At 27.2% G+C, this 57,671-nt stretch carries 51 protein-coding genes and 2 tRNA genes (1 of these 53 cut by a window edge); 46 read left to right on the forward strand and 7 right to left on the reverse strand.

Annotated elements, in window-relative coordinates; genetic code table 11:
- The 5 genes from I4V51_RS00065 (at position 1) to I4V51_RS00085 (ending at position 7,005) form a co-directional block, all read left to right on the forward strand.
- Positions 1-74 (forward strand) — tRNA-Trp (locus tag I4V51_RS00065).
- A gap of 157 nt (positions 75-231) precedes the next feature.
- Complete coding sequence (gene recQ, locus I4V51_RS00070) at positions 232-2,436, forward strand: DNA helicase RecQ (RefSeq protein ID WP_195986294.1); 2,205 nt, start codon at positions 232-234, stop codon at positions 2,434-2,436.
- 200 nt (positions 2,437-2,636) lie between these two features.
- A tRNA-Trp gene (locus I4V51_RS00075) sits at positions 2,637-2,710 on the forward strand.
- 91 nt (positions 2,711-2,801) lie between these two features.
- A complete protein-coding gene (locus tag I4V51_RS00080) occupies positions 2,802-6,023 on the forward strand; it encodes a sensor histidine kinase (RefSeq protein ID WP_195986295.1) in 3,222 nt (1,073 codons plus the stop codon).
- Positions 6,024-6,156: 133 nt separating this feature from the next.
- Positions 6,157-7,005 carry a PRD domain-containing protein gene (locus I4V51_RS00085; protein ID WP_195986296.1) on the forward strand — a complete coding sequence of 283 codons (849 nt, stop codon included), beginning with the start codon at positions 6,157-6,159 and terminating at the stop codon, positions 7,003-7,005.
- Between the two features lie 47 nt (positions 7,006-7,052).
- Here I4V51_RS00085 and I4V51_RS00090 read toward each other — a convergent pair whose 3' ends face one another.
- Complete coding sequence (locus tag I4V51_RS00090; RefSeq protein ID WP_195986297.1) at positions 7,053-7,898, reverse strand: phosphatase; 846 nt, start codon at positions 7,896-7,898, stop codon at positions 7,053-7,055.
- Between the two features lie 144 nt (positions 7,899-8,042).
- Here I4V51_RS00090 and I4V51_RS00095 point away from each other — a divergent pair, with 144 nt between their 5' ends.
- The 9 genes from I4V51_RS00095 to rpsA all read left to right on the forward strand — a co-directional run bounded on the left by I4V51_RS00095 (position 8,043) and on the right by rpsA (position 18,418).
- A complete protein-coding gene (locus tag I4V51_RS00095; protein WP_195986298.1) occupies positions 8,043-8,993 on the forward strand; it encodes a PD-(D/E)XK nuclease family protein in 951 nt (316 codons plus the stop codon).
- 65 nt (positions 8,994-9,058) lie between these two features.
- The gene (locus tag I4V51_RS00100) at positions 9,059-9,313 is read left to right on the forward strand and encodes a hypothetical protein (protein WP_195986299.1); all 255 of its coding nucleotides are present in this window, start codon (positions 9,059-9,061) and stop codon (positions 9,311-9,313) included.
- A 155-nt stretch (positions 9,314-9,468) separates the two neighbouring features.
- On the forward strand, positions 9,469-9,651 hold the full coding sequence (locus I4V51_RS00105) for an alpha/beta-type small acid-soluble spore protein (RefSeq protein ID WP_195986300.1): 183 nt from the start codon (positions 9,469-9,471) through the stop codon (positions 9,649-9,651).
- Positions 9,652-9,918: 267 nt separating this feature from the next.
- Positions 9,919-11,049 (forward strand): DNA repair exonuclease, encoded by a 1,131-nt coding sequence (locus I4V51_RS00110; protein ID WP_195986301.1) that lies wholly within the window; start codon positions 9,919-9,921, stop codon positions 11,047-11,049.
- Positions 11,039-13,750: an AAA family ATPase gene (locus I4V51_RS00115; RefSeq protein ID WP_195986302.1), complete on the forward strand. Its 2,712-nt coding sequence runs from the start codon at positions 11,039-11,041 to the stop codon at positions 13,748-13,750. The genes I4V51_RS00110 and I4V51_RS00115 overlap by 11 nt, the downstream gene beginning before the upstream one ends.
- Before the next feature lie 79 nt (positions 13,751-13,829).
- On the forward strand, positions 13,830-15,626 hold the full coding sequence (locus I4V51_RS00120; protein ID WP_195986303.1) for a DNA mismatch repair protein MutS: 1,797 nt from the start codon (positions 13,830-13,832) through the stop codon (positions 15,624-15,626).
- 103 nt (positions 15,627-15,729) lie between these two features.
- Positions 15,730-16,635 (forward strand): 3'-5' exonuclease, encoded by a 906-nt coding sequence (locus tag I4V51_RS00125; RefSeq protein ID WP_195986304.1) that lies wholly within the window; start codon positions 15,730-15,732, stop codon positions 16,633-16,635.
- A gap of 106 nt (positions 16,636-16,741) precedes the next feature.
- Positions 16,742-17,161 carry a CBS domain-containing protein gene (locus I4V51_RS00130; protein WP_195467314.1) on the forward strand — a complete coding sequence of 140 codons (420 nt, stop codon included), beginning with the start codon at positions 16,742-16,744 and terminating at the stop codon, positions 17,159-17,161.
- Positions 17,162-17,275: 114 nt separating this feature from the next.
- Positions 17,276-18,418: a 30S ribosomal protein S1 gene (gene rpsA, locus I4V51_RS00135; RefSeq protein ID WP_195986305.1), complete on the forward strand. Its 1,143-nt coding sequence runs from the start codon at positions 17,276-17,278 to the stop codon at positions 18,416-18,418.
- Between the two features lie 283 nt (positions 18,419-18,701).
- Here the strand turns inward: rpsA and pyk are convergent, their stop codons facing one another.
- The gene (gene pyk, locus I4V51_RS00140; protein ID WP_195986306.1) at positions 18,702-20,120 is read right to left on the reverse strand and encodes a pyruvate kinase; all 1,419 of its coding nucleotides are present in this window, start codon (positions 20,118-20,120) and stop codon (positions 18,702-18,704) included.
- A gap of 121 nt (positions 20,121-20,241) precedes the next feature.
- On the opposite strand from pyk, the gene I4V51_RS00145 reads away from it, so the two are divergent.
- From I4V51_RS00145 to I4V51_RS00270, 26 genes are all read left to right on the forward strand, one after another.
- On the forward strand, positions 20,242-21,693 hold the full coding sequence (locus I4V51_RS00145) for an aminoacyl-histidine dipeptidase (RefSeq protein WP_195986307.1): 1,452 nt from the start codon (positions 20,242-20,244) through the stop codon (positions 21,691-21,693).
- Between the two features lie 124 nt (positions 21,694-21,817).
- A complete protein-coding gene (locus I4V51_RS00150) occupies positions 21,818-22,627 on the forward strand; it encodes an SPOR domain-containing protein (protein ID WP_195986308.1) in 810 nt (269 codons plus the stop codon).
- Positions 22,628-22,896: 269 nt separating this feature from the next.
- Positions 22,897-23,463, forward strand: a complete 567-nt coding sequence (locus I4V51_RS00155; protein WP_195986309.1) for a Maf-like protein — start codon at positions 22,897-22,899, stop codon at positions 23,461-23,463.
- Between the two features lie 37 nt (positions 23,464-23,500).
- Positions 23,501-24,190, forward strand: coding sequence for a DNA repair protein RadC (gene radC, locus I4V51_RS00160; protein WP_195986310.1), 690 nt, complete (start codon positions 23,501-23,503; stop codon positions 24,188-24,190).
- Between the two features lie 17 nt (positions 24,191-24,207).
- A complete protein-coding gene (locus tag I4V51_RS00165; RefSeq protein ID WP_133014034.1) occupies positions 24,208-25,227 on the forward strand; it encodes a rod shape-determining protein in 1,020 nt (339 codons plus the stop codon).
- Positions 25,227-26,069: a rod shape-determining protein MreC gene (mreC, locus tag I4V51_RS00170; RefSeq protein ID WP_195986311.1), complete on the forward strand. Its 843-nt coding sequence runs from the start codon at positions 25,227-25,229 to the stop codon at positions 26,067-26,069. The genes I4V51_RS00165 and mreC overlap by 1 nt, the downstream gene beginning before the upstream one ends.
- Positions 26,070-26,073: 4 nt before the next feature.
- Positions 26,074-26,565 carry a rod shape-determining protein MreD gene (gene mreD / locus I4V51_RS00175; protein WP_195986312.1) on the forward strand — a complete coding sequence of 164 codons (492 nt, stop codon included), beginning with the start codon at positions 26,074-26,076 and terminating at the stop codon, positions 26,563-26,565.
- Complete coding sequence (locus I4V51_RS00180) at positions 26,562-29,510, forward strand: penicillin-binding transpeptidase domain-containing protein (protein ID WP_195986313.1); 2,949 nt, start codon at positions 26,562-26,564, stop codon at positions 29,508-29,510. The genes mreD and I4V51_RS00180 overlap by 4 nt, the downstream gene beginning before the upstream one ends.
- A gap of 241 nt (positions 29,511-29,751) precedes the next feature.
- Positions 29,752-30,399: a septum site-determining protein MinC gene (gene minC / locus I4V51_RS00185; RefSeq protein ID WP_195986314.1), complete on the forward strand. Its 648-nt coding sequence runs from the start codon at positions 29,752-29,754 to the stop codon at positions 30,397-30,399.
- Between the two features lie 15 nt (positions 30,400-30,414).
- Positions 30,415-31,212 carry a septum site-determining protein MinD gene (minD, locus tag I4V51_RS00190; protein WP_195986315.1) on the forward strand — a complete coding sequence of 266 codons (798 nt, stop codon included), beginning with the start codon at positions 30,415-30,417 and terminating at the stop codon, positions 31,210-31,212.
- Between the two features lie 15 nt (positions 31,213-31,227).
- Positions 31,228-31,497 carry a cell division topological specificity factor MinE gene (gene minE / locus I4V51_RS00195; RefSeq protein ID WP_195986316.1) on the forward strand — a complete coding sequence of 90 codons (270 nt, stop codon included), beginning with the start codon at positions 31,228-31,230 and terminating at the stop codon, positions 31,495-31,497.
- A gap of 237 nt (positions 31,498-31,734) precedes the next feature.
- Complete coding sequence (rodA, locus tag I4V51_RS00200) at positions 31,735-32,871, forward strand: rod shape-determining protein RodA (RefSeq protein ID WP_195986317.1); 1,137 nt, start codon at positions 31,735-31,737, stop codon at positions 32,869-32,871.
- A gap of 99 nt (positions 32,872-32,970) precedes the next feature.
- Positions 32,971-33,363 (forward strand): hypothetical protein, encoded by a 393-nt coding sequence (locus I4V51_RS00205; RefSeq protein WP_195986318.1) that lies wholly within the window; start codon positions 32,971-32,973, stop codon positions 33,361-33,363.
- Positions 33,364-33,428: 65 nt separating this feature from the next.
- The gene (locus tag I4V51_RS00210) at positions 33,429-34,292 is read left to right on the forward strand and encodes a site-2 protease family protein (protein ID WP_195986319.1); all 864 of its coding nucleotides are present in this window, start codon (positions 33,429-33,431) and stop codon (positions 34,290-34,292) included.
- A 166-nt stretch (positions 34,293-34,458) separates the two neighbouring features.
- Positions 34,459-36,318, forward strand: a complete 1,860-nt coding sequence (locus I4V51_RS00215) for a TIGR03960 family B12-binding radical SAM protein (protein WP_195986320.1) — start codon at positions 34,459-34,461, stop codon at positions 36,316-36,318.
- Positions 36,302-37,003 carry a TIGR03936 family radical SAM-associated protein gene (locus I4V51_RS00220; RefSeq protein ID WP_195986321.1) on the forward strand — a complete coding sequence of 234 codons (702 nt, stop codon included), beginning with the start codon at positions 36,302-36,304 and terminating at the stop codon, positions 37,001-37,003. The genes I4V51_RS00215 and I4V51_RS00220 overlap by 17 nt, the downstream gene beginning before the upstream one ends.
- 12 nt (positions 37,004-37,015) lie before the next feature.
- Positions 37,016-38,458 (forward strand): ribonuclease E/G, encoded by a 1,443-nt coding sequence (locus I4V51_RS00225; RefSeq protein ID WP_195986322.1) that lies wholly within the window; start codon positions 37,016-37,018, stop codon positions 38,456-38,458.
- Between the two features lie 131 nt (positions 38,459-38,589).
- Complete coding sequence (gene rplU / locus I4V51_RS00230; RefSeq protein WP_133014022.1) at positions 38,590-38,901, forward strand: 50S ribosomal protein L21; 312 nt, start codon at positions 38,590-38,592, stop codon at positions 38,899-38,901.
- A 9-nt stretch (positions 38,902-38,910) separates the two neighbouring features.
- On the forward strand, positions 38,911-39,285 hold the full coding sequence (locus I4V51_RS00235) for a ribosomal-processing cysteine protease Prp (protein ID WP_195986323.1): 375 nt from the start codon (positions 38,911-38,913) through the stop codon (positions 39,283-39,285).
- A gap of 5 nt (positions 39,286-39,290) precedes the next feature.
- Positions 39,291-39,590 carry a 50S ribosomal protein L27 gene (gene rpmA, locus I4V51_RS00240; protein ID WP_195986324.1) on the forward strand — a complete coding sequence of 100 codons (300 nt, stop codon included), beginning with the start codon at positions 39,291-39,293 and terminating at the stop codon, positions 39,588-39,590.
- Positions 39,591-39,747: 157 nt separating this feature from the next.
- The gene (gene obgE, locus I4V51_RS00245) at positions 39,748-41,034 is read left to right on the forward strand and encodes a GTPase ObgE (RefSeq protein WP_195986325.1); all 1,287 of its coding nucleotides are present in this window, start codon (positions 39,748-39,750) and stop codon (positions 41,032-41,034) included.
- Positions 41,035-41,047: 13 nt separating this feature from the next.
- On the forward strand, positions 41,048-41,353 hold the full coding sequence (gene yhbY / locus I4V51_RS00250) for a ribosome assembly RNA-binding protein YhbY (RefSeq protein WP_195986326.1): 306 nt from the start codon (positions 41,048-41,050) through the stop codon (positions 41,351-41,353).
- Positions 41,354-41,355: 2 nt separating this feature from the next.
- Complete coding sequence (nadD, locus tag I4V51_RS00255) at positions 41,356-41,964, forward strand: nicotinate-nucleotide adenylyltransferase (RefSeq protein ID WP_195986327.1); 609 nt, start codon at positions 41,356-41,358, stop codon at positions 41,962-41,964.
- A gap of 1 nt (position 41,965) precedes the next feature.
- Positions 41,966-42,538, forward strand: a complete 573-nt coding sequence (gene yqeK, locus I4V51_RS00260; RefSeq protein WP_195986328.1) for a bis(5'-nucleosyl)-tetraphosphatase (symmetrical) YqeK — start codon at positions 41,966-41,968, stop codon at positions 42,536-42,538.
- A gap of 57 nt (positions 42,539-42,595) precedes the next feature.
- Entirely contained in the window at positions 42,596-43,951 is a 1,356-nt protein-coding gene (locus tag I4V51_RS00265; protein ID WP_195986329.1) for an LCP family protein, read from the forward strand.
- A 162-nt stretch (positions 43,952-44,113) separates the two neighbouring features.
- On the forward strand, positions 44,114-45,013 hold the full coding sequence (locus I4V51_RS00270) for an RluA family pseudouridine synthase (protein WP_195986330.1): 900 nt from the start codon (positions 44,114-44,116) through the stop codon (positions 45,011-45,013).
- 77 nt (positions 45,014-45,090) lie between these two features.
- Here the strand turns inward: I4V51_RS00270 and I4V51_RS00275 are convergent, their stop codons facing one another.
- Positions 45,091-46,395 carry a D-alanyl-D-alanine carboxypeptidase family protein gene (locus tag I4V51_RS00275; RefSeq protein WP_195986331.1) on the reverse strand — a complete coding sequence of 435 codons (1,305 nt, stop codon included), beginning with the start codon at positions 46,393-46,395 and terminating at the stop codon, positions 45,091-45,093.
- A 142-nt stretch (positions 46,396-46,537) separates the two neighbouring features.
- Here I4V51_RS00275 and I4V51_RS00280 point away from each other — a divergent pair, with 142 nt between their 5' ends.
- From I4V51_RS00280 to rlmD, 4 genes are all read left to right on the forward strand, one after another.
- On the forward strand, positions 46,538-47,233 hold the full coding sequence (locus I4V51_RS00280) for a helix-hairpin-helix domain-containing protein (RefSeq protein ID WP_195986332.1): 696 nt from the start codon (positions 46,538-46,540) through the stop codon (positions 47,231-47,233).
- A 124-nt stretch (positions 47,234-47,357) separates the two neighbouring features.
- Positions 47,358-48,023, forward strand: coding sequence for a hypothetical protein (locus I4V51_RS00285; protein ID WP_195986333.1), 666 nt, complete (start codon positions 47,358-47,360; stop codon positions 48,021-48,023).
- A gap of 46 nt (positions 48,024-48,069) precedes the next feature.
- Complete coding sequence (locus I4V51_RS00290) at positions 48,070-48,477, forward strand: hypothetical protein (protein ID WP_195986334.1); 408 nt, start codon at positions 48,070-48,072, stop codon at positions 48,475-48,477.
- A 137-nt stretch (positions 48,478-48,614) separates the two neighbouring features.
- Entirely contained in the window at positions 48,615-49,970 is a 1,356-nt protein-coding gene (gene rlmD, locus I4V51_RS00295) for a 23S rRNA (uracil(1939)-C(5))-methyltransferase RlmD (protein ID WP_195986335.1), read from the forward strand.
- A 37-nt stretch (positions 49,971-50,007) separates the two neighbouring features.
- Here the strand turns inward: rlmD and I4V51_RS00300 are convergent, their stop codons facing one another.
- The 3 genes from I4V51_RS00300 to I4V51_RS00310 form a co-directional block, all read right to left on the reverse strand.
- A complete protein-coding gene (locus I4V51_RS00300) occupies positions 50,008-51,501 on the reverse strand; it encodes a recombinase family protein (RefSeq protein ID WP_195986336.1) in 1,494 nt (497 codons plus the stop codon).
- Between the two features lie 150 nt (positions 51,502-51,651).
- The gene (locus I4V51_RS00305) at positions 51,652-53,124 is read right to left on the reverse strand and encodes a recombinase family protein (protein WP_195986337.1); all 1,473 of its coding nucleotides are present in this window, start codon (positions 53,122-53,124) and stop codon (positions 51,652-51,654) included.
- Positions 53,118-53,282 (reverse strand): hypothetical protein, encoded by a 165-nt coding sequence (locus I4V51_RS00310; RefSeq protein ID WP_195986338.1) that lies wholly within the window; start codon positions 53,280-53,282, stop codon positions 53,118-53,120. The genes I4V51_RS00305 and I4V51_RS00310 overlap by 7 nt, the downstream gene beginning before the upstream one ends.
- 1,037 nt (positions 53,283-54,319) lie before the next feature.
- On the opposite strand from I4V51_RS00310, the gene I4V51_RS00315 reads away from it, so the two are divergent.
- Positions 54,320-55,732 carry a replication initiation protein gene (locus tag I4V51_RS00315; RefSeq protein ID WP_195986339.1) on the forward strand — a complete coding sequence of 471 codons (1,413 nt, stop codon included), beginning with the start codon at positions 54,320-54,322 and terminating at the stop codon, positions 55,730-55,732.
- A 168-nt stretch (positions 55,733-55,900) separates the two neighbouring features.
- On the opposite strand, the gene I4V51_RS00320 is transcribed toward I4V51_RS00315, so the two are convergent.
- The gene (locus tag I4V51_RS00320) at positions 55,901-56,512 is read right to left on the reverse strand and encodes a recombinase family protein (RefSeq protein ID WP_195986340.1); all 612 of its coding nucleotides are present in this window, start codon (positions 56,510-56,512) and stop codon (positions 55,901-55,903) included.
- 793 nt (positions 56,513-57,305) lie between these two features.
- Between I4V51_RS00320 and I4V51_RS00325 the strand changes: the two genes are divergently transcribed.
- Positions 57,306-57,671, forward strand: the beginning of a protein-coding gene (locus tag I4V51_RS00325; protein ID WP_195986341.1) for a helicase-related protein. Its footprint extends 2,889 nt past the window's final position; 366 of the gene's 3,255 nt are visible here — the first part of the coding sequence; it begins with the start codon at positions 57,306-57,308; the stop codon falls past the right edge of the window.

The raw sequence follows: 57,671 nt of genomic DNA on the forward strand, positions 1-57,671 counted from the left end.
AGGGGTATCGTATATCGGTAGTACAGTAGTCTCCAAAACTATTAGGCTAGGTTCGATTCCTAGTACCCCTGCCAAAGAAACTAGTAAGATTATCTTGCTAGTTTTTTTTATATTTTTTTATAATATAAAAATTTGTGGGTTTATACAAATAGAACAAATGTTTGAATGAGTTTAATAATTGAGTTAATACTTTAAAATAATGATATATAATTGTAATGTAAAGGAGAAGTTATGGATAGGGCATTAGATATATTAAAACAATATTATGGATACAGTTCATTTAGGGATGGTCAGGAAGAAATAATAAGAGAAATATTAAATGGAAATGATGTTTTAACTATCATGCCAACGGGAGGAGGTAAATCTATTTGTTACCAAGTTCCCGCATTAATATTAGATGGAATAACACTAGTTATATCACCATTAATTTCTCTTATGAAGGACCAGGTAGATAATATAAATAACTTGGGAATTAATTCAGCTTATATTAATTCTTCATTAAGCAGTATAGAAATAAACAATATTTTAGATGCAGCTGCACGAAATGAAATTAAAATATTATATGTTGCTCCAGAAAGATTAGAATCACAAGCTTTTTTAGAGCTTATAGCTAGTATTAATATTTCAATGGTGGCTATAGATGAGGCTCATTGTGTTTCACAATGGGGACATGATTTTAGAAGCAGTTATAGAAGAATAAGTAGAGTGATATCGATTTTAAGAAATAGACCTATTGTTACAGCATTTACAGCTACAGCTACTAGTGAGGTTAGAGAAGACATAATAAAACTTCTTGAATTAAATAATCCTAGAGTATTTATATCAGGATTTGATAGAAAGAATTTGAAGATTACTATAGAAAAAGGCGTAAATAAGAAAAATTATATTTTAGATTATATAAATAATAATAAGGATGAATCAGGAATAATATATGCATCAACTAGAAAAGAAGTTGATGGCCTTTATGATTTATTAATATCAAGAGGATTACAAGTAGAAAAGTATCATGCTGGACTTAGCGATGAATATAGAAAAGAAGCTCAAGAAAGCTTTATATATGACAAATGCAATATAATAATTGCTACTAATGCTTTTGGTATGGGAATAGATAAATCTAATGTTAGGTATGTAATACATTATAATATGCCAAAGAATATTGAAGGGTATTATCAAGAGATAGGTAGAGCAGGAAGAGATGGTGAAGAAAGTGAGTGTATAATGCTATTTTCACCAGGAGATGTTCAGACTCAGAAGTATATTATTGAAACAGCAACAGAAAATAGTGTAAGAAAAGAAAACGAACTTTCTAAATTACAGACTATGATAAATTTAGTTTATACACAAGATTGCTATAGAAAATTTATACTTAATTATTTTGGAGAAGAATATGATGATAAGTGTAATAACTGTAGTAATTGTGAGGCACCAGGTGAGTTAGTAGATAAAAGTGTTGATGCTCAAAAGGTTATATCTTGTGTTTATAGAATGAATCAAAGATTTGGTATAGGAATGGTAGTAGATGTTTTAAGAGGATCAAAAAATAAAAAGGTTTATGAGCTTGGATTTGATGAATTGTCTACCTATGGAATAGTTAAAAATTACACTAAGGATACATTAACAGAATTTATAAATATGTTAATTTCACATGGGTTTTTAAATTACAAAGGTGAATATCCTGTTTTAACATTAAATCAGCTATCTATGGAAATAGTTAAAGGAGAAAGAAAAGTATTTGTTAAAGAACAAGTGGTTAAGAAGATAAAAATAGAAGAGAATGAACTATTTACTATATTAAAAGAATTAAGAATGGATATTTCTAGGGATGAAAAAATTCCGCCATATATGATATTTGGAGATGCTACATTAAAAGAGCTTAGTAATAGAATGCCAGTAACAAAAGAACAATTCTTGGATATAAGTGGAGTCGGAAATTCTAAACTTAATAAATATGGTGAAAAGTTTATGAGTAAAATAAAAAAGTATATAGAAGAAAAAAATATAGAGGTTACTTGGAATTTTAATAAGGCTAAAAATAATAACAATATATCTTTTGATGATATTTTAGATAATGAAGAAAATAAAAATAAAAAAGAGAAAAATAAAAATGGTGAAGAAAAAGTAAAATCACATTATATAACTGTAGATTATATTAGAGCTGGTAAATCTATTAGAGAAGTAGTTAAAGAAAGGGAATTAGCTTTAGTTACAGTTATGGGGCATATTCAGCAATATATTTCTGAAGGAAATAAAGTAGATTTTAAAATACCTTTTGATGAGTTTTTTAATGATGAACAAGAAAAAATAGTTTTAAAAGCTATAGATGAGGTTGGATACAATAAATTAAAGTCTATTAAGGAGGTTGTTCCACAGGAAATTAGCTATGATTCTATAAGAGCAATAGTATTAAAGAAGGTAATTAATGAGATTTACTTATAAACTTACTTATAACCTTTATATGTATTTTTAACTACAGATGAAGACCAGATGTTATTATACGTCTAGAGCATATAGTTTAGAAGTATTGACTATGTTAGCTATAAGCTAAAAATAGGTAAGGTGTATTACAATATATAGACAGTAAATAAAAGTTTTAGTTGACAATTATTATGTTAACATGATAGAATGATTACTGTTGAAGGGGTATCGTATATCGGTAGTACAGTAGTCTCCAAAACTATTAGGCTAGGTTCGATTCCTAGTACCCCTGCCAAAGACTTAGCAAGGTTTGCTAAGTCTTTTTTGTATATAAAAATTTAAAAAAAGTATGGTATAATTATGGCGAAAGTTATGGGGGAAAATGGATGATTAATAAACTTAAGAAGATTATATTTGCTATATTCATTCTATTTATAGTAAATAGAAATCTAGTGTTTGCAGATAGTAATAACGGAGGAATTAATTTCAAAAGAATTACTGTTGAAGATGGATTATCTCAAACAACAGTAGAATATATATATCAGGACTCAGATGGATATATGTGGTTTGGGACTGATAACGGTTTAAATAAATATGATGGTACCAATTTTGAAGTATATAAGTATAAAGGTAAAAATAGAAATAAGGATAGTATATCAGGAGATATTATTGTTGCTATAGAAGAAGATAGTGATGGGTACCTATGGGTTGGAACAACTACTGGATTAAATAGGCTAAATAGAAAAACCGGCGAAGTAAAAAACTATTTAGCTGATGGGAAAAATGGAAGTATATCAAATGGAAATATATGCGAAATATTTATAGATTCAAAAGAAAGAATGTGGATATCTACAGCTGATGGATTAAATTTATATGATAAAAATAGTGATACTTTTACTAGAGTTCTTTATTCTAATAGTTATAATGTTTTAACTAGTCAGTCAATATATAGTATTGTAGAAGATAGTAATAATGTATATTGGATTGCAACTGATAAAGGATTAAATAAATATAATGAGAATACTGGTGAAATAATTAAATATACAAGTACAGATGAAAAGAAATTAATAAGCAATAATTCAATATATGATTTATATATGGATAAAAATAATATATTATGGGTGTCAACAAGTGGTGGTGGATTAAATAAAGTTAATACTAAAACTGAAGAGAGTATAATTTTTAGAAATAATCCTAATGAGAAGGACTCCATTCCATCAGATTATATAAAAAGTATTATAAGAGATTCAAATGGAGATATGTGGATTTGTACAGATAATGGACTAGCTAAGCTTGATGAAAAAACAAATAAATTTACTGTTTATAATTCGAAAATTTATGATACTAGTACTCTTGTTAATGATAGGGTTATAAGTATATGTGAGTCGAAGTTAGGAACCTTATGGATAGGTACATATGATGGATTATGTTTGTTTAATCTTAATGATATTTTTACTACATATAAAAACGATCCATTTAATGATAATACATTGAAAAGTAATATGATAATGGGCATTTATAAGGATAATGATGGGTATATTTGGGTTGGAACTAATGATGAAGGAATAAACATAATAGATAAAGAAAATGATAAGGTATATAGGTTAGATAAGGATGGGGAATTAAATAGCCTATTAACATCTAAAGATATAACAGTTATAAATGGATATGGAAATAAGATATTTATAGGAACTAATAATGGTATAAATATTATTGATAAAGACAAAAAAGAAATATATAGATATTTAGAAAGTGATAGTGAATTTGACAGTGATAGGAGTAAAATAAGAGAAATATTTATTGATAATGATAACTTGGTTTGGATAGGTTCTAGGGGTGGGTTATATACTTTAAATAATGATTATGAATTGAAAAATTTAAATAATATATTTAAAGATAGTGGAATTAATGAGACTTTAGTTTCAAGTGTATATGAGGATGATGATGGTGAAATATGGATTGGAATGAGTGTTGAAGGTGGGTTATTAAGATACAATAAATTAACAGGAGAATTAATAAACTATAAAAGTAGTGATGAAAATGGAATATCACATAATTCAATAAAAGATATTAATGGTGATGGGTTTGGTAACATATGGATAGCGACTAATTATGGATTAAATAAATTTAATAAAAATGAAAATAAATTTACTCAATATACAGAGGAAGATGGACTAGCAAATAATTTTGTATATGGGATATTATTTGATGAAGAAAATAATCCATGGGTTAGTACTAATTATGGATTATCTAAATATGATGTTAATAAAGGAAAATTTATAAATTTTAGCATAAGTGATGGATTACAAGGTAACGAATTTAATGGATATTCATATTTTAAAGCTAAGGATGGAGAAATGTTCTTTGGCGGAATAAGAGGATTAAATAGTTTCTATCCAAAAGACTATAAAGAGAATATTATAAGTAATATTGTGAATATTAGTAATGTGAAAATTGATGGTGAAAGTACTAGTTTTGATGATGTAATTAAAATTAACAGAGACAACAATAGCATACAAATACAATATTTTTTACCTGATTATAGAAATACTTCTAAAATAAAATATTATTATAAGATGGAAGGTATAGACGAATCATGGATAGATGCTGAAAATAGAAATTATGTAAGTTATAATAATTTATCAGCTGGAAATTATAATTTTTTAGTTTTAGCAATGAGCTCCTCAGGAGATATTAGCAAGGTAAGAAGTATAAAAATAATTAAGGAACCACCAATATTTATGACAAAGACTGCATTTGTTATTTATATATTTATGATAGCATTTATAGTATATAGAAGATGGAATAGAGTAAATATATTAAATGGGCTTGTCGAAGAAAGAACTATAGAGTTAAACAATAAATTAATAGAAAATAGAATTCTATATGAAAAGTTAATAAGTCAAGAAAAGAGAAAAAATAATTACTTCATAAACTTATCTCATGAATTAAGAACACCATTGAATGTTATTTTATCTATAGAGCAATTAATAACAGCATTAAATAAAAAGGATGATCATATTAATAAGGAAAAATTAAATAACTATATGGATGCCTTAAGGGGAAATTCTAAGAGATTACTAAAATTAATAAATGATATTATAGATACTACTAAGATAGAAGCAGGTATGTATAGGTTAGATATAACTAATAATGATATTGTTTATTTAGTTGAAGAGTTAGCGTTATCAATGAAGGATTTTATTGAAAGTAAAGGAATTGAATTAATTATAGATCCTGAAATAGAAGAGAAAGTAATTGAGTGTGATACTGGAGAAATTGAAAAATGTATAGTTAATATATTAGGTAATGCAGCTAAGTTTACTAATAATGGGGGAAGAATAGAAATAATAATTAATGAAGAAAATGGCTTTGTTAATGTAAAAATAAGAGATAATGGAATTGGAATAGATGAAAAAGACATTGAAGCTATATTTGATAGATTTGGACAGGCATATAATAAAAAATCAGAAGAGTTTGGCGGAAGTGGAATAGGTTTAAGTCTAAGCAAACAAATAATTGAGTTACATAATGGGAAGTTGTTAGTAAAGAGTAAATTAGGAGAGGGAAGTGAATTTACCATAAGATTGCCAGAAAAACAACCATAATTTGGGATATGATAGATAATATTCATTTAATTGACAAGCAAATATTTATAATGTTAAAATTATATTATGCCTAAATTGAGAGTAATCTGAGTTTAGGCTATCTTTTTAGTACCATAAGGCAAGGAGCAAAAGTATGATAGTTGAAAAAGTTTTAAATAATAATGTAGTTGTTTCAATAGATCCTACAACCAAGAAAGAAGTAATTCTTATGGGAAGTGGTATAGCGTTTAATAAAAAGCCTGGTCAATTAATTGATGGCAAAAAAATAGAAAAAACATTTATAGTAGATGATGAGAATTTAGGAAATAAGATAAAAAAACTGATTAATCAAATTCCGGATGGAATATTTGAACTAACTGATGAAATTATAACTTATGCAATAGTTGAATTAAATGTGGAATTAGACAAACAAATTTATGTTTCATTAGCAGATCACATAGCTTTTGCTGTAAAAAGATTTAAAAATGGAATTACTATAAAGAATGAATTATTAAATGAAATAAGAAGAGTTCATCGAACAGAATTTAGAGTTTCGTTATGGGCTGTTGATTATATAAATAAAAGATTAAATATTAAGCTTCCAGAGGATGAAGCTGGATTTATAGCATTACATTTTGTAAATGCAAGTTATAAAGAAACTACAATGAAATCAGTGGAATCAACTAAAATAATAAAAGATATATTAAATATTATTAAGTATTATTTTGCTATAGAATTAGATGAAGATGATTTAAATTATGATAGATTATTAACTCATCTAAAATATTTTGCAAAAAGAATCGTTAATAACAATCAACATACTAGTACCGATTCCAATTTTGTAGAAGTTATATCAAAAACTTATCCAGAAGCGTATAGATGTGCTAAAAAGATAGGGGAATATATAGCTACACATAATGATTATGAAGTAAATGATGATGAGTTTGTATATTTAACTATGCATATACAAAGAGTTATATCTGTTGCAAGAGAAAAAAAGTGAAAGTTATAGAGTAATAGCCCTAAGCATATTAGCTTAGGGCTATTTATTTAAGCTTGTTTTATCCAGTCAGAATAAGAGGTTGTATAATTATTAGACTTATTTTCTTCAACATATCTATAAAAATCTTCTAAAAATTCAAATTGATCTTTATCATCATGAAGATTAACACCACCAACATTATACTGATAAGATATTATTTGTTCTAATGATAAGTTAGTATTATTCATTAATATTTGATACATTGACATAAATGTAGTTGTTCTGCCTTCGCCAGCATCGCAATGAAAATGAAGGTGTAAATCAGAAGGTTTTGATTTAATAAATTCTATAAATTCATCTACAATTTCAGGTGTAGGTGCTCCATTATCTTTAACTGCATATCTTTTATATTCCATTCCAGCTTTAGTAACTGCAGAAGATTCATTGCTAACGAAATCTACATTTATCTCTTTAAAAAGCATGCCTGTTTTTTTACAAATACTTAAAGGTTCATCAATTTTTATTTTAGATAAAAGATCATTTTCTGTTTTTATTGTTTGTTCTGTAGTGAATCCATTATTTAAATCCTTATTAGAATTAAAGAAACTTATAGCATAATCATTAATTAAACCATGAGATTCTTGTCTTAAATCAATAATACATATATTAGGTTTATTTATAGAATTTTTTAAATTTTCTACTTGTTCAGATGTAAATTGAGCACTACCAGAAAAATTTAAATTAGGAATATCTCTAAATCTATCAGGTAAACCAGCTTTTGAAGTACTATCTCTAATAATTAATGTTTGGTTTTTATTATTACATATAGAACTAAATGGGGAAGCTGATAGTAAATTGAAACTTAAAAATGCAAGGGAAATAAAGATAGATGATTTAAAAATAAATTGCTTCATAAATTAAAGACCTCCAACATTTTATTTGTCTTGTTAATATTTTTTGTTGTAACAAACAAATTTATTCTAAAATCTTTAATATATGATTTATACTATTATTAATATGGCAAAAATATTAATATAATAATTAACAGGAGAGATATAATGAGTGATACTTATCAAGAGAGAAAATATCCAGAAAAGTCATGGTCTATATCTAAAATGAAAACATTAGAAAATTGTGAAAGAGATTATTATTATACGTATTATGGAAGTCATAATGGGTGGATTTATACCAGTACATATGAACAGAAAATAGCATGGAGATTAAAAAAGTTAAGCAACTTATGGATGTGTTTTGGGGATGTTGTTCATAGAGAAATTAAGGGAATAATAAATATATGTAAAAAAGATAAAACAAAGTTTATGAATGCTACAAGATTTAATGAAATTACTTTAAATAAATTAAGAAATATTATACGAGAAAGTATACAGAAATATAATACTAAAGAATGGGATGAGTATCCTAAAGGAATAATGCTTCAAGAATATTATTATGGTGAAAAAATATCAAAACAAATTGGAAATGAGTTAAAGGAAAGGTTAAGTCAATGTGTAAATAATTTTTATGTGTCAAAAACCTTTGAAGAAATTTTGAATAAAGATACTGTAATAATAGAAAATGATGAAGATATATTTAGTAGTATTAATTATGAAGGGTTAAAAGTATACTCCAAAATAGATTTATTATATAAAGATTATGAGGGTTATTATGTAATTGTAGATTGGAAAACAGGAAAAATATCAAATAGTGATAAGGAACAGTTATTAGTATATGCTTGGTATGTAATGGAGCAGTATGGTGTACATTATTCTAGAATAAAAGGAAGAATAGAATATTTATTAGATGGATATGCGGAAGAAATATTATTTAAATTAGAAGATATTGAATATATAAAAAGTAAGGTTTTAAATGATTTAAAAATAATAAATTATTACCTTGATGATATAAATTTGAATAAGGCAAAGAAAAAGGAAGAATTTCAAAAGACATTTAAAACTTATAAATGTGCAAATTGTAAATTTAGAATGTTATGTGAAGATGATAGTGTTTAAAAAAATAGAAGTTGGATAGAACTTAAAAAGAGTTTAATTATTGAATTTAAGTATAGAGGTGAAGTATGAGTTTTATTCAAATTCAAGGTATGATTTTTTTTAGTATTGTTATTTGTTCTATTATTGGTGGAAAAAAGGCTTCCTTAATGGCTAGTATTGTTTGGATTATTGAAACAATACTAATTTATAAAACTAGTAAGATAAATTATTTGCAAATTATATCAGTTTCTTTATCCTTTCAAATAGGAATATTAATTGCTATTGGTAGAGACTTTATAGTGAAAAAGGTTAAGCAAACTTCTGATAAGGAAACTAATTAAAAATAAACCAAAATAATAAAACAGAGGTATTATTTACTTGTTATATAAAAACCTATACTGGTTAATATAATAGTGTAAACAGAAACAACTTAAATGTGAAACAAATATTTGAGTTGAGTTTACAAAATTACCGCTAACCAGAGGAGGAATCGATTATGTCAAAAACATTAGTTCCAGAAGCAAAACAAGGATTAAGTGCATTCAAGAACGAAGTTGCATCAGAAATGGGAGTACCATTTACAGATTACAATGGTAACTTAACATCTAGACAATGTGGTTCCGTAGGTGGTGAAATGGTTAAAAGAATGGTAGAACAATACGAAAGTGGATTAAAATAATCCACCACTAACGGCCACAATCAGACAGGTTAAAGGAAACAATACTTCGAGAGGGTGAGTACTGTTATGGGTGATACACCACCTGAAATTTAATCTATCATTCAAAAGGAAGAGAGATATATTAAAGTAGAATTCTCTACAATAATATATCTCTTTTTCTATTTGTAAATTTTAAAATAGCGTTAAATGCACATGAATATGAGATACTTTATAACTAAGGTAATTTATGTTAAAATATGAACAAAAGTTCGTATAGTAGGTGATATTATGAATAAGGTTAAAATTTTACATTGTGCAGACTTACATTTTGATACGCCATTTAAGGAGTTAAACAAAGAAACTTCTCAAGCAAGTAAAGAAGAATTATTACAAGTATTTAAAAGTATAATAGATTTAACTATAAATGAAAATGTAGAGGTATTACTTATTGCTGGTGATGTTTTTGATAATTTAACAGTGAATAAAAACACCTTATTTTTTATATCAAATCAAATAAAAAGGATAGAAAATGTTAAAGTTTTTATTTCACCTGGAAACCATGATCCATATAATGAAAAATCCTTTTATAGAATGATAAAATGGCCAGAAAATGTTCATATTTTTAATGGAAGTATGAGATTTAAAGAAGTTGAAGAATTAAATTTAATTGTATGGGGTGCAGGATTCAGAAATAATTATGAAGAGAAAACTTTATTAAGAGAAGTTAATGAAGAGAAAGATAAAATAAATATTATGTTAATTCATGGAGAGATAGTATCAGGGAATAGTAAGAATCAATATAATCCTATATATATAAATGATATATATAAATCTAATATTGATTATATTGCATTAGGGCATAGACATAAATTCTCAGGCATATTAAAAGAAGGAAGAACTAGTTATGCATATAGCGGATGTCCTCAAGGAAGAGGTTTTGATGAAGATGGGGAAAAGGGAGTTATAATTGGAGATGTATATAAAGGCGGAACTGATTTAAAGTTTATTAAAACTAGTAAAAGAGAATATGTTATAAAGGAAATTGATATAAGTAATACTAATACTTATGATGAGGTTATATTTAAAATAATAGAAGTAATAGATAGTGAAGATATTAAGAAAAACTTTTATAAAATAATATTAAAAGGACAAATAAAAGAGCACTTTACTTTAAATGAAAGTATATTAATGGAAAAATTAAAGAATAAATTTTATTATATTAAGATTGTTAATGATACTAGTATAGCTATTGATTTAGAGGAATTAAGTAGAGATTATTCTATAAAAGGAAAATTTATAGAAAGTATGTTTAATAAAATTAATAATGCAAATGATGATGAAAAAGAAATATTAGAATTAGCCTTAAAGATAGGAATTAAAGCCCTTTCAGAAGAAGAGGTGAATTTAAATGATTATTAAAAGTATAAATATTATTGCATTTGGTGGTTTAAAAGACAAAGTAATAAATTTAAATAACGGTATAAATATAATATATGGAGAAAATGAGGCTGGAAAAAGTACTATTCAAGCATTTATAAAAATTTGGTTATATGGTATGTCAAATTATAAGGGAAAAGATTATAAACAAAATGAACGACTTAAATATACGCCAATTACAGGTGAAACTATTAGTGGAGAATTATGTGTAGAATTTAGAAGGCAGGAATATATAATTAGAAGAACCTTTGGAAAAAGTAAAAAAGAAGATACTAGTTATATAATAGATGCTATTAGTGGAGAAGAGATAAATTATATTTCAAAAGAAGAACCAGGAAAATACTTTTTTAATATAAATAGAGCAACTTTTGTAAATACTTTATTTATTGGACAATTAGGAGTTGAAGTAAGAAAAGATAAGGAAGAAGAAATAATAGATAAAATATCTAACTCCATAGGAATAGAAGAAGGACAAGTATCAGCAGATGTTGCTATTTTAAAGTTAAATAAATATAAAAAGACAATTTCTAATATAAGAAAAAATGGAACTTTAGATTTGTTAAATGAAAAATATAGTAACTTACTTAGTGAAAGATATGAAGCTTATAACCTATCAAATCATAATTTAGAGAATGAGGAGTTATTAATTAATCTAAATGATGAAAAGAATAATTTAAATAATGAAATTAATAATCTAGATATTTATAAAAAGTTTCTAAAAAAAACAAAGCTAAAAAAAGAATATGAAGAAATAACAGAATATTTTAAGAAAAAACAAGAGTTAAAAAATAAGGAAGAATATATTAATAAGATATTAACTTATAATAATGAGGAAATAAATTATGGATTTATAAATGAATTAAGAGAAGAGTATGCATTGTATTTAAGTATATTAGATACAAGTGAAGAAGAAAAAGAGAAAATCAGAATAAAAAAAGAAAAAATAAGTTTATTAAAATCACCGTTAGATAAGTATGATTATGTTGAACAATTACCTAAAAATATATTAAGTATTTTAGAAAAATTAAAAATTAGAAAAGAGTTATTAAAGGAGAAGGTTGATATAAATAAATCTATAGAAAATGAAATTGAATTTCTGACTCTTAAGCAGAAAGAAGCAAAAAATATAATCGGAAATTCTTTTGTAATTAGTGAATTTAGGGAAGATATTGAAACATTATTAAATACTTATGAAGAAAAACTAAAAGAGTTAAAATGTTTGGTGGAAGATAATAGGGAAATTAAGAAGAACAATATATTTTACTTATCTTTATCAGTAATTTCTATAATGTCTATGGTACTTTCAGTTGTTTTAAAAAGTAAAGTACTAAGTATTATAACACTTACAATATTTTTTGCAGCTATGTCTATTTTATTAATCAATATTTATATTAATAAAAGTTTTAAAAATCATAATAAAAAAATTGAGGCTATAAAAAAGAATATAGGTGAAATAGAGAGTGATTTAAATTATTATTGTGAAAAATTAAAAATTGATAGTTATAAGGAATTATTTAAAAAATTAAAAGTATATGATGATTATAGAAAACTTGAAATTAAAATTAATGAAAAAATTAAAGATAAGCTCTTGCAGAAAAAATTATTAGATTTAGATAAAGCTATAAATGAATATGACAGTATAGGTAAAGAGATAAATAGGTATTTAACTATTTCAAGAATAGATAATTTAGAACAGCTTATAAAGGATGTTAATAAGTATGAAGAATCATATAAAGGATTAGATATTTTAGAGATTGAACTTAAGAATTTAAAGCTAAATTTAGAGAGAATAATAGAACAATTAGAAATTAGGGAGAAGAAGGTAAAGAGGAAGTTAAAAAGTATAGGATTTGATAATATAGATCTTTTAGAAGTTGAGGAAATCTTAGATGAGTTAGAAGAAAAACTTAAGCTTAGAGCAGAAATAAATAAAAGTTTAGCATCAGTAGAAGAGACATATTCAGTTTTGACAAAAGGAAAGAATATAGATTCAATAAAAGCAGAATTAGCAGATGTAATTAATATCAACTTTAAATACTCTTATGAAAATGAGGAAGAAATAGATTCGGTTATAAAAGAAAAGAATTTAAGATTGTTAAATGTTGAGAAGAAAATTAAAGATGTTGAGAATGAAATAAAAAATAGATTTAATGGAAAGAGAACAATACCTAGTATAGAGGAAGAAATTAAATTTGTTGAGAGCAAAATAATAGAAAATGAAAAACAGTTTGAAGCAACTAAGATTGCTTTAAATGTATTAGAAGAGTCATATCAAGAAATAAGAAAAAGTTTTGGTCCAGCACTTAATAAAAATGTAATAGATTCATTTAGTAAATTTACAGATGAAAAATATAATGAGGTTATGGTAGCTGACAATTACGAGATGAAAGTTAGAAATAAAAACAATGTTTTTCAGGCAGAAAGATTAAGTAATGGAGCAAATGATCAATTAAATTTATCTCTTAGACTAGCATTTATAGAAATGATATTTAAGAATAAAGATATATCAATATATTTAGATGATGCTTTTGTTCAATATGACGATAAAAGAATAGAAAGAACAATTAAATATTTAGTTAGTGAAAATTTTAAACAATGTATCATATTTACTTGTCAACATAGGGAAGAGAATATAATTTTAAAAAGTAATATAAAATATAGATACATTAAATTAACATTATAAAGTATAATTTTATATGGATTAAATAGGAAAAATAGTCTAAACTTAAGAGTGTAGATTTATTTAAAGAGGTAATAAGTAGATGAAAAAATCGTTAAATTATTATAAAAACAATATAAATAAAGTTAATGATAAATTAAAAAAACTGGAAAAGAAGCTTTTGGTATTTTCAAGTATACGTTTCATAGTAGTTATTGTAAGTTTTGTATCTATGTATTACTACTATAAGAAAAATAGTATTGAAGGTATTGGATTTAGTTTTATATTTGGATTAATTATATTTTTAGTAATTGCATTTTTTCATAATGAAAAAATAAATTATAAAAAAAAATTATTAACAATGTTAAAGTACTATGAAAATGGAATAAAGAGGCTAGATAGTACATGGAAGGAATTTAATGATATAGGTAAAGAATTTATAGATAGGAATCATAACTTTTCAAGTGACTTAGATATATTTGGGAAAAATTCGTTATTTCAATGGATAAATATAACTAAAACTAGTTTTGGTAGAAAAAAATTAGCAAATAAGATGATGATAAATAATTTACCTACAAGATATGAAATACAAGAAGCTCAAGAGGCTATAAGAGAATTGACTAATAAGAGGGAGTTTTGTGAAAAACTTTATTTTGAAGCCAGTATAGAGAATAAGAAAAAAGAGAATATTCAAGAACTATTAAATTGGGGTAAAAGTGAGGAAAAAAATAGCTTCACAACAAAATATATATCATATATTTTTATTTCTGTAACTGCAATAATTATATTTTTATCAATTATAGGACGTATTTCAATAACATATTTATTATTAGATTTGATGATAAATTATTTAGTTATTAAGCTGTTAACCAAGAGATTAAGTAGTGTAATAGATACATTTATAAAAAATAAGAGAGAAATAATTAAATATAGTAGCTTATTAGGATTGATACAAGATGAAAAATTTGAGTCTAAAAAATTAGTAGAATTACAAAAAGAGCTAGTAGGATCTAATATAAATTGTAAAAATGAGATGAAAAAGTTGAAAAATATAGTTAGTTGGATAGGTGATAGCACATCAAATGCTTATTATCTTATAATAAATGTATTTTTAATGAGTGATATTTTTATTCTTTACAATTTGGAGGAATGGAGAATTAAGAATGGGTATAAATTAGAAAAATGGCTTGAAATAATGGGGGAAATAGAAGCATTAGTTAGTTTATCTACTTTAGCATTTGAACATGAAGATTGGGTTTATCCTAGTATATCAGGTATAAATGAAATTGAAGCTAAAGAATTATCGCATCCATTATTAGGAGAAAGAGCTAAGTCAAATGATTTTAAGCTTAATGGTAGTGAAAAAGTAGCTTTAATTACAGGCTCTAATATGTCTGGAAAGAGTACTTTTTTAAGAACTATAGGATTTAATATGATTTTAACTTATTTAGGATTACCAACTTGTTCAAAAGGATTTAAGTGCGGAATTAGTAATATTTATACTTGTATGAGGACTCAAGATAATTTAGAAGAAAATATATCATCATTTTATGCTGAAATATTAAGGATAAAATTAGTTATAGAGGCAGCAAAATCAGGAGAAAAGGTATTTTTCTTATTAGATGAAATATTTAAGGGGACTAATTCAAATGATAGACATGATGGGGCAAGAATATTAATAGAACAGCTTGTTAAACTTCAAGGGGTTGGATTAGTTTCTACTCATGATTTAGAGCTATGTAATTTGGAGAAAGAAAAAAGTTGGTTAGTTAACTATAATTTTAGGGAATATTATAAAAATGATAAAATTAATTTTGATTATATTCTTAGAAGAGGTAAAAGTGAAACGCAAAATGCAAAACATCTTATGAAACTAGCTGGTATTGATATAGAAGATTAAGTTTTTAAAAGTATTTTTTGTGTTAAGAGTTGAAAGAAAGCTATTAAAGGTTTAAATAAATTTATAATAGCTTTCTTTCAACTAGTAAAAGGGGGGGAGAATTTTGGCTTTTATAATAATAGATTTAGAGTTTAATAATTTAAGTGGAATACATAAGTGTATTCCTAATGTATATAATGATTATCCTAATCTAAAAAAGTTAGATTTAGTAAATGAAATAATAGAAATAGGGGCAGTTAAATTAGATGCTCATATGCAACCATGTGAAGAATTAAAAGTATTTATAAAACCGTCGGTTATTCCAGTAATAAATCCTAAAATATTAGATATAACTAAAATAGATATAAAAGATTTAGAAAATGGAATTGGGTTTATAGAAGGTCTTAACAAATTGAAAAATATGGTAAAAGAAGGGGATATAATTTGTTCTTGGGCTAAGGATGATATAGCTGAAATAATAAAGAATGCTAATTATTATGGATATAATGATTTAAGTTGGATTAATAATTATTTAGACATTCAAGAATATGTTACAAAGATACTAGGGTTTAGAAAATCTTTGAGTTTAAAAAATGCACTTAAAGCATTAAAGATAAAAGTAAATGAAGATTCGTTACATGACGCTTTAAATGATTCTATATATACAGCACATGTGTTTAAAAATGTATATAATGCAAGAGCTATAAAAAGGTATATAATAGAGGATATTTATAAAATGCCAGCATTAGAAGTAAGATCTCTAGAGGGTATAGAGTTAAATTATGATAAAATAAATCAGATATGTCCTAAGTGTCAAAGAAAAATAGAGATTGCCTATCCGTTTAGTATAGTTGGATGGAGATTTATTTCCCTTGGAAAATGTACAAAGTGCAATAGTAAGATTTTAGATGAACTTATTGTTAGAAAGAGTTTATGTGGAGAGGAAATATATAAAGAAGTTGCAACTGTAATAGATGAATATGACTATTTAAGATATGAAAATAAATTAAAGCATAAGCTTTATAATTAAATAGATATTAATTAAGAAATTATTAAAATTTAAATATAATATAACAATTAAATTTTATATATGATAAAATGAAAATAAAGTATGATTTAAAGGAAAGGAAGAAGATATGAATATTGCATTTCTTTTAACTCCTAAAAATGAGGTAATTTATGAATATATAGATGCTACAATGAGACAAGTAATTGAGCGAATGGAGCATCATGGTTATACAGCAATACCACTAATAGACAAGCATGGAAGGTATGTTGGAACTTTAACAGAGGGAGATTTGTTATGGAAATTAAAGAATACTGCAAATCTTAATTTTAAAAATACTGAAAATGTTAAAGTAAGTGAAATAGCTATAAGAACTAAGCATAAAAGTGTTTCCATTAATGCTGATGTTGAAAGCATTATTAGATTAGCTACCACTCAGAATTTTGTGCCAGTAGTCGATGATGAAGGTATATTTATAGGAATAATAAAGCGTAGTGACATAATAAATTATTGTTACAATGCAATCAAAAAAAATAAAAAAATATTATAGAGAATAATTTAAGCTACTTAATTCGAAGTAGCTTTTTTTGTTTGTTTTACTTGTATAAAATTTACTGGTGCCTTAAAATTAAATATGAAATGTTTTTACAAAGGAGTGTGTATTATGTCAGTTAAAGTAAATGAAAATTCAATGGAAAATCTTTTAAAGGATTTTGATGTTAAGAAAATTAATTCAGGCGATATATTAAAGGGGCAAATAATAGATGTTAACGAAAAGGAAGTTACGGTTAACATTAACTATGCTTTTGATGGAGTAATAACAAAAGAAGAGTTAGTAGTAGGGGAGGTTTCACCATTAGAAGTAGTTAAACCTGGTGATACATTAGATGTATACGTTATTTCTCCAAATGATGGAGAAGGATATGTTCAACTTTCTAGATTAAGAGCTTTACAAATAACAGAAAAAGAAGATTTAAAAAAAGCTTTTAAAAATCAAGAAGTTATAAAGGTATTGGTAAAAGAAGAAGTTAAAGGTGGATTAGTTGCTTATTATGGTTCAATTAGAGTGTTTATTCCAGCTTCATTAGCTTCAAGAGAAAGAATAGAGTTAAGCACTTTATTAGAAAAAGAAATTGAAGTGAAGTTAACAGAACTAGATTTAAGAAACAGAAAAGTTATTGCCTCTAGAAGAATATTGGAAGAAGAGGCTTATCAAGTAAAGAAAAAAGAGCTTTGGAAAAATGTAAAGAGTGGAGAAAAAAGAGAAGGTATAGTTAAAAAAATAATTAAAGCAGGCGCTATTGTAGATATTGGAGGAATTACTGGATTAATTCATATTAACGATTTATCTTGGCAAAGAGTTAAAAGAGTTGAAGATATAGTAAATATAGGAGATAAAGTTTCTGTATTTGTAGGAGATGTAGATGCTACTAATGAAAGAGTATCTTTAATATTAAAAGATGTTGATAAGGAACCTTGGAAGGTTCATGCTGATACTATAAAAGCAGGAGATGTAGTTGAAGGAAAAGTAGTTAAATTCATGTCTTTTGGAGCATTTGTAGAATTATTCCCAGGTGTTGAAGGATTAGTTCACATAAATGAAATTACTGATGAGAATATAGCTAAACCTTCAGATGCTCTTGAAGTAGGGCAAATGGTTAAAGTTAAAGTTCTTGATGTTAACAAGGAAAATAAGAGAATATCTTTAAGTATTAAAGATGCAGTTGAAAGATCAACTGAATATATGCAATATAATGATGAAGAAGAAGGGATAACTCTTGGAGAACTTTTTAAAGGGCTTTTTTAAGTAAGGGTTAAAGAATAAAACTGCTAATTAAAGCTTAGATGCCGTGATGCCGAAAATTAATGATATAACCTACATTAAGTAATATAATTTTGCTAAGAATTTATATTATTATTTCCATAAAACCAGCTAAAGCTTCGAAGCGCCTAATGGTCGCCTCAGCTTCTTAATGCTAGTTTTATTACAGTAATAATTAAATACTAAAGCTTATTATATGATACTTTCTTCCGGTAATATCATTAAATTTTCTCTATCACTGGCTTTAAAACTTAAGTCTGCAATTAAGTTAAACTTTTTCTATCTTAAGCATATTAGTACCACCAGTATAATTAGTTGGCATACCAGCAGCTACTATAATGTCATCACCTTCTTGAGCTATATTTAAGTTTTTAACAACTGTTTTGGCTTCAGTAAGAATATCATCTGTAGTAGCAAATTGTTGACACAAAATAGGCAATACTCCAAAGTTTAAACTTAAACCTCTCATAACATCAGAGTGAGGTGTTATTGCTATTATTGGACACTTAGGTTTATACTTTGAAACAAGTTTTGCTGTTGAGCCAGAATTAGTGGCAGCAACTATTGCCTTAGCATTCAAAACATTAGATGTTCTACAAGTAGAATAGCTTATTGCTTCAGCAAAATCATACATAGCAGGTTCCTTTAATCTTTGGTTTAAATAATTATAATCTAAATGAGCTTCAGTTTCCTTTGCTATTTTAGACATAGTTCTTGCGGCTTCTATTGGGTATAGTCCACTAGCACTTTCTCCACTTAGCATAATTGCATCAGTTCCATCAAAAATAGCATTACATATATCACATGCTTCAGCTCTTGTAGGAAGTGAATTTCTTATCATTGAATCAAGCATTTGAGTTGCTGTAATAACAATTTTACCAGCTTCATTACATTTTTTTATTATATTTTTTTGGATAATAGGAACTCTTTCTATGGGAATTTCAACTCCCATATCACCTCTAGCTACCATTATACCATCAGCAACACTTAATATTGGATCAATATTGTTTACTCCCTCTTGACTTTCTATTTTAGCTATAATTTGAATATTTTTTCCGTTATTAGAATTTAATAAATCTCTTATTTCTAAAACATCTGATGCTTTTCTAACAAATGAAGCAGCAACAAAATCTACGCCCATTTTACATCCAAAAATTAAATCATCTTTATCTTTTTCTGTTACAGAAGGTAAATTAATACTAACGTTTGGAACATTTACACCTTTATGATTTTTAATAATTCCATCATTTAATACCTTACATATTATGTTTTTACCTTGAATATCAATTATTTCAAAAGATAATAATCCGTCATCAACAAGAATCGTACCACCAATATTTACATCTTTGTACAGCTCTTCGTAAGTAATAGAACAAGATTTATTATCACCTAGTATTTCCTTATCGCACACAAATGCAAAGTCTTGACCAGTCTTTAATTTTACACCATCATTAATAAAATTATGTGTTCTTATTTTAGGCCCCTTAATATCTAGCATTATTGCAGTTGGTGTGTTTAAATTAGTTCTAATTTTTTTTATTAATTCTATTTTATCTTTATGAGTTTCATGAGTTCCATGGGAAAAGTTTAGTCTAGCTACATTCATGCCTATTTTTATAAATTCAGTTAATATTTCTTCATTGTCACTTGAAGGTCCTATTGTAAAAATCATTTTAGTCTTTTGCATAAAACCACCTCACTTTAATTAAAATAAAAATTGTAGATTATAATTTGACTGTTATATAGATATGATGTACTAATTAATATATAATTATTTTAACATAATTAAACAGTAAGGAGACTTAAAAATGAAAATTTTACAAGATTTAGAACCTAAAGAAGTTTTTGAGTATTTTGAAGCAATTTCAAATATTCCAAGAGGATCAGGAAATGAAAAAGGAATAAGTGATTATTTATTAAACTTTGGTAAAGACTTAGGACTTGAATCAATTCAAGATGAGGCATTAAATGTTATTATAAAAAAGCCTGGAACAAAGGGATATGAAAATGCACCAACTGTTATTATTCAAGGACACATGGATATGGTCTGTGAAAAAAATAATGGAGTAGATCATGATTTTGAAAAAGATCCATTAAAGTTAAGAATAATAGATGATTATATATATGCAACAGATACAACGTTAGGTGCTGATAATGGTATAGCGGTTGCTTATGCTATGGCAATATTGGCATCAAAGGATATTCCACATCCACCAATAGAAGTGCTAATAACTACAGATGAAGAAACAGGAATGTCTGGAGCTATGGCTATTAATAAAGCACATATAGATGGTAAAATATTGATAAATTTAGATAATGAAGAAGAAGGATATCTTTTAGTAAGTTGTGCCGGTGGAATAAGAAGTACAGCTACTATTAATATAGAAAAGCAAGATTTAAATAATAAAAAGTTAATTAAAATAAACATATCAGGACTTAAGGGTGGTCACTCTGGTATGGATATAATTAAAGAAAGAGGAAATTCAAATAAAATCTTAGGAAGAGTGCTTAAAGGATTATCAAGAGAGGTTAAGTTCAATCTTGTTAATTTAAATGGTGGTTCTAAAAATAATGCTATTCCAAGAGAAGCTGAAGCTATAATAGCTATAGATGCTAAAAATGAAAATACAGTTATAGATATAATAAAAAATTGGAATGATATTATAGTTAATGAGTTAAGAACTCAAGATTCAGGATTAAAAATAGAAGGATTAGTAATTAATGATAATATAACTAAAGAATTTAATGATGAAAGTACTAGTAAGGTTATAGATTTATTATATTTATATCCAAATGGAATAAACTCAAGAAGTGTTGAAATAGAAGGATTAGTAGAAAGCTCAACTAATTTAGGCGTTTTAACTACTAATGAAACTACTGTTGAATTTGATTCAGCAATAAGAAGTTCTATTCCATCATTAAAGGAGGAAATAGTATTAAGAAGTAAAACTATAGTTGAACTTTTAGGTGGAAAATTTACAACTACATCAGATTACCCAGGATGGGAATATAATCCGAATTCAGAGATAAGGGAAATTTGCCAAAAGGTTCATAAAGATCTTTATGGAAGTGAAGCAAAAATAGTTGCTATTCATGCAGGGGTTGAATGTGGATTGTTTAATGAAAAGTTAGGTAATCTTGATATGATAAGCTTTGGACCAAACCTTTATGATGTGCATACACCGGATGAGCATATGAGTGTTACATCAGTAAAAAACTGTTATGAATATTTAAAAGCAATACTTAAGGAAATAAAATAGTTGAAAAAGTGAAGACAGAAATGTCTTCGCTTTTTTTTATTATTATGTATATAAATGAGTATTAATGAATATATTGTAATGTAATACGAAACATAATAAATAAAGGATTGAGGAGGATGAGAAAGTGAGGTATACAAGATATAACTACAAGAAAAAGAAAAATAATGATATCGTAAAACTTATTCTATCATTTATTGGTATGAGTGCATTTGTAATAATAGTGGGGGTACTTCTTGCCAATGTAATAATTCATTTCTTACCGATAAATAATGCCACTAATGGTGAAGCTGCTAGTAGTAATGAGCAGTCACAGAGTGATAATTCAGAAAATGTAAATGCAGAAGCAACAAATGAACAACAAGATATACAAGTAAATGCAGATGTAAGTAAAGAAGTAAATAATAATGAACAAGCTTCTGAAGTTACTCAAGGAACTATTAATACAAATTTTGTAGCTATTCAGTGTGGATATTTTGCAGAAGAAGGCAATGCAAAAGAAACATTTAATAAGATTTCTAGTGGGTATGGAGCTTTTATATATAATGATGCAGATAAGTTTAAAGTATTAGCAGGTGTTTATACAACAGAAGAAGGTCAAGCTGTTATAGATAAACTAACCGCTAGTGGAATTGAATGTGCTAAGGTTGATTTTAATCTTAATAGCAGTAATGCTGTTGAAAGCCAAATAGCAGGTATATATGATGGGTATTTAGAAATATTAGATACTGCATTTAAGGATGATGTAAAATCAGTAGATACTACAGATTTTAAGGAATGGGTGAGTAAACTAGATGATATAAAAGAAGGAGATAAATATGAAGTTTTAGCTGATGTGAAAAAACATATTAATGAGTTAGGGGCAGAAATAAAGAAGGAAAATGTAGCTAACGAAATGCAATATTTATATAAAGTTTTATTAAGCTTTAATAAATAAAAAAAATAAATGAATAAATATCAATAAATGTAAAAAAATACATTAAAAATTAAGAAAAATTTATATAATATTCTACAAAAAATTCATATAGAAAAAGAGGAAAGTGCTTGTTTGAATACCTATTAAGTGATAAACTATATTAGAAATAAAGATAGGTGACAAGTATTTACCTCTTTTTTATTGTGTTTTAAATTAAATTTTAAAGTCAAGTGTAAGACTAACGTTAAATTGGGAATAATAATTAATAAATGACTGTAGGATGTGATATTTTGAAGTTTGTATTAGCATCAGCTTCAGAACGTAGAAAAGAGTTATTATCTAGGATAATAAAGGATTTTGAAGTTAGAGTTAGTGATTTTGATGAAGAATCAGTACGTGTTAATGAGGACATAGAAAAGTATGTTAAAACATTATCAGAAGGAAAAGCTAGGTCTGTAGCATTAAATTATAGTAGGGATTCTATAATAATAGGAGCTGATACTATAGTTGTTATAGATAATAATGTTCTTGGAAAACCAAAAGATAAGAATGATGCTTTTAGAATGCTTAAGTCATTAAGTAATAATGTTCATAGAGTATATTCTGGAGTTACAGTTATTAATAATAGTACAAAAGTAATAAAAAGTGAATGTCTGTATACAGAGGTTTATTTTTCAGAGCTTTCAGATGAGGAAATATGGAAGTACATAGACACCGGAGAATGTTTAGATAAAGCAGGAGCTTATGGAATACAAGGTTTTGGTGGAGTATTTGTTAAAAGTATAAATGGATGTTACTACAATGTAGTCGGATTACCATTAAACTTACTAAACAAAATGATAAAAGAAATTTTATAAGTTGGGGGATGGATATTATTACTTAAAAGGAGTGCTTATGGCAGGAAATATAAGAGTAAGTGATATACCATTAAATGAAAGACCAGTTGAAAAATTACTTCAGTTTGGGGTAGAAAGTTTAAGTAACGAAGAACTATTAGCTATATTGTTACGAACAGGTACAAAAGGAGAAAATGTCATAGCTTTAAGTAGAAGACTGCTAATAGAGCTAGATGGCTTAGACGGACTTTTAAATGTAAGTTTTGAAGAAGCAAGTAAAATTAAGGGTATTAAGAAAGTAAAGGCTTGTCAAATAATTGCCATGATGGAGTTGTTTAATAGGTTTAAAACCTTAAAATCTCAAAAAGAGAATTTTAAAATTTCATCACCTAAAGATGTTTCAACATTATTAATTAATGAAATGAGCAATTTTAAGCAAGAAGTATTTAAATTAATACTATTAAATACTAAGAATATTATAATAGGAACTAAAGATGTATTTAAGGGAACCTTGAACTCATCTATAGTTCATCCACGAGAAGTTTTTAAAGAGGCAGTTCAAAGGGGCAGTGCAAATATAATAGTTTGTCACAACCACCCATCAGGAGACCCTAATCCAAGTAAAGAGGATATTGATATAACTCTTAGATTAAAGGAATGTGGTAATATTATGGGAATTGGATTGTTAGATCATATTATAATTGGTAATAATAAATATGTTAGTTTAAAGGAAAAAGGAATTATATAATTGAAAGGGGAATTCATATGGGATTTTTCAGTAGTAATAAAGATATGGGAATTGATTTAGGAACAGCTAACACGCTTGTTTTTGTAAAAGGTAAAGGAATAGTGTTAAGCGAACCTTCAGTTGTAGCAATAAATAGTAATACAAGAAAACCTCTAGCAGTTGGGCAAGAAGCAAAGCTTATGATAGGTAGAACACCTGGAAATATAGTAGCAATAAGACCTCTTAAAGATGGTGTTATAGCTGACTTTGATGTTGCACAAACAATGCTTAAGAAATTAATAGAAAAAGTAACAAGTAAAAGCGCATTTACTAGTCCAAGAATAATAGTATGTTACCCATCAGGAGTAACAGAAGTAGAAAGAAGAGCCATTGAAGAAGCTGCAAAGTTTGCTGGAGCAAGAGATGTTGTTTTAATGGAAGAACCTATGGCTGCAGCTATAGGGGCAGGGCTTCCAGTTGGTGAGCCTACAGGAAGTATGATTGTTGATATCGGTGGAGGAACTACTGAAGTAGCAATTATTTCTTTGGGTGGAATAGTAACTAGCAAGTCATTAAGAGTTGCTGGGGATGAGTTAGATCAAGCAATAATTGCGTATGTTAAAAAAGAGTTTAGCTTAATGATCGGAGAAAGAACAGCTGAACAAATAAAAATGGAATTAGGATCAGCATATAAAATAGATGATGAGAATGCTTCTATGGATATCAAGGGAAGAGATATGATAACAGGTCTTCCGAAGATAGTTACAATAACAGAAGATCAAATAAGAGAAGCATTAAAAGAGCCAGTATATTCAATTATAGAATCAATAAAAACTACATTAGAGAAAACTCCACCAGAATTATCAGCTGATATAATGGAAAAAGGAATAATGTTAGCTGGAGGCGGAGCTTTACTAAAAGGGCTAGATAAATTAATAAACCACGAAACAAATATGCCTGTTCATATTGCTGAGACACCATTAGATTGTGTTGTTTTAGGAGCAGGAAAAGCACTAGAAAATTTTGACGAATTAAGTAAGACTCAAAGAGGTCAATAATGAAACCTTTTAAAAATAAACTGGCAGTAACTATAGTGGTACTGTCAGTTGCCTTTTTAGGCATAATTATTTTCAGTTTAAAAAGTAATTCAAATATTATATCTAGTGGTGTAGGTAGTGTTATTAGTCCATTACAAAAGATAATTTATACTGCAAACGATAAGCTAAAGGGATCTTTTGATTTCTTTATTAATTTTTCAAAAGTAAAAAAAGAGAATGAAGAACTTGCATCTAAAAATGCAGAATTAGAAAATCAATTAATTGAATATAATAGAATGAAAGATGAAAATACAAGATTAAGAGAAATGTTTGAGTATTCTCAAGCTAATCAAAACTATAATTATTTAGGGTGTAATATAGTTGGATATAGTGGGGGAAATATTTCTAATGGTTATATAATTGATAAAGGAACCAATAGTGGAATAAAAAAAGATATGGTTGTAATAACTCCAGTAGGCTTAGTTGGAAAAGTTACTAAAGCAGAAAGTAATTATTCCATTGTTCAGACTATATTAAATGAAAATATTGCTGTGGCTTCTATGGTAGAGAGTACTAGAGAAACAACAGGAATATTACAAGGAAATACAGATAACAAAAATAAAAAGTTAACTATATTATCGAATATCCCAATAGATTCTGAGATAAAAGAGGGAGATGTAATTTTAACTTCAGGTCTTGGCGGAATGTATCCACAAGAAATTAGAATTGGGGAAGTAGCTTCAGTGGAAGTGGATAGTGTTGGAATCATGAAGAAAGCAATTGTTAAACCTTATGTAGACTTTAATAAACTTGAAGAATTATTTGTGGTAGTTCCTAAAGAAGAAATTAATATTGGGGAGTAGAAGTATGAAGAGATTATATTTGATAATTGCATTAATACTCTTATTGATTATTGATAATACTTTATTACCTTATTATTCTATATATGGAGCTTTCCCAAGTTTATTATTTACATTTGCAATGGCTTATTCAATTATTAGAGGAAAAGAAGAGGCTATTTTTATAGGAGTAGTAAGTGGATTTCTACAAGATATATTTTTCTTTTCAGGATTTGGGGTAAACTTATTTTTAAATATGCTTTTATGTCTTTTATGTGCAAAAATAGGAGAAAGTATATTTAAGGAAAATAGATTAGTTCCAGTTTTAACAGCATTGGGTATTTCGGGATTAAAGGTTTTAGGAGTAGTGATTATATTTAAGTTATTTTCACAAACAATCAACATACAGGTAGCATTAATTTCATGTGTTTTAAATAGTATTTGTATGATGATTTTTTATACGTTAATTTTAAAAATATTGGATAAATATTTAGAGAGAAATACATGGAGGTTTAAATGATAGTTAATAAACCTAAAAAAAACAAAGAGAATTCTAGATATTCTGTTTTATATATAATTATGTTTATAATTATGGGAAGTATTGTGGCTAAGTTATTATACCTTCAAGTATATAAGTATGATGATTATAAAGAGAAGGCTGATGTAAGTTCTACTAAATTTATTTCAGAAGAAGCCCCAAGGGGTAATATATATGATAGTGACGGTAACGTAATAGCAACTAATAAGCAAACTTATACTTTAACTTATATGGAAACTATAGATTCTACAAAAGAGTTTTATAAAACTATGGATAAAGTTTTTAAAATATTAGAGGATAATGGAGAAAACTTTCAAGATGATTTAGCACTTAAGGTTGATGATAATGGTAATATATATTTTGATTTCAAAACAGATAATGAATCTAATAGAAGAGCCCTTGAAATAAGATTTAAAAGAGATAGGGGATTAAATGAAGATATAGAAGAAGAGAAATTTAAAAATCAAGAAGGAGATTATACAGATGAGCAAATAAATGAAGTTAATGATGCGCTTATGGAAATAACTGCAGAAGATACTTTTTATTATCTTGTGAAAAAGTATGATTTATATAAATTGCTATTACCAGACAACTATACGACAGAGCAAGCCAATGAATTAGCAAAAAAATATAAAGATACAAATGGTAAAAAAATATTAAATGATTTATTAAAGCAGTACTCTATACAACAAATAAGACGTTATATAGTCGTAAAAGATGCCGTTAAGATGGGAAGCTTTAGTGGTTATTCAAATATAACGATAGCAAGTAATATAAATAGGGATACAGCTTTTGTTGTATATCAACAATTAAATGATTTACCAGGTATAAATGTTAGTTTAAAACCAGTAAGATATTATCCGTATGGTACATTAGCATCATCGGTTATAGGGTATGTATCATCAATAAGTAGTTCTCAACAAGAAAGCTATGAGTTAAGAGGATATGATACATCAAGTGATTTAATAGGTGTATCAGGAATAGAATCAGCATTTGAAGAGCAGTTGAAGGGAACTAAGGGAGGAACTACTGTAAAGGTAAATTCTCAAGGTAGAACCACAGAAGAGCTATTTAAGCTAGAATCTTATCCTGGTAATGATGTACATTTAACAATAGATAAAAATGTACAATATGCAGCACAGGAAGCTTTAAAGGACCAGATACTTAAACTACAATCAGAAGGTTTATCTAGTGCAACAAGAGGTGCGGTTGTTGCAATAGAGGTTAATACTGGTAGAGTCATTGCTATGGCAAGTTATCCAGATTTTGACCCTAATGATTTTGCGATTCCTAGTGAATTAAGTACCGAAAAATATAATGAGTATTTTAATCCTAATTTAGAGTCTTTTGGTATACAACACATTCAAAGTAGTGGAGCTAAAGGAACTTTAGATGATCTTTTTCCTGTAAATGAAACTACGGGAATTAGAGAAGATAGATACGATATATATCCAAGATCTATGTTTAATTATGCTACTCAAGGACTAGTAGTTCCAGGTTCAACATTTAAGCCATTAACAGCACTTGCAGGGCTAACTGATGGTGCAATAAGTGAAAATGATACGGTTAACGACGTAGGGCTTTGGAGTAGTGAATATACAGGTAAACAAGTGCTTGAAAACTTCCAAAAAATAGGACATGGAGTTACTGATGTGAGAAAAGCACTTGAGGTTTCTTCTAACTATTTCTTCTATGAAACAGCTATTAGACTATATGTTAAAAATGGTGCTAATATAGATGCACTTAATTCAATAGCTCGTTATGCATGGAAATTTGGATTAGGCGCAGAACAAGGGAAAACAGCATCTACAGGGATTCAAATATATGAAAATTTTGGGCAAACTTATAATTTTGTTTCATGGAGAAGAAGTCTTGCATCAAATGCTAAATATAGTCTAGTTCCAGCACTTGAAGAGGGTGTATATTATGGTTTTAATTTTGTACCATTTGATATTAGTGATATAAGTACTGACTCAGATGAATTAAAGCAATTAAAAACTAGCTTGAAAAATAATATTAAAGAAACATTACTTAAAGTTGGAACAGATGAACAAATCACAAGCCAAGATGAATATGCTAAAAGTATACTTGGAACTGTAAAAAAAATAATGGAGATATCTGATAAGTATAAGGAAAATGTAGCTAATTATGAAGCAAGCAAGAATACTACAGTAAACATTGATGACCAAGCACAAAAGGTATCAAATGCAATTGCTTACTTTACTGTAACAAACCAAGCTTCAGAAATAAAATCTCCAATTAATTTAGTTCAAGATGCTATAGGGCAAAGTATGAATGCATTTACACCATTACAGATGGCAAATTATGTTGCTACGTTAGCAAATGGAGGAACACGTTATAAAGTTTCTATAGTTGATAAAGTGACATCACCTTCAGGGGAAATTATACAAGAATTTAAGCCGGAAGTTATAGAAAGTAATCCTATTGATTCAAATATATTACAAATAATCAAGGAAGGCATGCTTAGAGTTAATACATCACCATCTAATGCAACTAACTATGCTTTATTTGGAAACTTTCCTATTGCGGTTGCTGGTAAGACAGGTACAGCCGACTTTGGAACTTCGGAGCAATATGAGTTCCAAGGAAGAAAAGCATACGCTAACTATGTAAGCTTTGCGCCAATGGATAACCCTCAAATAGCTATATTCTCAACTATTTATGATGGTAATAGAGGGGCTAATAGTGCTGCTGTTCATAAAGGAATATATGAGGCATTCTTTAAGGATGAATTATTAGCTATAAATCCAAATTATGCATCAACATCAGATACATTCCAAAAGTACGTTGTAGAAGCTCCTGCGAATAATAATCAAGAATCGCAAGAAAAAGAACAACAACAAGTAACACAACAGGAACAAGTTGAACAAGGTCAAGAGACACAGCAAGACCAACCTCAACAATAGCAATAAGGTGAATAAAGTATGATAAGAGAGGTGCACTTTAGTTACCTCTCTTATTTTTTTTTAAGTAAAAAATACAATATTTATGTCGTAAAAAAATAATTTGCAATTAAAAGTATATATTGGTAAAATAAGTTGTATTTTGTAGGAAAATTACAATAGTTTTAAGTATATTATGTTTTTAATTGTAGTTATATGGTATAATTAAAACTAAATTGAGTTTTTAATTGGTGGAGGATGGCCAATGAAGGATGAAAGAATACAAATAAGAGGTAACAAAGACGGTGTAAATGTTATAATAGATATGGATAAGTTTATAGGCTTTGACAATATGCTAGAAGCGCTAGTAAATAGTTTATCAAAGAATAAAGCTTTTTATAAAAATTCAATATTAAAAATAATAGCTAACCTTAAGCATATAGATGATTCTGAAATAACTAAGTTAAAAGAAGAGTTATTTCAAAAGATAAATATAAAGGATTGTATTTTTGATGATATCAATGCAATTAAAGATAGTAATTCAGCTAAAGTTTTTAATGGAATTAATGAAGGAAAAACTAAATTTATCAAAAAAACAATAAGAGGTGGACAGTCTATTGATTACCCTGGTAATATTATTATTATAGGAGATATTAATAGTGGAGCTGAAGTTTCAGCAGGTGGTAATATTATAGTTCTTGGAAGTATTAAAGGAAATGTACGAGCTGGTACTGGAGGAAATAAGAAGTCTATAATAGCAGCATTTTTTATGCAGCCTGAACTTATGCAAATTTCAGATATATTAACTGTATCACCGGATGACGGATTAAAGCCATCGTATCCAGAAGTTGCAAAAATAAAAGATGGTTATATAGTAGTAGAACCATATTTACCAAATAAATATATTTACTAAAGTGGAGGGATTTAAATGGGAGTTTCGATAGTTGTTACATCAGGCAAAGGTGGAGTTGGAAAGACTACAACGACTGCAAATTTAGGGACTGCATTAGCAGCATTAGGGAAAAACGTTGTAGTAGTTGATGGTGACACTGGATTAAGAAATCTTGATGTGTTAATGGGATTAGAAAATAGGATAGTTTATACAATAATAGATGTAATTGAAAATAGATGTAGGTTAAAGCAAGCATTAATAAAAGATAAAAGATATCCAAATCTTTGCTTATTACCAACAGCTCAAACAAAGGATAAGGATGATATAAGAGCACAGGATATGTTTGATTTAGTTAATAAGCTAAAGGAAGAATTTGATTATGTGTTAATTGATTCACCAGCAGGAATTGAACAGGGATTTGAAAATTCGGTTGTTGGAGCTGATAAGGCTATAGTAGTTGTTAATCCTGAAATTACATCAGTTAGGGATGCTGATAGGGTAATAGGAAAATTAGATGCAAAAGGTTTAGAGGATCATACTGTTATAGTTAATAGATTAAATTATGAAATGACGAAAAGAGGAGATATGCTTGACGTATCAGATATTATAGAAACTTTATCAGTTAAATTATTAGGTGTTGTTCCTGATGATAGAAGTATAACTGTTTCAACTAATAAAGGAGAACCTATAGTTTTAGATGAAAAGGCTCTTTCAGGGCAAGCGTTTAGAAATATAGCTAAAAGAATTACAGGAGAAGAAGTTCCATTATTAAAATTAGGTTCTGAATCAACAGGGTTCTTTTCAGCTATAAGAAAGATTTTTAAGAAAAACTAGGGGGTTAAGAGTGGTATGGATTTATTAAGGGTATTTTCTAACAAAACTACTCCAAAAGAAGTTGCTAAAGATAGGTTAAAGTTAATACTTATTCATGACAGAGGTGATTTAGCTCCTGAAACTTTAGACAAAATAAGAAGAGAAATACTAGAAGTCATTTCTAAGTATATAGAGATTGATGCTAATGATGTAGAGATATCATTAAATAGGAGTGATGATATAGAGGGAGAGACTTCACCAGCATTAATTGCAAATATTCCAATAAAAAATATAAGAAATAGATAATATAGAGAGACTGTTAAAAATAAAGACAGTCTCTTTTATTTTTACTAATATTAAAAATGAATATTGATATATATTATTAATATAAATATTTAGTGATAAGGATAGAAAAAAATATACAGTAGAAGATTATCAATTCTTAAGAGTTTATGAATTTTATATGTAGTAATATAATTATTTATGGAGAAAAAGAATGAAATAGGATATAATAAGTAAGTATAAATTCAAGGAGGTAAAAGTATGATACCTTTATCAAAGTTTAAAATGAATTTAAAAAGTTTAAAAAAAGTAGATAAACTAATGTTTATATCTATAGTACTGATAACTATGTTCGGTATAATTAATATATATCTAGCAAAAAAGGCAGCAACTGGAGGTATGCTATTTCCAGTAAAGCAATCGGTGTTTTTTATAGCATCAATAGTATTATTATATTTTATATTAGCGATAGATTATTCAATAATTAAGGCATTTACACCGATATTTTATTGGACATCAATTGCCTTATTGGTTTTGGTATTAATAATAGGATCAACTATTAATGGAGCTCAAGGTTGGATTAGATTAGGACCATTATCATTCCAACCAGCAGAATTGGCGAAAATTGCAACTGTTATGATGATGGGAAAAAAGCTAGAAGATATGGATGGAGAAATAAATAACTTTAAAAATTTCTTTATATTGGCTTTTTATGCAATAATACCAGCAGGACTTATAGTAATTCAGCCGGATATGGGAATGACTATGGTATTATTTTTTATGGTTTTAGGAGTATTCTTTATAGGTGGACTAGATAAAAGAATAATTATAGGTGGGTTAGGTGCTTTAATAGTAGGAATTGTGTTAGTGTGGAATTCAGGATTAATACAAGACTACCAAAAGAGAAGAATAACATCATTTAGAAATCCAGAAACTGACACTTCAGGATCAGGATATCATTTAAGACAGTCACTTATAGCTATTGGATCAGGTGGTTTTTTTGGAACTCTTAACTCCTTAGCTAATGATGGAACAAGTGGATATGCATCTCAATATGTTCCTGAAATACAAACAGATTTTATTTTTAGCCAAGTATGCCAACAATGGGGAACTTTTGGAGCAATTTGTTTATTAACTTTATATGGAATACTTATATCTAGAATGATTAATATAGCACGGACAGCAAAGGATATATTTGGAACTATGTTAGCAACAGGAATGGTCGCATACTTTTTATTTGCGATATGGCAGAATATAGGTATGACGATAGGGTTAATGCCCATTACTGGAATAACATTACCATTAGTTAGTTATGGAGGAAGCTCTCTTGCTACAACTATTATTTCTTTAGGGCTAGTTCTTAATATAGGGATGAGAAGAACTAAATTAAATTTTTAATTAAATTTTTGATATGCAATATATTGTAAATGCAATATATTGCATATTTTTTTTGTTATGAAAATATAATTAAATAAGCAATTTTTTTTAGGAGGAAAAATGGGAAATTACAATAATCAATACCAAAGATATTATCAAGAATTACAAAATAAAAATTTCGGGAAAAGTAAATCACCAGTTTATAATAGAAATACATTTGATAAAGTGTATGGAAGCACTAAAAAAAATAATTCAAGAAAAGACTTTTTTTCAAGTATGGCTAATGTATTTATTTATCAATTAGTAGTAGTTATATTTATGCTTATGGCATCTTTTTATTTAAAGTACTCTCCAAATGAACAAGAGTCTTATAAGAATGTAAAAGCTGTAATTAATGATACTAACTATAGTAAAGTTGATGAAGAAATTAAAGCATTTAATATTTCAGATATAGTAAATAAGATAACTAATTACATAAAAACAAGCTTAAATGGAGGAAAAGCTGATTTTTAAAGTAATAAAAAATCCTAGTAGAAAGGTGGTTATTAATAAAATGTGAGTCTGTAAAGGAGATGTAAATGCATAGATGGAGTAAAAGTGTTCTAGCTGAAATTATATTATTTTTTATACTTCTTAGCTTAAATGAATCAATTGTTTTAGCATTTATAAGTATATTACTTCATGAGATATCTCATATAGTTGTAGCTAAAAAAAATGGCTGTAAATTTAATAATTTTCAGATTCATATATATGGAGCAAATGCAGAGTTTATAAATATTGATGAATTGTCTAAGAAGGAAAAACTACGAATATATTTGGCTGGGCCCGGTATGAATCTGGCCATTGCATGTATATTTTTTTTTGTTGGTTTAATAATTAATAATAGTATAGTATACAAAATGATTAATATTAATTTGAGCTTATTAGTCTTTAATATTTTACCAGCATATCCTTTGGATGGTTCAAGAATATTAGAAATTATATTATCTGAAAAAATATTATATAAAAAGGTTACAGATATAATTTCTAAGATAAGCTATATAGTTGTGATAGGATTAATTGCAATTGTTTTTATTGTATTTATATATAATAAAACTTTAAATATTAGTTTAGTCATTGCGGCTATAATAATTTGTTTAATAACTAGAAGTGAAAAAAAATCAGCTATGTATATTTTAATGGGAAATATATTTATGAAGCGTAATAAGTTGTTAAGAAATGATTATATTGAAAATAAAAGTATATCAGTCTATTACAAGTTAGGTTTAGCAAACGTTATGTCGATAATAGATAAAAATAGATTTAATACTTTTTATGTATTAAATGATGATTTAAAGGTTTTATTTATTATGCATGAAGATGAACTTATAGAAGCATTAAAACTTTATGGAAATATTACTTTAGAGGAATATTTTGATAGGCGAGATGAACTAAGCAATTAGTTTACTTTTAGATGTTTATTATGCTAGAATATCATTTAGATAGTTAGGAGTTAGTAATTAGTAGTTAGTAGTTAGTAGTAGTGAAAAATTCGGCTTAAGCTGAATTTTTTTCATTAACTACTAACTTAAAACTATTAGCTACTAACTAAATTAGAGGAGGGTGCTTATGAATAAGATAACTGATGATATTTTATGTAAAGTAGAAAAGCCATCTAGATATGTTGGTGGTGAATTAAATCAAGTTATAAAAAATCCTGAAGATGTTAATATAAGATTTGCGTTTTGTTTCCCAGATGTATATGAAGTTGGGATGTCTCATTTAGGAACAAGGATTTTATATCATACTATAAATGAAAGAAAAGATACATATTGTGAAAGAGTTTTCACTCCATGGCCAGATATGGAGTCTTTAATGAGGGAAAATAATATAAAGTTATTTACTTTAGAAACTAAGACACCATTAGATGAATTTGATATGTTAGGTTTTACGCTTCAATATGAAATGAGTTATACAAATATATTAAATATGCTAGATATGTCTGGAATAACTATAAGAGCGAGTGAAAGAAAAAATGATGATCCTATAATAATGGCTGGTGGACCATGTGCATATAATCCAGAACCATTATATGATATTGTAGACTTCTTCGAAATTGGAGAAGGAGAAGAAATGATGAACGATGTTTTAGAAGTTTATGCAAGACATAAAGAAGCAGGAAACTTTAATAAACAAGATTTCTTAAGAGAAATATCAAAAATTGGTGGAATCTATGTTCCTAGCCTTTATGATGTTACATATAATGAAGATGGAACAATAAAAGAGTTTAAAGCAAAGTATGAAGATGTTCCAGCTAAGATTAAAAAGAGAATAGTTAATAATTTTGATGCAGTATCATTCCCAGAAGAGATGATAGTTCCTTATACTGATATAGTACATGATAGAGTTGTTTTAGAAACAGCTAGAGGATGCACAAATGGATGTAGATTCTGTCAAGCAGGTATGATTTATAGACCAGTTAGAGAGAAAACTACTAATACTCTATTAGAACAAGCAAGAAGAGCACTTAAAGCTACTGGATATGATGAAGTATCATTAGCTTCATTAAGTATTTGTGATTACTCTAATATTCAAAATCTAATATCTAGTTTAGTTTTAGAACATGAGGCTAAAAAGGTGGGAATAGCACTTCCATCTATAAGAGTTGATGCTTTTTCAGTAGATTTAATAAAAGAAATTCAAAAGGTTAGAAAAACAGGTTTAACTTTAGCTCCAGAAGCAGGATCTCAAAGAATGAGAGACATAATAAATAAGGGGTTAACTGAAGAAAGAATATTAGAAGCTGTAAAAAGTGCTTTTGAATCAGGTTGGAGTACTATTAAATTATACTTTATATTAGGATTACCTTATGAAACAACAGAAGATGCAGCTGGAATTGGTGAATTAGCAGAAAAAATGGCTGATGTCTATTTTGGAATTCCAAAGAATGTTAGAAGTAAGGGATTAAAGATTACAGTAAGTACATCAATATTAGTTCCAAAGCCATTCACACCATTCCAATGGGCTCCAATGGCAAGACCAGAAATAGTTGATGAAAGAATTAAAGCTGTTAGAGGTGCAATTAAATCAAGAAGTATAGTTTATAACTATCATGAGCAAGAAACTTCATTTATGGAAGCTGTATTTGCAAGAGGAGATAGAAGAACTTGTGATGTATTAATTAAGGCATTCGAAAAGGGTGCTAAATTTGATGGTTGGTCAGAATACTTTAATATGGATATATGGAAGGAATCAATGTCAGAGTGCAATTTAGATGCTGATTTCTATGTATATAGAGATAGAGAGTATGATGAAGTTCTTCCTTGGGACTTTATAGATATTGGAGTTAATAGAAAATATCTTGAAAGAGAAAATGAAAAGGCCAAAAGAGCTGAACTTACTAAGAACTGTTTAGAAGGATGTACTGGATGCGGTATAAATGTAAACTTTAAAGAAGGGAAGTGTTTCGAAGGTGCGATACGTAATTAAATTTACTAAAGGGGAAAATATCAAATTTATTGGACACTTAGATTTAATGAGAACTATTCAAAGAATAATAAAGAGATCAGGATTACCAGTTGAATATTCAAAGGGATTTAATCCTCATATGGCTTTATCAATAGCACAGCCACTTTCTGTTGGAGTTTATTCAGATGGAGAATATTTAGATTTAGTTTTAACTGAAGCTCTTGGCGTTGGAGAGGTTATAGAAAAACTAAATGAAAGTACTCCTCCTACAATTAAGTTTTTACACGCTACACCAGTTGAAATAATAGAGAATGTTAAGAGATTACCACAGGCTATGGCACTTTTAGATGGTGCTAGATATATAATTAAGATTAAGCTTACTGGTACCTCTAAAGTAGAAGAAGAAATGATGAATACTCTTAATGAATCTACATGGGAAATTGTAAAGAAAACTAAAAAAGGTGAAAAACTTACTGATATTAAGCCGCTTGTTAAAGAGTTTAAATATTGGGTAAAAGATAATGAATTAGTTTTAAATACTTTAATTGCTACTGGAAGTAGAGAAAATCTTTCTGCAGATCTTTTAGTAACATATTTAAAAGGGAAAATATCAGAAATTAATCAAGACTCTTTCGTAAATATAAAGAGAGAAGAAATGTATATATTAAAAAATAATAAGTATGTTCCTTTATATAAGGGAATTTAAGGTAGTTTTAGTATGAGAGAAATTTTCATTGAAAAAAGAGAAAATGTAACTAGAATTGCAGTAAAAGAAAATGATGAATTAATGGAGTGCCTTGTAGAAGAGGACTCCATTAATCCGCAAATTGGTGAGGTTTATAAAGGAAGAGTTAAGAATATAATTCCAGGAATTAACTCTATATTTTTAGATATAGGATTAGATAAAGAAGCCTACATGTATTATAGTGAAGAGTTAAAAAGAACAGGAATAAAAAAAGGTGAAGAGTTATTAGTAGAAGTTTTAAAGGAACCTTTAGGAAATAAGGGAGCTAAGGTTAGCAATAAGGTTACGGTTTTAGGGAAGTTTATTGTTTTAACATTAGGAGATGAGGGAATAACGCTATCTAAAAGAATTGTAGATGTAGAGCAAAGAAGAAGATTAACTACGCTTATAAGCCCAATTAGAGGGATAGGAATAGTATTTAGAACAGAAGCTGAATTTGCAACTAATGAAGAGTTAACTGAAGAGTTAAATCATCTTTTAAATAAAAAGGATGATATGGAGAGAAAACTTAAATATTCTAAGAATATAGGAAAAGTTAAATCTAATAGTTTAATTACAAGATTTTTCGAAGAGTTAGACAATAAAAAAACTAAAATTATTGTGGATAATGAAGATTTTTTAGAAATAATAAAAGAATTAATTAATAATCAAGAAAGTTTTGAATTTAAATTATATGAGGATAAAAGAACTTTATTTGATTATAAAGGCATAGAAAAAGAAATAATTAAACTAAGACATAAAAAAGTTAATATACCTTGTGGTGGATATATAGTAATAGATAAAACAGAAGCTATGTATGTTATAGACGTAAATAGTGGAAAAAATACAAAGGGTAGAGATTTTAATAAGACTATAATGCAAACTAATTTAGAAGCTGCAAAAGAAGTTGGAAGACAAATTAGATTAAGAAATTTAAGTGGAATTATAGTTGTTGATTTTATTGATATGAGAGATGAAAATCAAAAGGCACCTGTAATTAAGGCTTTAAAAAAATCATTAGAAGCGGATAAAGGAAATGTTAAAATTTTTCCTTTTACAGAACTTGATTTAATACAAATAAGCAGAAAGAGAAAAGGTAAATCTATTTATGAATATTTAGAGGAACCTTGTAGAAAGTGCAAGAGTAATGGCTTTCTTTTAAGGTTATCTTATATTGAAAATCTTATTAGAAATGAAATTATAAAATGCTCTAAAGAAAATTCTATAAATGATTTTTATGTGGAAATAGATAAAAATTATGAAGAGGATATAAAAGGCGATTTATTTAAATTTTTAAAAAATATTGACGGATTAAAGAAAGAAATTTATTTAAATTTTGTTGATGATATAGAAGGGTACAAGGTTGAACCTCTGATTTTTAGCAATCAAAAAGAAAATTACCAAAAGTACAAAATAAAAACAATTGAAAAAGTATAATAAATTTCTTTACAAAATGTATTTTTATATGATAAAATGTCATTTGTAAACCGCACATAACGGGTTTTATTAAAACAAAGTTAAATCTTTGTACCTACATTGGCGAGACCGTTTAAGAGGAGGTGTTTTTAATGTACGCAGTAGTATTAACTGGAGGAAAGCAATACAGAGTTCAAGAAGGAGACGTAATATACGTTGAAAAATTAAACGCTGAAGTTGAATCAACAGTAGAATTAACAGAGGTTTTAGCTGTTTCTAACGGAGAAACTTTAACAGTTGGTGCACCAGTAGTTGCTGGAGCTAAAGTTGTTGCTAAGGTAGCAGCTCAAGGAAAAGCTAAGAAGATTACAGTTTTCAAGTATAAGCCTAAAAAGGACTACAGAAAGAAGACTGGTCACAGACAACCTTACACTAAATTAGTAATCGAAAAAATCGAAGCTTAGTTTTAAGTTATGATTAAGATTATTATATTTAAACAAAAACATATATCTCTCGGATTTAAGATAGAAGGTCATGCTTTATCAAGAGAAGAAATTGAAAGTACTATAGGTGATGCATATGATATGATCTGTAATAGTGTTTCCGTTTTATCTCAAAGTGTTGTAATAGGCATGCAGGAGGTTTTAAAGCTTCCAATAAAGTATGAAATAAATGACGGATTTTTATCACTGAATTTAAAAAATCTTAAAGATGAGGAGATTGATAGAGGACAGGTATTACTTTTAACCTTTGAAAAAAGTTTAGAAAGTTTAATGATGTCCCTTGAAGCTAGTTTTGGTAAAAATAGACGGAATAAATATATAAAAATAAAATTCGAGGAGGTGTAATGAGTATGTTAAAGATGAACCTTCAATTATTTGCCCACAAAAAAGGGGTAGGTAGTTCAAAGAATGGTAGAGACTCTGAATCTAAAAGATTAGGTGCTAAGGCTGCAGACGGAGAATTCGTTTTAGCTGGAAACATCCTTTACAGACAAAGAGGAACTAAAATTCACCCAGGTCTAAACGTAGGTAAGGGTGGAGATGACACTTTATTTGCTAAGGAAGACGGAATCGTAAGATTCGAAAGAATGGGAAGAGACAAGAAAAAAGTTTCTGTTTACCCAGTAAGCGTTGAAGAAATAGCTGAATAATTATATTTTATATAGGTAAAAGCACCCGTAAGGGTGCTTTTATTCTTGTAATAAATATCTTTTTTATATATACTATTATAAAATATATATGTTATGGAATAATAAAAAATAGGATTATTATGTTTAATCTTATAAAGTTACAAGGAGGATAGTAACTATGTTTATAGATAGAGCCAAGATATTAGTTAGATCAGGTGCTGGTGGGAACGGTGCTGTTACATTTAGAAGAGAAAAGTATGTTCCACTTGGAGGTCCAGATGGTGGAGATGGAGGAAAAGGTGGAAGCGTTATATTCACAGTTGATACTGGATTAACAACACTTTTAGATTTCAAATATAAGAAAAAATTCATAGCAGAATCAGGTGGAAATGGGCAAGGTTCGAAATGTTATGGTAAAGATGGGCAAGATTTATACATAAGAGTTCCAATGGGAACTATTATTAGAGATTTTGAAAGTAATAAAGTTATTGCTGACCTTTCTCATAAGGATGATACATATGTTATTGCTAGAGGTGGTAAAGGTGGTAAAGGAAATTGTAAGTTCTGTACACCAACAAGACAGGCACCACACTTTGCAGAGCCAGGTATGCCTGCGGAAGAAAGACATTTAATGCTTGAATTAAAGTTACTTGCTGACGTTGGATTAGTTGGATTCCCTAATGTAGGTAAATCAACTTTATTATCATCAGTTACAGCAGCTAAGCCTAAGATAGCTAACTATCACTTTACAACATTAAAACCAAATTTAGGGGTTGTAAAAGCGGAAGGAATTAATTCATTTGTTATGGCTGATATTCCAGGAATAATTGAGGGTGCAGCTGAAGGTGTTGGATTAGGACTTGATTTCTTAAGACATATAGAAAGAACAAGACTATTAATACATGTTGTTGATATATCAGGTGTTGAAGGTAGAGATGCTTTTGAAGACTTTGTAAAGATAAATGAAGAACTTAAGAAATATTCAGTTAAACTTTGGGATAGACCACAAATTGTTGTAGCAAATAAGGCTGATATGCTTTACGATGAAGAAGTATTTGAAGACTTTAAGAAAAAAGTTAATGAATTAGGATTTGAAAAAGTATTTAAGATGTCTGCGGCAACTAAGTCTGGTGTAGAAGAAGTAATTAAAGAAGCTGGTAAGATGTTAACAGAAATCCCAATAATGGAATTAGAAATACCAGATGAAGAAAGATATGTTGAACAAGAAAAGAGATTCACATATGAAATTAACGTTGAAGAAGGCGAAGAATATAACACATATGTTGTTACAGGAACATTTGTTGATAGATTACTTGCATCTGTAAATATTCATGATGCAGACTCATTAAGATACTTCCATAAAGTTCTTAATAATAAGGGAGTATTACAACAAATAAGAGATATGGGAGTACAAGACGGAGACATGGTTAGATTAAATGACTTCGAATTCGAGTACATATTATAGGAGGATACGGTACATGATAACAGGAAAACAAAGAGCTTATTTAAGAGGGCTTGCAAATACAATGTCGCCAATATTTCAAATAGGGAAAAATGGTGTTGAAGAGACATTTTTAATACAATTAGAAGAAGCTTTAGAAGCTAGAGAACTTATAAAGATAAAAGTTTTAGAAAACAGTGGATTAGCTGCTAGAGAAGTTTCAGATGAAATATGTAAGGCTATAGGATGTGAAGGAGTTCAGGCTATAGGAAGTAAGATTGTATTATATAAGAAATCTGAAAAAAAACCTAAAATAGAATTACCACAAGGAAAAAATAAATAATCATGAAAAGATATGGTATGATGGGTGGCACATTCAACCCTATACATTTAGCACATTTATATATTGCATATGAAGCTAAAGAGGCTCTGAATTTAGATAAAGTTATATTTATGGTAGCAGGAAATCCACCACATAAAAAGGAGAGTTCTGTAATAGATTCTAAATATAGATATAATATGGTTGAAAGAGCTATAGAAGGATATTCTGGCTTTGAAATTAGTGATTACGAAATACAAAAGCAGGGATATAGCTATACTTATGAAACTTTAAAGTACATAAAAGGCAAAGAAGAAGACGTTGAAGTCTTCTTCATAGCTGGTGCAGACTCATTAATGGATATAGAAAAATGGAAAAATCCAGAGTTGGTATTAAATAATTGTACATTTGTAGCTTTTAATAGAGGTGAATATACAAAAGAAACTCTCGAGGAGCAAAAGGTAAAATTGCAAAATAAGTATAATTCTAATATAGTTTTATTAGATATAATAAATTTAGATATTTCTTCTTCTATGATTAGAACAAGAATAATAGAAGGAAAAAGAGTAGATTTCTTTATGAGTAAGAAAGTTATGGAGTATATAAAAGAGAATAATTTATATAGGGGAGATTAAAATGTGGGGATTAGATGAAATAAGGGATTATTTAAAGAATAATTTAAAGCCATCTAGGTATGGGCATACATTAGGGGTGGTTAATACTGCTATTAAGCTTGCTGAAATATATAAAGAAGATAAGGCTAAAGCTGAACTAGCAGCTCTTTGTCATGATGTAGCAAAAAATATGACTATTGAAGAATTGAGAAAAGTAATAAAAGATGAAAAAATTACTTTATCAGTTGATGAAGAAAATACACAAGAATTATGGCATTCTATAATTGGACCTGTAATAGCTAAAAAAAATTTTGGAATAGAAGATGAAGAAGTTTTAAGTGCTATGAGATGGCATACTACAGGCAAAGAAAATATGACTAATCTTGAAAAAATAATATATTTAGCAGATTTAATTGAACCCTCGAGAAATTTTGAAGGCGTAGATGAAATTAGAGAAGCTGCGTATAAAGAATTAGATTTAGGCATGTTAAAGGCATTAACTCATACAACTATATATTTATTAACAAAAGGTTGTGCAGTAGATATAAACTCTGTTAAAGCAAGAAATTATTTAGTATATAACAAGCAAAGCTAAATAAATTTTAATAGTTATTAATTTTTTATTAGTATATATAAGGTGAGGGACGAGACTATGTCAGGGAAAAAAGATAACAGAGGGAATAAGAGCAGGGGAATCTCTAATAAAAGGCGTAATAGAGAATTAAGCCCTAGAGAAGAATTAGAAATAAAAAAGAAATTGAGAAGAAAAGAAAGAAAATCTACAGTTATTAAAAGAGCTATTATGGCTGCATTTTTAACAATAACAATACTAATAGTTTTATGTGGGATATATTTATTTTCTTTTATTTCATCTTTAAATAATAATAATATGACACCAGCTGTTAAGCCAAAAGCAAATGAAACTGTAAACATATTATTATTGGGAATGGATATTGGAGATGCGGAAAATACTTCGAATGCTTCAGCAAGAAGAACTGATACGATGATGTTATTAAATTATAATCCACGTACGGATAACATAAAAGTAGTTTCAATTCCGAGAGATACATTAATTGAAGTTGAAAATGCACATGATGGTAACGGAAATACTATTCCTTATTGGAAGATTAATGCTGCTTATGTTTTAGGTGGAGAAAAAGAAGTTATTGAACAAGTTCAAAGCTTATTAGGTGTAACTGTTAATTATCTAGTGGAGATTGATTATGCAGCATTTAGAAATTTAATTGATGCTGTAGGTGGAGTTGAAATGTATATAGATAGAGATATGTATTATGATGACGATGCTCAAAACTTGCATATACATTTTAATAAAGGTGAAACGGTATTATTGGATGGACAGAAAGCTGAGGAATTCTTTAGATGGAGAAAGAATAATGATGGTACAGGACTTGTAGATGGAGATTTAGGAAGAATTAAGAACCAACAAAAATTTATATCTGCATTAATAGAAAAATGTACTAATCCTATGATAGTTACAGAAATTCCAGATATTTTAAAAGCTATAAAAGAAAATGTGGTAACTAATATGTCAGGTGCAAGTATGATAGAATATGGATTAAAAATGATAAGTAATTCAGGAATATCTATGAATACTTTACAGGGATATAATGAAAAAATATATGGACAAGATTTCTTAATTGCAGAAGCTTCTTATAATCAAGGCTTATTAGAGTCTTTAAAGATTACAAGTGAAGCGGATAACAGTGGGATAAAAAAGAGTAGTTCTATTATGGTTTTAAATGCAACTAGAGTTAATGGCTTAGCAGGAAATTTAAAAACAGAATTAGAGAAGTTAGGATATAGTAATATAAGTGTTGGAAATTCAGATAAAAGCAAAGAATCAAGTATATTATCAAATAATAAAGAATTTAAGAAATTATTAAGTGATGAGACTGGAATCAAAAATATTTCAAAAAATAAAGATTCAAAATATCAAGATTATGATGCAGTAATAATAATTGGTGAAGATTACTTAGAGTTTGAATAAAAGTAGAGTTTTATTTAAGAGTTAAGAGTGTAGAGTTAAGAGTTTTAAATTAAAGTTAAATTATAGCTTTAAAATTAAAGTGTGAAAAATTGTAATTAACAGTTTAAACAGTGATTCTTAATTCTTAATTCTTAGCTCTTAAGTATTTTAGGGAGGGAAAAGATGAGCACATTAGAAAAAAGTGTAGATAAAATCTTTGAGGGTAGAAAGATAAGAGAATACCTAAAAGAAGAGATGGGTTTATCCTCTAGACTTATAAGAGGAGCAGCAATTGATAAAAGAATACTTGTAAACAATAATCCAGTAAAAATGAATTATGTTTTAAAAGAAAATGATAATATTGTTATTAAATTAAACAAAAAGGAAAGTCAAAATATTCAGCCTGAAAAAATAGATATAAATATAATTTATGAGGATTCAGAAATAATAGTTGTAAATAAAAGACCTAATATGGTGGTACATCCAACTAAGAGATATCAATCTGGCACTTTAGCAAATGCATTATTATATTATTTTAGAGAAACTAATCAAGATTGTATTGTAAGATTAGTTAGTAGACTTGATATGGATACATCTGGATTGATCATAATAGCAAAGAATCAATATGCTCATATGGAGTTATCAAAGAATATGCAGGATAATGAAATAGAGAAAAGATACTTAACATTAGTTCATGGACATATGGAAGAGATGGAAGGTACTATTGATAAGCCAATTTATAGGCCTGAAGTTGAAGGAAACTTAAAAAGAGTTATTGATGATAGGGGTCAAAGAAGTATAACTCATTATAAGGTAGTAGAAAGATTAGAAAATGCAGACTTAGTAGAATGTCTACTTGAAACAGGAAGAACACATCAAATTAGAGTGCATTTATCTTCATTAGGGCATCCAATTTATGGAGATACTTTATATGGGTATGAAGAAGATTCAGAACTAATTTCAAGGCAAGCACTTCATGCATATGTATTAAATTTTAAATCTCCAAAATCAAAGAAATATCTTGAGTTAAGAGCAGAATTACCAACAGATATAGAGAATTTATTATTAGAATTAAGAAAGTAAAATTATAATATTAATTAATAAAAAATAAGAATTAAGAGATTTTATTAAATCCTTAATTCTTATTTTTCTATTGCTAATTAGAAATTATGTTTATTTCTTATGTAAGAGCGTCTTGACAAAAAACTTTTCTTACGTCTTTTACTACGGATTATTGATATTAATATTAATATAATTATAATGACAATACCAATTATTCCTGGAATAAAATATTTACTAGAAGTCATTTCAGTTACAGTATTTTTGACCATAACTTCAGCTGTATATTCTCTATTTGTATCACTAGCTAATTCAATATCAGAAGCTTTTGTTCCATTAACTAAAAGGGCTGCGTTAAATAGAATATCACCTTTCTTAATTGAAGTAGTTGTTAAATCTTTATTATCGTATTTTACAGAAGTATTAGATTTAGTTACATCTTCGCCCTCCCCTATATTAAAGGTATAATAAATATCTTTAGTCGCTACTAAAGGAATAGAAGTAGAACTATCAATAGAATAATCAGCTAGCTTATCACCAGTTGACACTATTTTTTCAGTTTTAAAATTTTCAAATCCCCAATCAAATAATTGACCAACACTTGTATATAAACCATCCTTATCTGTAGCATTTAAAAAAGTGCCAACTAGTTCTTGTTGATCTTTAATTACAGTTGCAGCATAAGAGTGATTAGCAGCAGTAGTATATCCTGTTTTACCACAGTAAGCATATTGATACTTATATGGTGAATTCTCTTTTAGTAAAGGATTGTGATTTGTTGCCCATTTTTCGCTTCCATTTGAATAGGGATGATTTGCATAAAAATAAGATGGAGTTTGTGCAATTCTAACAAAATCAGAATTTTGAGAAGCATATCTCATTATTAAGGCCAAGTCATGTGCTGTAGTTAAATGACCATCTTCAGTTAGACCACTTGGATTTTTAAAATTAGTATTTGTTGCTCCTAATTCTTTAGCTTTTTCATTCATAATTTTTGCAAAAGCTTCATTTGATCCAGCAATGTGCTCAGCAATTGCTTCAGCACAATCATTACCTGATTCTAAAAGAAGTCCATAAAGTAGTTCTTCTATTGTATAAACTTCACCTTGTTCAATACCTATAGAAGAGCCATCAGCTTTAGGTGGATTTTCACCTATAGTTACTTCGTCTGTAAGTTTACAATTTTCTAATGCAATAATTGCAGTCATGATTTTAGTTGTTGAAGCTGGCATATATTGAACATCAGCATTTTTTTCATAAAGTACTTTTCCGGTAGTGGCATCCATAAGATAAATACCTTCCGAATATAAATTAGGTAATGCATATGAGTCTATCACTTTTACATTGGCTAATACGATTGTTAGTAAAAATACTAAGACAAACGTTTTAAATAATAAATTTTTCATATTTCTCTCCCCATAAGTTACATCTTATACATTTTAAGTTTATCAAAAAAATAATAATAATTCTATAGATAAATTCCGTATAAAAGTTTAGATGTGGCATTTTTGTTAATAATTATAAAAGACAATGTAAGGAGGAAGGAAAATGGATAAGTTAAAAAATAAGAAAATAATAGGCTTATTAGTGGTTTTGATTGTAATAATAAGCATATCATTATTGACATATAGAAAGAATAGTAAAAATGTTTTTAAGGATGAATATATGAAGAACATTTTTATTGATGAAGATAATATTGACTTAGAAAGTAAAAATGATAATATTAATTATTCATTAGATTTGATTGAAGAAGATAGTAAAGATATGAAAACTGATCTTATTGATAATAATGCAGAGGAAAATTCCAATAATACAATAGTAGTTGAAATTAAAGGAGAAGTAAATAAACCAGATGTGTATATTTTGAAAGAAGGAAGTATAATTAAAGAGTTAATTGAAATAGCAGGTGGATTAACAAGTAATGCAGATATTTCTAATATAAATCGAGCTAAAGAAGTTAAAAATCATGAACTAATAGTAATTAGAAATATTAATGATACTAATATGGAAGTAGGGAATATAGAAGTTGAAATAAATGAGGAAAGTGATGATGGAGTAATAAGTATAAATGATGCGGATTTAAGCAAACTTAAAGAAATCCCAGGTATAGGTGATGTAAAAGCAAATGCTATAATTTTATATAGAGAAGAAAATGGAGGATTTAAATCTATAGAAGAAATAAAGAACGTCAATGGAATAGGAGAAAAAACTTTTGAAAAAATAAAAGATAGTATAAAATTGTAAATTATAATGTGAATTTTACATAAATATGCTATTAAATGCTTTTAAAATATAGGGTATTAATGTTATAATTAATAAGATTTAGGAAAACATAATATTAAGTGAGTAATTATGTAGGGGGTAAAACATGAAGAAGAAAGCTATATCTTTAGCATTAGTTGCAATATTAGCTATTAGTGCGGTAGGATGCTCAAGTAACAACAATAAGGCAAAGACATCAGAGGAAAAAAAGACAGTAGTTGAAAATGTAGATATACTTCCAGGAAAATGGTCAGAAGATTATACTAGAGATGAAGTTAAAGAGTTATATAAAAAATCATTAGCAAGTGTTGAATCAACTGCTAAAGGATATTCATTAGATTATGATATTACAGAAGATGAAATAAAAGAAGAAAATGGCGAGTCAGTTAATGATAGTTATGTGTATTTTGATATTCCAGAAGCTGAAAGATTAGAAAGTTTATACTTTGGATTTAAACAATATGGTTCAGATTTAGCTAATGGAAAGTTAGAAATGAAATTAGGGTATAAGTTAGATAAGAAGACTATATTAGAGGGTGGAAAATTTGAATTTGAAAATCTATCATTATCATCTTTTTCACAAGCTTTTACTGGTGATTATGATAGGGATTATACTGAATTAGATAAACAAATATATGATGCAGTTAAAAATGGTACAGAAGAGGGTATACAAACTATAACAAATAATATTGATGGTTTAAAAGAGACAATAACAATAACAAAAGACTTTTTGCTTTATAAGCTAGAAAGTAGAGTATATAAATTTAAGTAAATAATAAAGCTTTAATTATATAAATATAAATTCTATGGAGGTAGAAATGGTAGATAACAATGAAGAAAAGCTAGATAATAACTCTGATTTAGTTGAAAAAAATGATGAGTTTATATCACAAGAAGCTTTAGAAGAAGCTGAAGTATATTTAGCTGAAGAAGAGGCTGCAGAAGCTAAGGAATTTATAAGAGATGAAGAAATAAAAACTGATGGTAAATTACTTCATTACACAAAGGTTGTTTTAAGTGGAATTTTAGATCAAATATTTGCTATAGGTTTAGCATTAGTACTATTTGGAGTATTTGATTTAGTTTTAAAAGCATTTGGATATAGAGTTGCTTTAAGAGAAGAAGTATTTATGATTATTTATGTAATAAGTAATATATTATACTATCCAATATTACAAGAAATTTTACATGGAAAAACTTTAGGGAAAAAATTCATCTTTAGATAATTTAAGGGACACCTTTATAATAATTTTATAGAGGTGTTTTTTGCTTTGTTTTAAGGTATAATACAATAGGCGATAATAAAAGTATAAATTTTAATAAGTATATATAAGTAATTAATTTTTATAGATTGGAGCGTAAGATGAAAAGAGGAAGTCAATTAACATTAAAAATAAACAATATGAAATTTCCTTCAACAGGAATATCAGAATGTGAAGGGAAAAAAGTCTATGTAAAAGGTGCTTTTCCTGGGCAAAAAGTAAAGGCTACTGTTAAGAAAAATAGAGATGGATATGCAGAAGCTAAACTTGTAGAAGTTATTGAAAATGCTGGATATGAGATTAAAGCACCATGTCCTCATTTTGGAGTATGTGGAGGATGTAGTTCTCAAAATTTAACTTATGAAAAACAATTAGAATTATTAAGTGATGAAATTTGTGAACTTTTTGAAGAAAAAGATTTACCTATGGGAATGTACCTTGGAGTTAAGGGTAGTGAAAACACATGGGAATATAGGAATAAGATGGAATTCACTTTTGGAGACTTAGAAAAAGGTGGAGAGCTTACTTTAGGTATGCATATGAAAGGAAAGTCTTTTGGAGTATTAACAGTAGATAGCTGCATGATAGTAGACGAAGACTTTAGAACTATTTTAAAAACAACAGTAGATTACTTTAGAAGTACTGGATTACCATACTATAGAGTAATGAGAAGGGAAGGATATTTAAGGCACTTAGTTATTAGAAAAGCAACTAACACTGGTGAACTTATGGTTAACTTAGTAACTACAACTCAAGTTGAGTTTGATTTAACAGAGTATACTGAATTACTTAAATCTAAAAACTATAAAGGTGAATTAGTATCTATATTACATACAGAGAATAATTCTTTATCTGATGCAGTTATACCAGAAAAGGTTAATGTATTATATGGTAGAGATTACATAGTTGAAAATTTACTTGGACTTAAGTTTAAAATATCACCATTTTCATTTTTCCAAACTAACTCTAAGGGAGCAGAATCTCTTTATAGTTTAGTTAGAGACTTTATGGGGGATGGTGAAAATAAGGTTGTATTTGACCTTTATTGTGGAACAGGTACAATAGGTCAAATAGCAGCTCCTAATGCTAAAAAGGTTGTGGGACTTGAGCTTATAGAGGAAGCTGTTGAAGCAGCTAAGGAAAATGCTAAGCTTAATGGATTAAGTAACTGTGAATTTATAGCTGGTGATGTTGCTGAAACTATTAAGAAAGTTAAAGATAAACCAGACATAATTATTTTAGATCCACCAAGAAGTGGTGTTTCTCCAAAGGCTTTAGATTATGTAATTAGATTTAATGCACCGGAAATAATTTATGTTTCTTGTAATCCTAAGACTATGGTTGATAACTTAGATGTGTTATTAGCTCATGGATATAAGGTTGATAAGAGTACAGTTAAAGATATGTTTCCAAATACACCACATGCTGAGACCTGTGTGAGACTCATAAAAAAATAATAAATTAATAGGAACTGCAAGGTAATCTTGTGGTTCCTTAATTATTTATTAATGTAGGAAGAGGCATTATGAGCCTATAGGATATTATTGGAGTACCGTCCTCTTCAATATTAATTTTTTTTACAAAACGATGAAGTAACGCAGGTGTTAATTCATCTAAAGATAATTCTTCATTTTTTATTTTATTAAGTTCATTTAATAATGAGCTATCAGAAATTTTTTCAAGAGCTTGTTTAGTTATAACAATCTTATGTTCTAAAGCTTTAACTTGTTCATCTATATCGGTTATGAATAGTTCATAGTCTGATTTAGTAATTATCTCGTCAATAAGCATAGATATAGATTTAGATTTTCTTTTCTTTAGAATAATTAAATCATTTTCATAACTTTTTAATGCATTTTTATGTTTTAATATCTCATTATCAATTTCTAATTTAAAGTTATTATATAAATCAGTGGTTTTAATATCAGCAACAAACTGTTTTATTTCAGATAAAACAATAGTAGATAAATTAGCTTCTCTTACTATATGAGATGAGCAAGCTTTACTTCCATGCTTATTAAAAGTGCCACAAACATATCCCTTACGATTTTTCTTAAAATGCATTCCTTTACCACAATCAGCACAATAGATTGTATTAGTAAATAGGTGTAATGCTTGATGATGGTTTTTATGAGTTCTTATTTTCATTAACTCCTGTACTAACTTAAAATCTTCTTCTGATATTATTGGCTCATGAGTATTTTTTATTACAGCTTGCCTATCAATAGTAGTTTTATGACGAGCCTTACTTACTACACTAACTGTACTTTGTTTAAGCTGAATCATATGCCCTAGGTAAGCTTGATTTTTAAGAATTAGTTGTATAGTTCTACCATGCCATTTATCGTTCTTATTGCTTTTACCAGCAATCATAGCAGGGGTAGGAATACCTTCATTATAAAGATGCCTAGCAATTGTATCTATACCTGTACCACTAATATATTCAGAGAAAATACGTTTTACTATATTAGGAGTATCATCATTCCTTATATAGAGCTTACTATCTATACATTCATATCCATATGGGGCAACTGAGCCATTGAATAATCCGAGTTCAGCCCTACTTCTAAGTGCTATCTTTATTCTTTCACTAGTTCTTTGAGCTTCCTGTTCATATATCCATGCATAAAGTCCAAACATATTACCATTACCTTCAAGAGTATTTATTGCACCGTCAAGAGTAACTATATGGACATTGTTTGTTTCAGCTATCCTTTTTATTTTGTGAGATAACTCTACATTTCTAGCTAGTCTGGAAAGTTCTTTAGCAACTAGAACATTAATTTTTCTAGCTTCAGCATCTTTAATTAATCTATTTAGTTCTTTTCTTTTAGTAGAAGTACCACTTTCAACATCAACATAAAAGTCATAGATACTCCATCCCTTTTCTTTTGCATACTGAATAAACAAATCTCTTTGATTTTTTAAACTTGTTTGTTGCTCTACATTATCTGTTGAAACGCGTATATAAACGCCAACCTTTAACATTGTAAACATCTCCTTTATTTAGAAGATGTAGTGTGATTAATTTAAGATTAATAAATTAATATATGTATTGTCAATAACCCTATATATAAAAGCTATATTATAAGTAAATTGATTTATAAATATAATATAGCCTTTAACTATGTACATGTTTTAGAATCTATAGTAAATCTTAGGAGAACCATCTTCTGAGATTTCTATTTTTTCTATGAACTTATTTAATATTTCTGGAGTAAGTTCATCAATTTTAGCCTTTGGTTTCTCAAAAGAAGATATTTTTTCAAGTGTAGAAGGAGCAGTTAGTATTTCTAATGAAGATTTAAAATCTGTAAGTTCATTAGATAATATTTCTGCTTCTTTAGTATACTTAGCAATATAAGAGTCATATTCCTTTCTAGAAATAGTTTTATCTAAAAGATAATTAAATGCGGTATCCTTTCTTTCATTAAGTTTTATAAGCTTCTGCTCATTAGCCTTAATTGCACTTTCAAATTTTGACACTTTCTTTTTATAAATAGCTTCTAGTTGTTTGGAGTTACTAGTTGGCGAGTATGAACTCATAAATGAGTTTAATTCTTTAAGTATAGCTTCAGATAAGGCAGCTTCTCTTACGATATGGTCACTACAAACATTCTTCCCAAGTTTAACAGATGTACCACATACATATCCTTTTCTATTTTTCTTAAAATGCATTCCTTTACCACAATCAGCACAACGTAATATATTAGTAAATAAATGTGTTGACTGATGTCCTCTTTCTTTATGTCTAGACTTAAGTAGGTCTTGTACAATATAAAACATCTCTTTAGAAATAATAGGTTCATGAGTATTTTCAACTAATATTCTTTCTGAAGCATCATTTTGTACTCTTTTTTTATTTACAGCATTTATTGTGCTTTCCTTTTTTTGCTCCATATTTCCTATATAAGCTTGATTTGTAAGTATCTTTTTTATAGTTTTACCATGCCAAACATTACTAGAATTTTTTTTGCCAGCAATTTGAGAAGTGGTTGGAATTTTATCATTAAATAATCCCTTGGCAATACTATCAATACCTTTTCCACCTATGTATTCAGAAAAGATACGTTTAACTATTTCAGGAGTATCATCATTCCTAATAAATAGTTGACCTTTTTCACAATAATATCCATATGGTGGTATAGAGCCATTAAAAAGACCATTTCTAGCTCGTGAAGCAAGCATGGCTTTTAGTCTCATTGATGTTTTTTTTGCTTCATACTCTGCTAACCAAGAGTGCAAACCATATAATTCTTCATTACCTTCTAGTGTATTTATAGAGCCATCTAGAGTTATAAGACCAATGTTAAAATCTTCTGCTATTAGTTTTATTTTATATGATAATGCAACGTTCCTAGCTAGTCTAGAAAGTTCTTTAGATATAATAATATCAAATTTATTTTCCTGAGCATCTTTTAGTAATCTTTCAAAATTATCTCTATTTTCAATTGTTCCAGTTTCAATATCAGTATAAAAATCTATTATAATATAATCATTATCTTTGGCATATTGAAGAATCTGTTCCTTTTGATTCTTTAAACTAGATTTTTGTTCATATCTATCTTTAGATACTCTTATATATGCAGCAGCTCTTTTTCTTTTTAACATAATGTAAAATCTCCTTTTCTTATGCAATCTATTTCTTTTATATTTAAACTTTCAAAAAAATTAGTTATATTATTTTCGATATTAGCATCAAAGATTGACTTTAATATATCTTCTAATTTAATTTCACTATTTTCTTTAAAAACTTTTTCTATTTTCATTTATAAATCCTCCGTAAGTTTGAAATAATTATCATTATGTATTTTTAATGTTCAAAATAAAATTTTTTAAAATTATTTGTTTATAGATAGTAAATTATTAAAAAAGCTCCTATATACTTTATATGAACTTTTTGTGGAACATTCACCACCGAAATAAAATTTTTTTTTAAATATTTGTTTGTAGACAGTAAATTATTAAAAAAGCTCCTATATACTTTATATGAACTTTTTGTGGAACATTCACCACCAAAATAAAATTTTTTTAAAATATTTGCTTGTAGACAGTAAATTATTAAAAAAGCTCCTATATACTTTATATGAACTTTTTGTAGAACATTCACCACCAAAATAAAATTTTTTTAAAATATTTGCTTGTAGACAGTAAATTATTAAAAAAGCTCCTATATACTTTATATGAACTTTTTGTGGAACATTCACCATCAAAATAAAATTTTTTTAAAATATTTGCTTGTAGACAGTAAATTATTAAAAAAGCTCCTATATACTTTATATGAACTTTTTGTGGTACATTCACCATGAAAATTAAAAATTTTTAAATTTATTTGTTATAGATAGTAAATTGTTAAAAAGTTTTTATATAGTTTATATAAAATTGATTATAAAAAGAAATGATTTAATTTTAGAGTTATGATTGACAAAGGGAAATTTTTAATATTAAGTTTATTTAATTAATAAAATAATATCTGTATAATTAAAAGAGATTACAAGCAATTTTAGATGAATTTAAATTTAGAAATAATATAAAGTATTTTTATATATAATATTTAACATTTAGTACAATAATAGTACATAATTAGAAGAAGATGATATAATACTTATATTTACTTAATTTAGAGAATATTATAGGGTAAAAAAGTGTCTATTTATTTAGAATTTGTGGTAATAAAAGTGTCTAGTTTTTACGGTGAATGATAAAAAAAGTGTCTGCTTTTTGTGAAATTTAATTTAAGAAGACATTTTTAAATTAAATAAATACTAAGTCAGCTTTAAGAAGATAGTTTTAGGGAGAAATACATATGAAAACAATTATAAAAAAAACTGAATACATGATAGAAAAAATAAAATACAAAAAGATAAATTTTGCTATATTAATTAATTTAGCTTTAGGTAGCATAGACCATAATAAACCTAAGTTTGATGAAGATAAAAATATTATCACAGAGATTAATATGGATGATTGTGCAAAGATATTAGGATATAGTTGCTCAAATAAATCAAGTATGAAGAGGTCAATTGATAGATTGTTAAATAACTATGTTAAAGAAAATATAATTAGTATTAAGGATAGTACTTCTATTGAAATTAATGAGTCGTTGATTAAGAGATTTAAAACAAGTATAAAAAGAAATACCATAACAATATATTTTAATAATGTATTTACTAATGATATATTAATAAAGTATAAAGATGATAATAATGAAGTAAATTATAATAGATACATTAAATATAATTATGATATGTTTTTTCAGTGTAAAAATGCATACACGCTTGCTTTATATGAACTTTTAAAATTATATTCATATAAAAAAAGTTATAATATTACTTTAAAAGATTTAAAAAAATATCTAGGTATATATTGTATGGAAGGAGATTCGGAAGAAAAAAATGAGGAAGCGACTAGTATTTCATATTTAGAATATAAAGATTTTAAAAAAACTATTTTATCACCAGCTATTAAGTATATAAACAATAATACAGATATAGAGGTTTCTATTATCAAAGAAGATAAAGTTAAGCGAAAGTGTGTGATATTAGGAAAAGAAAAGGTATTTTGGGATGCAGAAAAAGTAAACTTTGAGATTAAAGTAACTAAAGAAAGCAATTATTTAGAAGAATTTGCTAATGATGTAGGAATTGAAATTAAAAAAATTAGACCATTTATTAAATATGCAATTGATGAGTTAATAAAATTTAATATAGTTGTTAATGAAGATGAAGTTATTTCGTTATTTAGGTTATGTAAAGATATGAATTTAGTTATATATTCAATTATAGAATCAGCATCTAAGAAAAATACTAAAACACTTATAGGACGTTCATATAATACTATTGAAAGGGTTCTTTCAAATGGAGAAGTAGAGATTTATAAGAAAAGAATGAAGTTATATTGTAAGGATATTAAGAAAAAACAATCTAAGAAACAACATTCTGAGCTTGTGGGTGAAGATAGTAGAAACAAAGTTTTAGTTGATATTTACGAAGAATATAAATTTTTTGCTTACATAGTAACTGAAGATGATATTGAAAAAATGAAAGTATGCTTAATACAATATAATAACGAAAAGATTAAGAAATATATAAGAGAGTCAGGTAAGATGTTATTAAAAAGTAATAAAAATTTATATGGATTTGGATTTGTTAAAAAAATGCTTGATAATGGTGTTTTTGAAGGTAATAAAAAATTAAAAATAAAAACTTCCGTTAAATGATAAAGATGAATTTAATAAATTTATAGAACAATGTAGGAAAAATACACCAAAAAAGTTGAAGTAGAGATACAAAGATTTAAAATATCATAGTGTAAAAGCAGAATATTAATGTTTAATATTCTGCTTTTATTAATTATATTTTAGAGTTAAACAATAAAATTAAATCAATCATTTTTTAGCTTCAAACTCAGCAATTCTTCTATAAAAGGTATTGGGTTTTAGGTTTAAATACTCTCTAAAAAATTTAGTTGTTATTTTTTTTGATTTCCAATCATCATAGAGATTTTTAAAGGTAGAATCAAAAACAATATTTTGCTTAGGTCTACCAAATTTAACACCATTAGCAAGAGCTGATTTTATTCCTTCAGCTTGTCTAGATTTTATGTTTTTTAGTTCGCTGCTTGCAACATATGATAATAATTGTAATACTAAGTCAGAGATTAATGTTCCTAATAAATCTTTATTATTACGTGTATCTAATAACGGCATATCAAGTACAATTATATCTACACCCATAGAAGTGAGTTCTCTCCACTCAGATAATATTTCTTGGTAATTTCTTCCGAACCTATCTATAGATTTTATATATAGTGCATCACCATCTCTTAAAAGCCTTTTTAGCAATTGATATTGTTCACGTTCAAAATTTTTTCCACTTTGTTTATCTATGAAGATATTTCTTTCTTCAATATAAATATCTTTTTCTTTTAGAGCATGAAGTTGTCTTTGGATATTTTGGTCTTTACTACTAACACGTAAATAGTAGAATTCTTTATTCATTTTAAATCCTCCTTTAAGTTTTAATATTATAGCTTAAGTTTATTGCAAAAAGTAGAAAATTCATTTGAAATAAAAAAATTCATACTAATGGATTTTTGAAATATTACTTTCAATGTTTAGGAGGAGAATTTATATAGTTTTAAAAAGTATACTTTTTGAAACTAATAATTTATAATTAATTTTAAATATTTTTAATTATTTAATGTTATTTTAAAATATATTTACTTTACTATAAAAATGATATTAATTTCGTTAATTTCAATATCGTTATGTTAATTTATAGCTATTAATATATAAAGTATATATTTTATTTAAATTAACCTAAAAAATAAGAAAAGACCTAGCATTATAGCTAAGTCTTTCTTATTTTACTCATAGCATTTTTTCTCTAAAAGATAATTTAAAAACATGAAAAAACACCTTGAATAGTTATATAAAAAAACATCATCATTTACAAAAAATATATCATCAATGATTATTAAGTTAGTAGCCATTTCCACTAAAAAAATAGAGTAGAGTTCAAAAGCATCTTCAGTTGATAGACTTAATAATTCCTTGTGCATTTCTGTTACTTCAATTAGGTCGGTTTTAATAGTAATCACTCCTATAAGTTTTATTTGAATTACTATTTGTAATTCTTAAAATTATAGCAGAAATTTATTTTGGGAATAAAAATAATAGCACTAAACAAAGAAAATATAAACAAAAAGCAAAATAAATAGAAAAATTGGATATAAAATGCTTAAAATGCTATAATTAGGATGTTGTATTTTATTAATATGGGGGCTTATGTATGAAAGAACCAAAGATTTTAGATAATAAGCAATTTGGGAGAGTTGGAGATGAATTAAAAGAGAATATAAAAAGAGGTTCAAAATTATCTGTAATATCAGCATATTTTACTATATATGCTTTTAATGAACTTCATAAAGAACTTAATAAGATGGATAATATGAAGTTTATATTTACAGAACCAACCTTTGTAAAAAAAGAAAAAGATATTGTTAGACAATATTACATAAATAGAGATTCGGAAAGGGATATCTCAGGTAATGAGTTTGAAATAAAGATGAGAAATCAACTTAATCAAGCTAGTATTGCAAAAGAATGTGCAAAATGGCTAGAGGAAAAGGTAGAAATTAAATCTTTAAAAAAGCCT

This window comes from Clostridium sp. D53t1_180928_C8 (assembly GCF_015667795.1).
Lineage (GTDB): Bacteria > Bacillota > Clostridia > Clostridiales > Clostridiaceae > Clostridium.

Bases quoted from the DNA above. Each gene is read 5' to 3' on its own strand.
- rlmD (WP_195986335.1), top strand. From the start codon at position 48,615: ATGAAAAGAGGAAGTCAATTAACATTAAAAATAAACAATATGAAATTT.
- I4V51_RS00115 (WP_195986302.1), top strand. From the start codon at position 11,039: ATGATTATTAAAAGTATAAATATTATTGCATTTGGTGGTTTAAAAGAC.
- I4V51_RS00080 (WP_195986295.1), top strand. From the start codon at position 2,802: ATGATTAATAAACTTAAGAAGATTATATTTGCTATATTCATTCTATTT.
- yqeK (WP_195986328.1), top strand. From the start codon at position 41,966: ATGTGGGGATTAGATGAAATAAGGGATTATTTAAAGAATAATTTAAAG.
- mreD (WP_195986312.1), top strand. From the start codon at position 26,074: ATGAAGAGATTATATTTGATAATTGCATTAATACTCTTATTGATTATT.
- I4V51_RS00280 (WP_195986332.1), top strand. From the start codon at position 46,538: ATGGATAAGTTAAAAAATAAGAAAATAATAGGCTTATTAGTGGTTTTG.
- rplU (WP_133014022.1), top strand. From the start codon at position 38,590: ATGTACGCAGTAGTATTAACTGGAGGAAAGCAATACAGAGTTCAAGAA.
- I4V51_RS00120 (WP_195986303.1), top strand. From the start codon at position 13,830: ATGAAAAAATCGTTAAATTATTATAAAAACAATATAAATAAAGTTAAT.
- yhbY (WP_195986326.1), top strand. From the start codon at position 41,048: ATGATAACAGGAAAACAAAGAGCTTATTTAAGAGGGCTTGCAAATACA.
- nadD (WP_195986327.1), top strand. From the start codon at position 41,356: ATGAAAAGATATGGTATGATGGGTGGCACATTCAACCCTATACATTTA.
- I4V51_RS00285 (WP_195986333.1), top strand. From the start codon at position 47,358: ATGAAGAAGAAAGCTATATCTTTAGCATTAGTTGCAATATTAGCTATT.
- I4V51_RS00095 (WP_195986298.1), top strand. From the start codon at position 8,043: ATGAGTGATACTTATCAAGAGAGAAAATATCCAGAAAAGTCATGGTCT.
- minE (WP_195986316.1), top strand. From the start codon at position 31,228: ATGGATTTATTAAGGGTATTTTCTAACAAAACTACTCCAAAAGAAGTT.
- I4V51_RS00130 (WP_195467314.1), top strand. From the start codon at position 16,742: ATGAATATTGCATTTCTTTTAACTCCTAAAAATGAGGTAATTTATGAA.
- I4V51_RS00235 (WP_195986323.1), top strand. From the start codon at position 38,911: ATGATTAAGATTATTATATTTAAACAAAAACATATATCTCTCGGATTT.
- I4V51_RS00290 (WP_195986334.1), top strand. From the start codon at position 48,070: ATGGTAGATAACAATGAAGAAAAGCTAGATAATAACTCTGATTTAGTT.
- I4V51_RS00165 (WP_133014034.1), top strand. From the start codon at position 24,208: ATGGGATTTTTCAGTAGTAATAAAGATATGGGAATTGATTTAGGAACA.
- I4V51_RS00225 (WP_195986322.1), top strand. From the start codon at position 37,016: ATGAGAGAAATTTTCATTGAAAAAAGAGAAAATGTAACTAGAATTGCA.
- recQ (WP_195986294.1), top strand. From the start codon at position 232: ATGGATAGGGCATTAGATATATTAAAACAATATTATGGATACAGTTCA.
- I4V51_RS00210 (WP_195986319.1), top strand. From the start codon at position 33,429: ATGCATAGATGGAGTAAAAGTGTTCTAGCTGAAATTATATTATTTTTT.
- rodA (WP_195986317.1), top strand. From the start codon at position 31,735: ATGATACCTTTATCAAAGTTTAAAATGAATTTAAAAAGTTTAAAAAAA.
- I4V51_RS00105 (WP_195986300.1), top strand. From the start codon at position 9,469: ATGTCAAAAACATTAGTTCCAGAAGCAAAACAAGGATTAAGTGCATTC.
- I4V51_RS00180 (WP_195986313.1), top strand. From the start codon at position 26,562: ATGATAGTTAATAAACCTAAAAAAAACAAAGAGAATTCTAGATATTCT.
- I4V51_RS00100 (WP_195986299.1), top strand. From the start codon at position 9,059: ATGAGTTTTATTCAAATTCAAGGTATGATTTTTTTTAGTATTGTTATT.
- mreC (WP_195986311.1), top strand. From the start codon at position 25,227: ATGAAACCTTTTAAAAATAAACTGGCAGTAACTATAGTGGTACTGTCA.
- I4V51_RS00205 (WP_195986318.1), top strand. From the start codon at position 32,971: ATGGGAAATTACAATAATCAATACCAAAGATATTATCAAGAATTACAA.
- I4V51_RS00085 (WP_195986296.1), top strand. From the start codon at position 6,157: ATGATAGTTGAAAAAGTTTTAAATAATAATGTAGTTGTTTCAATAGAT.
- I4V51_RS00275 (WP_195986331.1), bottom strand. From the start codon at position 46,395: ATGAAAAATTTATTATTTAAAACGTTTGTCTTAGTATTTTTACTAACA.
- radC (WP_195986310.1), top strand. From the start codon at position 23,501: ATGGCAGGAAATATAAGAGTAAGTGATATACCATTAAATGAAAGACCA.
- I4V51_RS00215 (WP_195986320.1), top strand. From the start codon at position 34,459: ATGAATAAGATAACTGATGATATTTTATGTAAAGTAGAAAAGCCATCT.
- minD (WP_195986315.1), top strand. From the start codon at position 30,415: ATGGGAGTTTCGATAGTTGTTACATCAGGCAAAGGTGGAGTTGGAAAG.
- I4V51_RS00300 (WP_195986336.1), bottom strand. From the start codon at position 51,501: ATGTTAAAGGTTGGCGTTTATATACGCGTTTCAACAGATAATGTAGAG.
- I4V51_RS00315 (WP_195986339.1), top strand. From the start codon at position 54,320: ATGAAAACAATTATAAAAAAAACTGAATACATGATAGAAAAAATAAAA.
- pyk (WP_195986306.1), bottom strand. From the start codon at position 20,120: ATGCAAAAGACTAAAATGATTTTTACAATAGGACCTTCAAGTGACAAT.
- rpmA (WP_195986324.1), top strand. From the start codon at position 39,291: ATGTTAAAGATGAACCTTCAATTATTTGCCCACAAAAAAGGGGTAGGT.
- rpsA (WP_195986305.1), top strand. From the start codon at position 17,276: ATGTCAGTTAAAGTAAATGAAAATTCAATGGAAAATCTTTTAAAGGAT.
- I4V51_RS00310 (WP_195986338.1), bottom strand. From the start codon at position 53,282: ATGAAAATAGAAAAAGTTTTTAAAGAAAATAGTGAAATTAAATTAGAA.
- I4V51_RS00305 (WP_195986337.1), bottom strand. From the start codon at position 53,124: ATGTTAAAAAGAAAAAGAGCTGCTGCATATATAAGAGTATCTAAAGAT.
- I4V51_RS00090 (WP_195986297.1), bottom strand. From the start codon at position 7,898: ATGAAGCAATTTATTTTTAAATCATCTATCTTTATTTCCCTTGCATTT.
- obgE (WP_195986325.1), top strand. From the start codon at position 39,748: ATGTTTATAGATAGAGCCAAGATATTAGTTAGATCAGGTGCTGGTGGG.
- I4V51_RS00110 (WP_195986301.1), top strand. From the start codon at position 9,919: ATGAATAAGGTTAAAATTTTACATTGTGCAGACTTACATTTTGATACG.
- I4V51_RS00265 (WP_195986329.1), top strand. From the start codon at position 42,596: ATGTCAGGGAAAAAAGATAACAGAGGGAATAAGAGCAGGGGAATCTCT.
- I4V51_RS00320 (WP_195986340.1), bottom strand. From the start codon at position 56,512: ATGAATAAAGAATTCTACTATTTACGTGTTAGTAGTAAAGACCAAAAT.
- I4V51_RS00145 (WP_195986307.1), top strand. From the start codon at position 20,242: ATGAAAATTTTACAAGATTTAGAACCTAAAGAAGTTTTTGAGTATTTT.
- minC (WP_195986314.1), top strand. From the start codon at position 29,752: ATGAAGGATGAAAGAATACAAATAAGAGGTAACAAAGACGGTGTAAAT.
- I4V51_RS00270 (WP_195986330.1), top strand. From the start codon at position 44,114: ATGAGCACATTAGAAAAAAGTGTAGATAAAATCTTTGAGGGTAGAAAG.